This window comes from Georgenia satyanarayanai, assembly GCF_900116375.1.
GTDB lineage: Bacteria > Actinomycetota > Actinomycetes > Actinomycetales > Actinomycetaceae > Oceanitalea > Oceanitalea nanhaiensis.
Genome location: NZ_UETB01000001.1, coordinates 226,096 through 281,404 on the forward strand (window position 1 = coordinate 226,096; position 55,309 = coordinate 281,404).

Sequence of the window (55,309 nt, forward strand, 5' to 3'; positions counted from 1 at the left end):
CCTCCTCCTCCAGCGCTACTGGCAGTCCGGGCTGGCTGCCGGAAGCGTCAAGGAGTAGCTCCTCACCCGGCTCTCGCAGTTCCACCAACCCCCAATGAAGTGAGAGGTCACCCCATGTCCCGTACCCCATCGCGCCGCGCCGTCGCCGGCGTCGCGCTCGTCACGTCAGCGGCACTCGTGCTCGCCGGTTGCGGCTCCGACGCCGACGACGACGCCGGCACCGGTGCGACCGCGCCCGCCGGTGACGTCGACCTCGAGGCCGTCCTCGAGGAGGGCGGCTCCCTCACCGTCTGGGCCTGGGAGCCCACCCTCGAGCAGGTCGTGGAGGACTTCACGACCGAGTACCCGAACGTCGAGATCGACCTGGTGAACGCCGGGACCGGCAACGACCAGTACACGGCGCTCCAGAACGCGATGGCCGCGGGCAGCGGGGTGCCGGACGTCGCGCAGGTCGAGTACTACGCGCTCGGCCAGTTCTCCCTCTCCGGTGACCTCGCCGACCTCTCCGCGTACGGCGCGGGGGAGCTCGACGGCACCTTCACCCCCGGGCCCTGGGCCGCGGTCTCCACCGGTGGTGGCATCTACGGCCTCCCCATGGACTCCGGTCCCATGGCGATGTTCTACAACGCCGACCTCTTCGAGGAGCACGGCATCGAGGTGCCCACGACGTGGGAGGAGTTCCGCGAGGCGGGCCGCACCCTCAAGGAGGCCGACCCGAGCCTGTACATCACCAACGACACCGGTGACGCGGGCTTCACCACGAGTCTCATCTGGCAGGCGGGCGGGCAGCCCTTCCAGGCGGAGGGGACCGACGTCACCGTCGACCTCGCCGACGAGGGCAGCACGACCTTCGCCTCGTTCTGGGACACGATGATCGACGAGGAGCTCGTCGCCCCGATCAGCTCCTGGAGCGACGAGTGGTACCAGGGCCTGGGCAGCGGCTCCATCGCCACCCTCGTCATCGGCGCCTGGATGCCGGCGAACCTCGAGTCCGGTGTGCCCGCGGGCTCCGGCTCGTGGCGCGTGGCTCCCATGCCGCAGTGGGAGGACGGCGGCAGCGCGAGCGCCGAGAACGGCGGCAGCTCCCTCGCCGTGCCGGCGGCGAGCGAGAACCCCGAGCTCGCCTACGCGTTCCTCGAGTACGCCAACGTCGGCGACGGCGTGCAGACCCGCGTGGACCTCGGTGCCTTCCCGGCCACCACCGCGCACATCGAGGCCGAGGAGTTCCTCAACGCCGAGTTCGAGTACTTCGGCGGCCAGCAGGCCAACCAGGTCTTCGCCGAGTCCGCGGCCAACGTCGTCGAGGGGTGGCAGTACCTGCCCTACCAGGTCTACGCCAACAGCATCTTCAACGACTCCGTCGGCCAGGCCTACGTCTCCGACACGACCATCGCCGACGGCCTCGCCGCCTGGCAGGACGCGATCGTCACCTACGGCAACGACCAGGGCTTCAGCGTCACCGCTCCCTGACCCCCGCCCCGGGGACGCGTCCACCACCCGGTGGGCGCGTCCCCGCACGCCCGCACGAGCGGGAACCCGCCCACGAGGCTCGGCCCTGCCCTGCCCTGAACCATGCCAAGAGGAACGATGACCAGCTTCGAGATCGGCCAGGAGCACTTCGTGCTGGACGGCCGAGAGCACCAGATCATCTCCGGTGCGATGCACTACTTCCGCATCCACCCCGACCAGTGGGCGCGGCGCATCGCGACGGCCAGGGCCATGGGCCTCAACACGATCGAGACCTACGTCGCCTGGAACTTCCACGCCCCCCGGCGCGGTGAGTTCCTCCTCGACGGTCAGCGGGACCTCGCGCGGTTCCTGCGCCTGGTGCAGGACGCGGGGATGCACGCGATCGTCCGTCCCGGACCCTACATCTGCGCCGAGTGGGACAACGGCGGGATCCCCGCCTGGCTGCTGGCGGACCCGGACGTGCAGATGCGCCGCGACGAGCCGCGCTACCTCGCCGCGGTCCAGGAGTACATGGACGCCCTTCTCCCGGTGATCGCGCCCCTCCAGGTGCACGAGGGCGGACCGGTCCTCATGGTCCAGGTCGAGAACGAGTACGGCGCCTACGGCGAGGACAAGGTCTACCTCCGCAAGCTCGCGGCCATGCTCCGGGACGGTGGCATCACCGTCCCGCTCTTCACCTGCGACCAGGCGGAGGACGGGATGCTGACCCGCGGCGGCTTGCCGGAGCTGCACCGCACGGCGACCTTCGGCTCCCGCAGCCTCGAGCGGCTGCAGACTCTGCGCCGCCACCAGCCCACCGGCCCGCTCATGTGCATGGAGTACTGGAACGGCTGGTTCGACGCCTGGGGCGAGGACCACCACGTCACCGACCCCGACGGGACCGGCGAGGACCTGCGCGAGCTGCTCGCCTCCGGCGCCTCCGTCAACCTCTACATGGTCCACGGCGGCACGAACTTCGGCTTCACCAGCGGGGCCAACGACAAGGGCAGCTACCGCCCCACGATCACGTCCTACGACTACGACGCGCCCATGGCCGAGGACGGGACACCGACCCCCAAGTACGACGCCATGCAGGCTGTGATCCGCGGCCACCGCGGTCTCGGACCCGAGCCCGTCGCGCGCCGCGCCCCCGCCCCCAGCGTCCACGTCCCCGCGCCGACGGCGTCGGTGCCGCTGTGGTCCTTCGTCGACCGCCACGAGGCGTGGCAGGAGCACGACGACGCCCCCACCCACGAGCAGATCGGCGCCCTGTCCGGCTTCTCCTGCTACCGCACGTGGGTCGACCTGCCCGAGTCGGCACTGCTGACGATCGGCGAGGCCCGCGACCGCGTCCAGGTCTTCTGCAACCGCATGCCCGTCGGTGTCCTCGACCGCGCCGAGGGCGGGCGGGCGCTCGCGCTGCCCGCCGGCGGCCGGACCACCCTCGAGCTCGTCGTCGAGGACCAGGGCCGCGTCAACTACGGCCCGCGCATCGGCGAGCCCAAGGGCGTCATCGGTCCCGTCCTCCTCGACGGCGAGCCGCTGCGCGGCTGGCACGCGGCCGCGCTCCCGGTGGACGAGTGGGCCGTCGAGCTCGCCGGTGCCGGCGCGAGCGGCGGCAGCGCGGCGCGCGGCCCCGGCCTGGCCGGGCCGTCCCTGTCGCTGTGGGAGCTGGAGGGCCACAGCCCGGCCGACCTCTTCCTCGACACCTCCGGCCTCGGCAAGGGCGTCGCCTGGTTCAACGGATGGAACCTCGGCCGCTACTGGGGCAAGGGGCCCCAGCACACCCTCTACGTCCCGGCGCCGCTCGTGCGCGAGGACCGGAACTCGCTCACCGTGCTCGAGCTGACCGGCGCGGCCGACGCCGCTGCCCGGTTCGTCCCGGGTCCGAGGTGGTCGACCACCACCGCCGACTGAGCCGGCCGCGTCCGCACACCGGGGCCGGCGCACCGCTGGTGCGCCGGCACTCCCCGCAGGCGTCGCGGTGACGCCCGCCCGACACACACTTCCCGGCGCCTCGGCGTCACATCAACGACGAACGGAAGGATCGAACATGACAACGATGCCACGATGGCGCAGGGGGGTGGCGCTCACTGCGGGCGCAGCCCTTGTCGCCGGTGGTGCCCTCGCGGTCGACGCCGGCTCGGCGCCCACCGCACAGGCGGCGACGGACGGGGTCACCGTGACCCCGAACCCGTGGTACGCCGGGGCACCCTTCGAGGGCTGGGGGACCAGCCTGGTGTGGATGGCCAACGCGACCGGTGGCTACCCCGACGAGCTGCGCGAGGAGCTGTACCAGGCCGTCTTCGGTGACGACGGCCTCGACCTCAACATCGCGCGGTACAACGTCGGCGGCGGCCACGCCTCGGACGTCACGGACTACCTGCGCCCCGGTGGCGCCGTCGAGGGCTTCTGGGCCGAGGACACCACCGGTGAGCTCTACGGGGCCCCGACGACCGTGGCCAACCGCCCGGCGGTGCTCGACGCCTGGGACCCGGACAACCCGGAGCACTACGACTTCACGGCGGACCCCACGCAGCGCTGGTGGGTCGAGCGGCTGGTGGAGGACGAGCGGATCTCCCACTGGGAGGTCTTCGCCAACTCCGCGCCGTACTTCATGACGGAGAGCGGCTACGTCTCCGGCGGGTTCGACGGCAACGCCGAGAACCTCAACCCGGCGGCGATGGAGAAGTTCGCCGGCTACCTCGTCACGGTCTCCGAGTTCCTCGAGGACGAGTACGGCCTCGACGTCGCCACTATCGACCCGTTCAACGAGCCGAACACCAACTACTGGTCCACCCAGCTGGGCCCGGACGGCAACCCGACGGGCGGCCGCCAGGAGGGCATGCACGTCGGCCCGCAGCGACAGGTCGACATGATCGCCGCGCTCGACGATCGGCTCTCGACCGCCGAGACCGACGCCGTCATCTCGGCGATGGACGAGACGAACCCCAGCACCTTCGCCCGCAACTGGAGCGCTTACACGCCCGAGGCCCGCGCCGCGGTCGAGCAGATGAACGTCCACACCTACGGCACCGGTGACCGCCGGGTCGTGCGTGACCTCGCGAAGTCGGCCGACACGAGGCTGTGGCAGAGCGAGATCGAGGGCAACTGGTACAACAACGGCTTCAACCCCGCAGCCATCGAGAACGGCCTGGGCATCGCCGAGCGCATCCAGAGCGACCTGCGCGAGCTCGAGCCGGGTGCCTGGGTCATGTGGCAGCCGGTCGAGGACCTCTACAACATGGAGCCGACCGGGGAGAACCTCAACTGGGGCTCGATCTTCATCGACTTCGACTGCGCTCCCGGCGAGGACGGCGTCTGGCGCTCGGCCCGCCGCGTGGCCGACGCTGACGGCGACCTCTCCGAGGTCCCCGAGTGCGAGATCATCGTGGGCACCAAGTTCGCCGCGGTCCAGCACTTCACCCACTACATCGAGCCCGGTGACCGCATCATCGCCACCGACTCCACCGCGACCACCGCGGCCGTCTCCGAGGACGGCGAGAGCGTGACGCTCGTCTACCGGAACACCGCCGCGGAGGCACGCGACCTCACCGTGGACCTCACCCGCTTCGCGGAGGTCGCGCCGGACGCCACCGTCCGCACGGTCACCACGACCGCGGGCACCGAGGCCGACCCGCTCGCCAACGCGCTCGTCGAGGATGCCGTGCAGCCCGTCTCCGGTGACGAAGCCACCGTGGAGGTGCCGGCCCAGTCCATCACCACCGTCGTCATCGACGGCGTCTCCGGCGTGGCCGACGACGCCGCCCCCGTCACCGACGGAGGCACCTACCAGCTCGTCGGCGCCCAGAGCGGCAAGCCGCTGAGCGTCGGTGAGACCCACGCGACGGTCATCCGGTCCAGCGCGACCACTCCTGAGGAGGTGGCGGACCAGCTCTGGACCGTCCACGAGGCTCCGTCGGACGTGCGTTCCGACGTCCGTCCCTACGTGCTGACGACGGCGGACGGTCGCGTTCTCGGCGCCACCGCCGCCGGCACGGACCTGCGGGACATCTCCGTCGAGGAGGCGCAGACGACGAGCCAGACCCGGTGGATGCTCACGACGGAGGACGGCCGCACCTGGTCCCTCGTCAACGAGGCGCTCAGCCAGGCCATGGAGGTCAACGGGCAGTCCACCGCGGACGACGCCCAGGTGGGCACGTGGAGCTCCGGCGGAGGGGCGCACCAGCGCTGGACGGTGCGCGACACTGCCGCGACCGGCAGCCAGCAGGTGGAGGTCAGGACCCTGGCCGGCATCGCGCCGACCCTGCCGCAGACGGTCGTCCCCACCTACGCGTGGGGCACCGGCCAGCCGGCGCCCGTCGCGTGGGACCTGCCTGGTGCGGACGTCTGGGAGACCACGGGCGAGGTCGTCGTCACGGGGACCGCGACCGACGTGTACGGCAACGAGGTGGCCGCGCAGGCGGTCGTCGTCGTCGGTGGGCACACGATCACCGACCCGGTGTCCGTCACCGTCCGGACCGGGGTGAGCGTCGAGGCGGTCGCCGCCGCGGCGCCGCAGACCGTGCCCGCACGGACGGGCGCCTCGCTCATCACCTTCCCGGCGGACGTCGTCTGGGACTTCACGGACGTGACGGCCGAGGACCTCGCGGAGGTCGGCGTCGTCACCGTCCCCGGCACGGCGCAGTCGAACGACCCCGACGTCGAGCTGGACGCGACCCTGTCCGTCGTCGTCGCCGAGCCTGCGCCCTTCAACATCGCGCCGCTCGACTCGACGTCGGTCTCCGCGACCTTCACCGAGCCGGGCTACGACGTCAACAAGACCCGTGACGAGGTGCTCGGTGACAAGGCCTGGTCGAACTGGAGGAGCGGGACCAAGAACGCGTCCGACACCTTCACCTACGAGTTCGACGAGGTGGAGGACCTGCACGCCGCGACGATCCACTTCTACCGCGACGGCAGCCACCTCTCGTGGGGACAGAGCGTCTCGGCCGAGTACCTCGACGCCGACGGCGCGTGGCAGGCGGTCCCCGGCTACGAGGTCCCTCAGCCGGTCGTGGCGCCGGAGGACGGCACCGCTCCCGTCGTCACCCTGGACCTCTCCGACACGGTCGGGACCACGGGGCTGCGGGTCGTGATGAACGCCCCGGAGAACACCCACATGATCGTCTCCGAGGTCGAGGTCATGGCGATGGGACCGGGGGTCGCGTCCGTCGCGGACCTCGCCGCGCTGCGCGTCGACGGGTCCTCGGTGCACGGGTTCGCCCCCGACGTTACGGAGTACTCGGTGACCGTGGAGGGTGAGCGCCTGCCCGTGGTCACGGCCTTCGCCGTCGACGAGGCCGCCACCGTCGAGGTGGTCCAGCCGACCACCGAGAGCCCCCGCGCCGTGGTGAGCGTCGTGTCCGCGGACGGTGAGGTCAGCCGGGAGTACACCGTGGACGTCGAGCGGCAGCTGGTACTCACGCAGCCCCAGCTCGTCGGAGAGGTCGTCGAGGGCCGGGTCGTCACCGCTCACGTCGAGTCCAACCCCGCCGACGCGGAGCTCACCTACCGGTGGCTGCTCGACGGCACCGTCCTCGAGGGCGTGAGCAGCCCCTGGCTGCTCCTCCCGGACGGCACCGCCGGCTCCTCGGTCCAGGTGATCGTCAGCGCCGCCGCGGACGGGTTCCTCCCGGCCGAGGCCGCCTCCCAGGAGTACGTCGTGGCTGCCGCGCCGACCGGGACGCCCGGTGAGGACGACGGCGGCTCGACGCCGCCTCCGGGCGACGGCGAACCCGGTGAGGACCCGACGCCGGGCACCCCGACGGACGGCGAGGACGGCGAGGACGGTGCGGCCGACGAGGACGAGAAGCAGGGCGGCGCCCTGCCGTCCACCGGCGCCGGTGACGTCGCTGCGCTCCTCCTCGTGACCCTGTTCCTGCTCGGTGGAGGCACGGCGCTCGCGCTGCGCCGCCGGAGCACGAGCTGAGAAGCCCGCGGTAGTACGGAGGGGCCGGTGGTACGTCACCGGCCCCTCCCACGTCCCGCCCGGTCGCGCAGCGCGGCCTTCGGGCACTGACACCGGCCGTGGGACGATTGCCGCACCCACGTCAGCAGGAGGACCGATGGATCGCGCAGAGCTCGCGACGTCCGGCGGCACGCGCGCCGCGATCGCGCAGGCCGTCACCCGCCACGCGGAGGCCGCGGTCTCCCTGGCCCGCGCGATCCACGAGTGGCCCGAGCAGGCCTTCACCGAGCACCGCGCCGCGGCCGCCATCACCGAGCTGCTCGCCCGCGAGGGCTTCGCCGTCAGGCACGGGGTGGCGGAGATGCCCACCGCCTTCACCGCCACCGTGGGGGAGGGGCCGCTGACCGTCGCGATCTGTGTCGAGTACGACGCCCTGCCGAACGTGGGCCACGCCTGCGGCCACAACCTCATCGCGGGCGCCGGCGTGGCCGCCGCGCTCGCGCTGCAGCCGGTGGCGGCCGAGCTGGGACTGCGCGTCGTCGTCGTCGGCACCCCGGCCGAGGAGCACGGCGGCGGCAAGGTGCTCCTCCTCGAGCGCGGCGTGCTCGACGACGTCGACCTCGCCCTCATGGTCCACGCCCTGCCGGCGGGCCACGGCTTCAACCCGCAGGGCACGACGACGCAGGCCGTGGGCCGCTACCGCGCCACCTTCCGCGGCCGGGGGTCGCACGCGGCCGCCGCCCCGCACCGCGGGGTCAACGCCGCCGACGCCGCCGTCGTCGCCCAGGTCGCGATCGGGCTGCTGCGCCAGCAGATCCCCGGGGACCACCGGGTCTCCGCCGTCGTCGCCCACGGCGGGGACGCGACGAACATCATCCCCGAGACCGCGATCGTCGACTTCGAGTGCCGCGCGTTCACCATGCCCGAGTACGAGAGCCTGCTCGAGCGGGTGCGCCGCTGCTTCGAGGCCGGGGCCCTCGCCACCGGCGCCACCCTCCAGGTGGCGCCCACCGAGCCGGTCTACGAGCCCCTCGACCACGACGACGTCCTGTGCCGCCACTGGGCGGGCGCCCTGGAGACGCTCGGCTACGACGCCGCCCCGAACAGCGGCCCGCGCGGAGGGTCCACCGACATGGGCAACGTCTCGCGCGTCATCCCCTCGATCCACCCGTGGATCAGCCTGCCGAACACCGAGGCCGCCATCCACACCGCCGACTTCGCGCGCGCCGCCGACGAGGACCCCGCCTACGACACCATGCTCGACGCCGGGACGGCCATGGCCCTGACCGTCGCCTCGGTGGCCGCGTCCGCGCAGGACGTCGCCGCGCTGCGCGCGCGCCGCGCCGAGCTCGCTCAGACCGCCGCCGGCGCCATGTAGAGGAGCTCCCAGATGTGGCCGTCGGGGTCGGTGACGGCCGCGCCGTACATCTCCTCGCCCTCCGGGCCGGTCATCTCCCCCTGCTGGACCGGGTAGGCGTGGCGGGCGCCGCCGTGCTCCAGCGCCGCGGTGACGAAGGTGTCGGTCTCCTCCCGGGTGGCCATCGACAGGCACGAGATCACCTGGGTGGTCTCGCGGGGGTCGGCGATCGGGGTGGTGACGAAGTCGGCGAAGCGGGCGTGGTCCAGGGCCATGACGTAGATCGTGGGGGACAGGACGACGCACACGCAGTGCTCGTCGGAGAACGTCTCGTTCACCTCGAACCCCACGCCGGTGTAGAAGCGGCGCGTGGCCGCCAGGTCCCGGACGGGCAGGTTGACGAAGATCATGCGGTCCATGGCGGTGTCCTCCCTCGGTGGGCGGCGCGGTGCCGCCTCACCCGTGACCGACCCCGGCCGCCCGCGGAACTCGTCGCGGGCGGGGGCGATGAGTTCCGGCGTCGTCCCCGGTCGGTAGCGGGGACGAGAGGAGCACCCATGCCCGACATGAGTACCTGCCTGTGGTTCGACACCGAGGCGCTGGAGGCCGCGGAGCACTACGTGTCGGTCTTCCCGCGTTCGGAGATCGTCGAGGTGATGCGCTGGGGGGAGAACAACCCCGAGCAGGCCGGGGAGCCGCTGTCGGTGTCCTTCCGGCTCGACGGACGGGACTTCCTGGCCCTCAACGGCGGACCCGGACGCCCCTTCACCGAGGCGGTGTCGATCATGGTCGGCTGCGCGGACCAGGCGGAGGTGGACCGCTACTGGTCGCGGCTGCTCGAGGGCGGCGGGCGCGAGTCGATGTGCGGCTGGCTCGCCGACCGCTACGGGCTGTCGTGGCAGGTCGTGCCCACCCGGCTGCTCGAGCTCATGCGTGACCCCGACCCCGCGCGCGCCGGCCGCGTAGCCGCCGCGATGATGCAGATGGTCAAGATCGACCTCGCCGAGATCGAGCGGGCCGCCGCATGAGCACCGTCGTCGGCACCCGTCGGACATGGCAGGGAGGGGTGACAGGCCCCGACGGCGGGATCTACCGTCGGGACATGGTCGCCTCACAGACCGAGCAGCCGACGACGGCGCTCGCCGACCCGGACCGGCCCGAAGTCACGGCAGGCGACGTCGCCGAGCTGCTCGAGCCGCTGCGCCGGGAGATCCTCGCCCACTGCTACCGGATGACCGGGTCGGTCCACGACGCCGAGGACCTCGTCCAGGAGACCTACCTGCGGGCGTGGCGCGCCTACCACGGCTTCGAGAACCGCTCCTCGCTGCGCACGTGGGTCTTCCGCATCGCGACCAACGCCTGCCTCACCCACCTCGAGGGCCGCAAGCGCCGTCCCCTGCCCACCGGCCTGGGTGCGCCGGCCGCGGACCCGCGCGACCAGCCGCTGCCGGAGACGGCCGTCTCGTGGCTCGAGCCGATGCCCGACGACCTCCTGTGGTCCCAGCACCAGCCCGACCCCGCGGCGCAGGCGGTGAGCCGGGACAGCGTCCGGCTGGCCTTCGTCGCGGCGCTGCAGCACCTCACCGCCCAGCAGCGCGCCGTACTGCTCCTGCGGGACGTGCTCGCGTGGCGCGCGCGGGAGGTCGCCGAGGCGCTGGACCTCACCGTCGCCGGGGTGAACTCCACCCTCCAGCGGGCCCGTGCCCGCCTCGCGGACATCGACCCCGAGGAGCCGCCGCGGCTGCCGGACGACGAGCGCCGCCGGGCGCTGCTGCGCGCCTACGTCGCGGCCTTCGAGGCCTACGACGTCGCCGCGATCGTCGACCTCCTCGCCGCGGACGTGGTGTGGGAGATGCCGCCGTACCCGGAGTGGTACCGCGGCGCGCGGAACGTCGGCACGCTCATCAGCACGTGGTGCCCCGCGCAGCGGGCGGGCGACATGCGGATGCTGCCGACCTCCGCCAACGGCGAGCCCGTGCTGGCCCTGTACATGCGCGAGGAGGACGGCGTGCACCGCGCCTTCCAGCTCCAGCACGTCGTCCCCGGGCCGGACGGCGTGGCCCGGGTGACCGCGTTCTTCGGCCCCGAGCTCTTCGCCCACTTCGCCCTCCCGCCCGAGCTCCCGAGGCGGTAGCGGGCCGGCTCCACCGCTGGGCCGCGCCGGCGGGGAGTGGTGTGCGCGGGACGTTCAACTGATCCACCTGGTGAATCAGTCTGACGGCCCAGGACGAGGCGCCCGGGCGCCGCAGCCCCTTCGACCATGCTTCTCCTCGTCCACCGTGCGCCCGGTCTACCGGGCGCACGGTGGCCTCGAGGGCGCAGGGTGGGGCGGCGGGCAGCCGGCGGGCTGCCGGCCGGCGGGCTGCCGGCCGGCGGGGCGGTGGGTGGCCGGCGGCGGGCAGCCAGCGGGGCGGCGCGCTGGCCGGCGGCGGGCTCAGGCGGCGGGGCGAGGCGCGTACATGATGACGGCGACGCCGGCGAGGCACAGGAGCGCGCCGGTGACGTCCCAGCGGTCGGGCCGGAAGCCGTCGACGACCATGCCCCACACGAGCGAGCCGGCGACGAACACCCCGCCGTACGCCGCGAGGATCCGGCCGAAGTTCGCGTCCGGCTGCAGGGCGGCGAAGAAGCCGTAGATGCCCAGCGCCACGACCCCCGCGCCGATCCACACCCATCCACGGTGCTCGCGCACCCCCTGCCAGATGAGCCAGGCGCCGCCGATCTCGAAGAGCGCCGCCCCGCCGAAGAGCGCGACCGAGCGCAGGACGTCCACCGGCTCAGCCCGCGAAGGGCAGGACCGGCAGCCCGGGCACGTCCACCGCGGTCGCGTACACGGCGCCCGCGCCCGGGGTGTCGTCGCCCTCGCGCGAGGTGGTGACGAAGAGGTCGGTGAGGCCGGGGCCGCCGAGCGTGCACGCGGTGACACCCGGGACCGGGACCTCGACGGTCTCGAGGAGCTCACCGTCCGGGGAGTAGCGGCGCACCTGTCCGGCGCCGTTGACGGCCACCCACAGCGCGCCCTGGGAGTCGATCACCAGGCCGTCGGGCACACCGCCGTCGTCGTCGTCGAAGGTGACGAGGGGGCGGCGCTCGCCCAGCACCCCGCCGTCGACGTCGAACACGTCGATGCGGCCGGGGCCGCTGTCGGCGTAGTACGCGCGGGTGTGGTCGGGGGAGAAGCCCAGCCCGTTGGAGATCGAGACGGGGTCGAGCACCACCTCGGTGCCGCCGTCGGGGGTGACGCGGTAGAGGCGCCCGCCGTCGGGCGAGCCGTCCCAGGCCATCGAGCCGACGTACAGGCTCCCGTCGGGGGCGGCCCCGCCCTCGTTCATCCGCTCGTTCTCCCGGTCGGTGAGCCGGACCTCGCGGGTGGGGGCGGCGGTGAGGTCGTCGGCCAGCGCGATCCCCTTCTCCGTGGCGACGACGTAGCCACCGCCGGCGCGCGGGCGCACCATCGCGGCGACCTTCCCCACGGTGATCCGGTCGACCTTGCCGTCGTCACGCAGGGTGAGCACCCCGCCGGCGTGCATGTCGACGAAGCGCAGGCCACCCCACTCGAGGGACCACACCGGCCCCTCGCCGTGGAAGGTGACGACGTCGGTGAGCTGCTCCACGTTTCGCATGGCGCCAGTCTTGCCGACACCGTCGGCCTTGTCAGGGCGTGCCCGCGGCAGGGGCTACCGTGGCGCGGTGAAGCACCGCCTGCTCGACGTCCGCCCCCTGCGCGTGAGTCCGGCGTACCGGCGGCTGTGGGTGGGGACCTCGCTCTCGGCGGTGGGCGGGCAGATCGCGTCGGTCGCCGTGCTGTTCCAGGTGTGGGAGATGACGCACAGCCCGGTGTGGACCGGCGCGGTGGGGCTGGCGCGGGCCGTGCCGCTCGTCCTGCTCGGGCTCGTGGGCGGGGCGCTCGCCGACGCCGTCGACCGCCGCTCGCTCGTGCGCTGGACGATGCTGGCCCAGCTCGTCGCCGCGCTCGGCCTCGCGGCCCAGGCGCTGCTCGACGTGGGGTCGCTCGGGCTCCTGCTCCTCCTCGTCGCCACCCAGGCGGGCTTCGGTGCGCTCGGCGCCCCGGCGCAGCGGACCTTCCCGGTCCGGCTGCTCGGCCGCGAGCTCGTCGCCTCCGGGATCGCGCTCCAGCACCTGAGCTTCCAGGCCGCGATGCTCGTCGGGCCGGCGCTCGCGGGCCTCGTCCTCGGGCAGTGGGGGCTCACCCCCGCCTACCTCGTCCAGGCGGTCGCGTCCCTCGCCGCGCTGTACGCCGTGGTCCGGCTGCCCGCCATGCCGCCCACCGGGGCCCCGAGCGGACGCGGGCCGCGCGCCGTCGTCGAGGGGATGCGCTACATCAGGCGCAGCCGGGTGGTGAGCGGGCTGTACGTCACCGACCTCGTCGCGACGCTGCTCGCGATGCCGATCGCGCTGTTCCCCGTCATCAACGAGGAGCGCTTCGGCGGCGACCCGGAGACGCTGGGGCTCTTCCTCAGCGCCGTCGCGGTCGGTGGCGTGCTCGCCGGCTTCGCCTCGGGCACCGTCACGCGCTCCGACCGGCCCGGCGCCGTCCAGCTCTGGGCGGCCGGGACGTGGGGAGCGGCGCTGGCCGTCTTCGGCCTGGTGGGGCCGCTGTGGCTGGCGCTGGCGGCGCTCGTCCTCGCCGGTGCGGCGGACACGGTCTCGGTGATCTCGCGCGGCGCCGCCGTCCAGCTCGCCACGCCCGACAGCCACCGCGGCCGGGTGACCTCGGTCGAGCACGTCATCGGCGTGGCCGGGCCGGAGATCGGCAACTTCCGTGCCGGCGTCGTCGCCGGCGCCACGAGCGCCGCCTTCGCGGCCACCTCCGGCGGGCTGGCCTGCCTCGTGGGGATCGTCGTCGTCGCCGCGACCAACCGGGAGCTGCGCCGCTTCCGCATCAGCCGCGACATCCCCGACCCCGACGACGCGTAGCCGGCCCGGCCTGCCCCGGGTCCGCGCGCCTACGATCGGGGGATGAGCGGCGAGACCCTCGAGATCGACACGGCGCACGGGCCGGCACGGGTGCACCTGCATCCCGGGACCCGCGGCCTGCTCGTGCTCGGCCACGGCGCAGGCGGCGGGGTCCAGGCCCCGGACCTGCGCACCGCCACGGCCGTCGCGGGCGAGCTGGGCTGGGGAGTCGCGCTCGTCGAGCAGCCCTACCGGGTGGCCGGTCGCCGCGCGCCCGCACCCGCGACGCAGCTCGACGCGGCGTGGACCGCCGTCGTCCACCGGCTGCGCGCCGGCCCGGGTGCCGGGCTGCCGCTCGTCCTGGGGGGACGGTCCTCGGGCGCGCGGGTCGCGTGCCGCACGGCCCGCTCGCTCGGCGCCGTCGGCGTCCTGTGCCTGGCCTTCCCGCTCCAGCCGCCGGGCAAGGCCGAGCGGCCCAGCCGGCTGCCCGAGCTCGAGGGCGCGGGCGTGCCCACCCTCGTGGTCCAGGGGGAGTGGGACGCCTTCGGGATGCCGCCGGAGGGGCCCGGGCGGAGCGTCGTCGTCGTCGCGGGCGACCACAGCCTGAAGAAGGACCAGCCCGCCATCGGAGCGGCCGTCCGGGCGTGGTTGGCGGGGCTCACGCCGTCGTCGTGAGATGCCCGCTCGCCCGAGCCGGGTGAGACTCGTCGGGAAGCCGACGGAAGGACGTGCCATGCCCATCCACGTGGAGCCCGGGACGATCGTGCTGTACTCCGACGTCGCCTGCGGGTGGGCCACCCTGGCCCTGCACCGTTTCTACGCGGCCCGCGCCGAGGCGGGTCTGGAGGACGAGGTCCGGGTGGACCACCGCCTGTTCCTCCTCGAGGACGTCAACGCCTCCCCGCTGCCGCTCGACTTCGTCTCCGGTGAGATCCCCGTCTTCGCCGGGCTCGCCCCGGACTTCGGCTACCAGCAGTGGCAGGGCAAGGAGTCGGAGTGGCCCGTCACCACCCTGCTCGCCAACGAGGCCGTCCACGCCGCGAAGGCGCAGGGCCTCGCCGCCTCGGAGGAGCTCGACCTCGCGCTGCGCAGGGCGCTGTTCGCCGAGAGCCGCACGGTGAGCATGCTCCACGAGATCCTCGCCGTCGCCGAGTCCTGCCCCTCCGTCGACACCGGCGCGCTGCGGGAGGCGCTCGACGACGGCCGCGCGCGCGGGCCGATGATGCGTGACTACCGCACCCACCGCGAGGACGTCCAGGGCAGCCCGCACGTCTTCCTCGCCGACGGCTCCGACGTCCACAACCCCGGCATCGAGTTCCACCTCGAGGACGAGGTGCCCGTCATCGACAGCGACGACCCCGACGCCATGGCCGCGCTCGTGCGGCGCGCCGCCGGCCACTGACCACCCCGACCAGCTCACCAGGGAGACCCACCATGAAGCTCGGCTACAAGCTCGCTGCGGAGGCCTACGGGCCGCAGGAGCTCATCCGCCAGGCCGTCCGCGCCGAGGAGGTCGGCTACGACTTCGTCGAGATCAGCGACCACTACCACCCCTGGCTCGACAACCAGGGCCACAGCCCCTTCGCGTGGTCGGTCCTCGCCGCCATCGCCGCGCGCACCGAGCGCATCGGCCTCGTCACCGGCGTCACCTGCCCGACCTTCCGCTACCACCCGGCGATCATCGCGCAGGCCGCGGCGACGACGGCGCTCATCTCCGGTGGCCGGTTCACCCTGGGCGTGGGCTCGGGGGAGCGGCTCAACGAGCACGTCGTCGGCAAGCCGTGGCCCTCGGCCACGGAGCGCCAGGCCATGCTGCGCGAGGCGCTGGAGATCATTCGGCTGCTGTGGCAGGGCGGCTACCAGAGCTACGACGGGCGCTACCTCCAGCTCGAGGACGCGCGCGTCTTCGACCTCCCTGAGGAGCTGCCGCGCATCGCGGTCGCCGGCGGTGGGCCGCAGGCGGCGCGGCTGGCCGGCGAGCTCGGCGACGGGCTCTTCGCGACCGACCCCGACGCCTCCCTCATCGAGGCCTTCCGCGGCGCCGGTGGGAACGGCCCGCTCTACGCCGAGGCGCCGCTCGCCTACGCCGCCACCGAGGAGGAGGCGGCCGCGCACGCCCTGGAGACCAGCCGCTGGGCGCTGACCGGCTGGAAGGTGATGTCCGAGCTGCCCAACCCGGTGAACTTCGACGCCGCCACGGCCACCGTGCGCGAGGAGGACGTCAAGGAGCAGTTCGCCTGCGGCCCCGACGTCGAGCGGCACCTCGCGACGATCCGGCAGTTCACCGACGCGGGCTTCGACCACGTCGTCACGATGAACGTCGGCCCGGACGCGGACGCGTTCCTCGACTTCTTCGGCTCCGAGCTGCGGCCTCGGCTGGTCGGCTGAGACGGCTCCGGCGAGTGCTGCTGTCCTGCACCGACGTCCCGCCAGGACCCGCCTGAGCGACAGCTGTCTCGGCGTGTCGCGCGCGTGTCGCGGACGTCGGTGCAGCTCAGCGGCACACCTGCCGACGGACCTGAGCCGTCTCGCGCGACGGCGGCGAGGACCGGTCCGGCAGGCGACCGAGGGCCCCCGGACGTCGGGGCCGGGCTAGGCGACCCGCGCCGTCGTCAGCGGGTGCTCGAGCGGGGAGCCGCCGCTCACGGGCAGCTCGAAGGTGCTCGGCACCGGGTAGTACCTCGCGAGGAAGTCACCGAGGAGCTCGGCGCGCCCGTCCTCGCCGACGGCGGGGGAGTCGTTGAGGCAGAAGACGTCGAGCTCCCGTCGGCGCAGCATCCGGCGCAGCCGGGCCGCGGCACGAGGGTGCGCGAGATCGAGGTAGAGGTAGGCCAGGCGACCTGGCACCGCCCTGCCGAGGGCGTAGGCGTAGTAGTGGTGCAGCGCCGAGCTGATCGACAGGTCGTCCGGGTGGCGGAAGGTGGACGCGGCCACCCGGGCGAACTGGTCCGGGTGTGCGGCCTCCATCTGGTGGAGCACCGAGCGCAGCTGCGGGTGGGGAGTGTGCTGGAACAGGTGGGTCACCCGCCGCCCGAAGACCTCGTCAACGAGGGCGCGGTTGTTCTTGGCGGCGCTCGTCACGGGCGAGTCGTCCGCGCGGTGCCCGCGGGCGTCCATGAGGGCGGATGACGTGAAGAACTTCGCCAGCCCGTTGCTGTGGAAGAACAGGCTCGGGGTGACGGGCCGGCCGAAGAACACGTCGTCGTTGAGGTAGAGGTACTGCTCGGCGAGGCCGGGGACGTGGTGCAGCTGGGACTCGATGGCGTGGGAGTTGAACACGGGCAGCACACCCGGGTCGGTGAAGATGTCGCGGTGGTCCACGACGCGCACCCGAGGGTGGCCGGTGTCGAGCCAGTCCGGCACCTGCCCGGCCGTGACGATGTGGACGCGGCGCACCCACGGGGCGAACGTCTCGAGGGAGCGCAGCGAGTAGCGCAGCTCGTCCTGGGAGCGGAACCGCGACGCGTGCGTCGCCTCGGCCGTGTGGCGCTGGTCGGCGGGCACGCCCAGGGCGGCGAGGCGCCCGGCGTTCCACACCGGGTCCTCACCGTCGACCCACGTGTAGACGACGTCGACCGGGACTGCGGCGTCGAACAGGTGGGGCAGCGGGCCGACCTCGACGGAGCCGCGCACGGCCGCCTCCCGCCACTGCGCAGGGGTCAGCTGGGTGGTCCAGGCCTGGCGGCGTGGCGCGACGAGGGTGCCCTCGGTCTCCGAGGGAAGCTCGCCGGGTCCGGTGGGCGTGGACGGCACCTGCGGCCACGTCTCGACGTCGACGCCCACCTCGGCCCCCAGGAGCGCGCCCGCCGGGCCGGGGGCCGCGCGGAAGACCCGGAACCCGTCGCGGGCGGCCACGGCCCGGGCGAGGCGACTCGCCGTCAGACCGCGGGGACGTGCCGTGCGGGTGTCGAGCGGGACCACCCGCCAGGTGCGGTCCAGGCCGTCGGCGAGAGCGGCGGCCGCCCGGGCCCGGTCGACGCGGCGGACGACGACGGCGGCCGGCTTGCCGGCACCCGCGGGCATGACGGTCGCGCGGACCCCGGCGTCGCGCAGCGCGGTGAGGACCTGGTTGCGGCGTGCGGCCTCCTCGACAGCGTGGTCGGCGACGACGGCCGTCCCGCATCCCCGCGCCTCCGCAGGGGTGAGGGGGCGGGCATGGAGGTCCGCACCGGGCCGGCGCCCGAGCGACTGCCTCCGCGCGACCGTGCGGGCGAGCCCTGCGCTCAGGCGGCGCGGGAGGGCGGAGACCACGCGGCTGCCGAGCACCGAGGCCCGGTCACGCGCACGCTGCCGGCGCGAGACGGTGTCCCGGTAGAGCAGCAGCTCGTTGCCCACGGCGTCCACCGTGTGCTTGAGCTCGTGGGCGTCGGGTCGGCCGTGGTCCACCACGACGAAGGACGGGTCGAAGCCGGCGAGCGCTCGGGTACGTCGGGGCACAGGAACCGCCTCTCGTGTTGTCGGTGCGTGCGGTGAGCGACGCCTGTCGTCGGCGCGTGCTCCAACCGCGACGCGGCGGGGCTGGGCGGCGGGTTCGTGAGGACACGCAGAGTGGTCCGCGCGCTGGGTCGCGCAGCGGGTCGGCACCGTGCCGGCCGTCGCCGGCACCTGCCGGCGGGAAGAAGGTTGTCAGTATAGACCCAAGGGTTGGTCAACCGGTGGTCGAGCCGAGCCCGGCCACCCTGCCATGACGTGGCGCGCGCTGCCCTTAGGCTGTGTGGCGGGCCTGGAGGCCCGGCCGGTCAGTCGTGGAATGGGTGAGGCATGTCGTCGAAGGGTGCTGCGCGCAGCCGGGGTCAGCAGCTGGCGTGGATGGTTCCGGCGGCACTGGCGGCGCTCGTCGTCGTCGTGCTCGTCGCCCGGTGGCTGCGCGAGGTGCCGGCCGTGGCCGGCTTCGTCAACGACTACCCGGGCACCACCGAGCTGCCGGAGACGGCGCCGGTCGGGCTGCCCGCCTGGGTCGGCTGGCAGCACTTCCTCAACGCCTTCCTCCTCGTCTTCATCGTCCGCAGCGGCTGGCTCATCCGCACCACCCAGCGTCCCAAGGGCCACTGGCAGCCGCGCAGGGCGGGCCGCGGGAGGAAGCCCGTGCGCATCAGCCTCAACCTGTGGCTGCACCTGGCCGCGGACGCCCTGTGGGTGCTCAACGGCCTCGTCTTCGCCGTCCTCATCGTCGTCACCGGCCACTGGATGCGCCTGGTGCCGACGAGCTGGGACGTCTTCCCCCACGCCCTGTCCGTCGCGCTCCAGTACCTGTCCCTGGACTGGCCCACGCACGGCAGCTGGGTGAACTACAACGCGCTGCAGGTGCTGTCCTACTTCCTCACGGTCTTCGTCGCGGCGCCCCTGGCCCTCGTCACCGGGCTGCGGATGTCACCGGTGTGGCCGGCGAGCTGGCGCTTCGTGCCGATGAGCCTGGCCCGGGCGCTGCACTTCCCGCTGATGGTCTACTTCGTCGCGTTCACCGTCGTCCACGTCACCCTCGTGCTGGCCACGGACGCGCAGGGCAACCTGAACCACATGTTCGCCGCGCGCAACGACGGCAGCTGGCTGGGCCTGATCTACTTCGGTGTCGCGCTCGCGCTCATGGTGGCCGCGTGGGTGGTGGCCAAGCCCGTCTTCACCCAGCCGGTGGCCGCGCTCACCGGGAAGGTCACCCGGTAGCGAGGACCACCCGGCCGCGCGGGGTCTGCAGGACAGCCCGCAGGGCGGCCCTCGGCCCGGCGGTCACCGGCAGCGGCGCACCGAGCACCGCGAGCATGCGCGTCGCTGCTGCGGGATCGGGCGCCTCTGCCGCGAGCTCGAGCAGGGTGACCGCGGGCAGGTCGGCCTGGGCGGGGTGCGGCGTGTCCCGCCAGTCGATGAGGAAGGGGCGGATGCCGCCGGTGCCGGGTGTCATCCGCCAGCGCAGCAGCCGCCCGTCCGGGGTCGTGCGCTCGGTCGCCCTGACCTCGCCGACGTCCACGCCGGCGGCCGCGGCCTCGCGGACCGTGCGGTCCAGGTCGTTGGGGCGCACGGCCCACGTGTGCAGCGACGGCTCACGGACGTGACCGACGCCGAGGCCCACCCGGTCCGCGGGCAGGTCCTGCTCCGGGTCGGGACCGATGACCTCGAGGTAGGTGCGGCGCGGGCCGGTCGTGCCCGGCACGTCGAGGGTGAGGAGGTGGTTGGCGGTGCCCAGCCCCGGGTGGGAGCCACCGCGGACGGCCTCCACGCCGGTGAGCTCGGCGAGGTGGGCGACGCCGGTGGCGAGGTCCGGGACGGCCCACAGGAGGTGGTCGAGGGTGGCGGGAACGGTCATGGCTCTCCTTCGGTGGTGCGTAGGCTGCTCATCGATGACTCCAGATCCTGCCCGTCGTGTCCTGGTCACCGGCGCCGCCCGTGGCATCGGCCGCGCCGTCGCCGACGCCCTCACCGACCACGAGCTCGTGCTGACCGTACGCCGCGCCGAGGACGTCGCGCGGCTCGGGACGGAGCTGCCGGGTGCGCGCGTGCTCCTGCTCGACCTCGCGGACGCGTCCGCGATCGCCGAACGGGTGGCCGGCGTCGAGGTGGACGCCGTCGTGCACTGCGCCGGCGTCGAGGGGGTCGCCCCGGCCGCCGAGCTCGACCCGGCCCGCCTCGCCGCGGTCCTGGCCGCGAACCTCGCCGGACCGGTCGAGCTGACCCGCGTGCTGCTGCCGGGGCTGCGCCGCAGCGGCGGGCACGTGGTGTTCGTCAGCTCCACCGCCGTGCTGGGCGCCTTCCCCGGCTGGGCCGCCTACGCGGCGTCCAAGGCCGCGCTGCGTGCGTACGCGGACACGCTGCGGGTGGAGGAGCCGGACGTCCGGGTCACCAGCGTCCTGCCCGGCCGGACCGACACGGGGATGCAGCACCGCATCCACGAGCAGGCCGGCCGGGACTTCGACCCGGCGACGGCGATGGCGGCGGCGAGCGTCGCCGCCGCCATCCGTTCCGTGCTCACGGCGCCCGGGGACGTCGAGATCCCCGAGCTCGTCCTCACCCCGTTCACTCACCCGGGCGGATGAAGATCTCCTCGTAGTCCGGCTCCTCGCTGATCATCCCGTGCTCGACGGCGGCCGCGGCGATCACCTTGACGCTCTCTTCGTCGAGCCCGGGGGCGAAGACGTGGAGGTTGGTCTGGTCGACGAGCTCGGGGTCGATCTGGAGGTTCTCGACGATCGTCTCGCGCACCCGGTCCGGGTTCTCGGTGGCGAAGTCGTTCGCGCGGTCCATCGCGCGCTGGAACGCCGCGACGATCTCCGGGTTCGCCTCCGCGAAGGCCCCGCTGGTGATGTAGTAGCCGATCGTCGTGTCCGGGAAGGACTCGACGAAGTTCGAGATGAGCGGGGTGAACCCGCGGCTCTCGGAGATCGCCCGGTGCGGCTCCACCGACCAGATCGCGTCGACGTCCCCGCGCTCGAGCGCTGCCGGCATGTCGGAGTAGTTCATCGGGGTGAACTCGATGGCCGAGGTGTCGACGCCGTTGTTCTCCAGAGCCACCTCGATCGTGAGGTCGCCGAGGTTGTTCACGGAGTTCACCGCGATGTTCGCGCCCGCGAGGCCGGCAACGTCGGTGATCGGGCTGTCGGGCAGGACGAAGATGCGGGAGGTGTCCGCCTCCGGGTCCGCTCCCACGGCGCAGCAGTTGGCGACGAACTTGACGTCGAGCCCCTGGTCGATGGCCTGGAGGTCGCTCACCGCGTTCGCGTAACCGATGGGGCTCTCCTGGTTGACGACGGAGGGCACGATGGCCGAGCCCGCCTCGGCGATGCGGACCTCGACGTCCAGGCCCTCCTCCTCGAAGAAGCCCTCCTCGACGCCGAGGTGCAGGGGCCCGGCGTCCATCGTCGGGATCTGCATGACGGTGAGCGGGGTGAGGCCGTCCTCGCCGGCCTCCAGCTCGTCCCCGCCGCCGCCGCACGCGGCGAGGAGCAGGGCGGTGGTCGCCGCCAGGGCGAGGGTGGTCGTGCGTGCTCTCATGGTTCCTCCGTCAGATGACGTACTCGGGGCTGGTGGGTCCGTCCACGTCACGCACGCGGTTGCGGATCTCGGCGAAGACCTCGGAGCGCAGCTGGCTGAAGCGCGGCAGCTCCTTGGTGGCGATCTGGTCGCGCTGTCGCGGCAGGTCGATGTCGACGACCGTGGTGATGCGGCTCGGGGACTTGGACACGACCGCGACGCGGTCGCTGAGGTAGACGGACTCGTCGACGTCGTGGGTGACGAAGACGACCGTCATGCCGAACTCCTCGCGAAGCGTGAGGACGAGGTCCTCGAGGTCGGCCCGGGTCTGGGCGTCGACGGACGCGAAGGGCTCGTCCATGACGAGCACCTCGGGCTGGTAGGCGATGGCGCGGGCGATCGCCGCGCGCTGCTGCATGCCCCCGGAGAGCTCGCCGGGGTGCTTGCGTGCGGCGTCCCGCAGCCCGACGTCGGCGAGCGCCCGGGCGGTGCGCTCGGCGACCTCCGCCTTGGCGACGCCGTGGGCCCGCAGCGGGAGGGCGACGTTCTTCTCCACGGAGAACCACGGCAGCAGTGATCGCGAGTAGTCCTGGAGGACGACGGCGAACTCGCGCGGCACGCCGTCCACCGCCTGCCCTTGGTACTCGACGGTCCCGGACGTGGGCTCGAGCAGGCCGGTGAGGCAGCGCAGCAGCGTCGTCTTGCCCGCGCCCGAGGGGCCGACGATCGTGAAGAACTCACCAGGAGCGACGTCGAAGGTGATGTCGTCCAGGGCCCGGAAGGAGCCGTAGTCCTTGGCGAGCCGGTCGACGTGGAGGATCGGTGGTGTCTGTGTCATGTCACGCCCGGTGGTATCGACGGTCGGTGAGGCGCTCGACGGCGCCGAAGAGCAGGTTGAGCAGGAGGCCGAGGATCCCCAGGAGGAGGATCGCCCCCCACACGGCCACGACGTTGAAGCTGGTCTGCGCGGTCCACAGGACGAACCCGATGCCGATGCGGCTGCCGGTCATCTCGCTCGTGACGACGAGGATGAGCGCGAGCGGGATGGCGATGCGGATGCCCGCTGCGGCGCGTGGGTAGATCGCCGGGGCGATGACGTGGAGCTGCCGGAACCAGCCGGTGATCCCGAAACTGCGGGTGGTGTCGAGCAGCGTGGCGGGAAGCTGGCGGCAGCCGTCGATGACGTTGAGGAGGACGGGGAAGAAGCAGCCGAGCGCGATGATGAAGATCTTCATCGACGTCCCCAGCCCGAACAGGACCATCGCGAACGGGATGAGCGCGGTGGCGGGGATCGCGCGGACGAACTCGAAGGTCGGGGCCACCGCCCGATCCAGCCACCGCACCTGGCCGACGAGCATGCCGAGCCCGATCCCGAGGACCACGGCGATGGAGAGCCCGACGGCGAGGTTGCGGACGCTGTCGAGGAGGTGCTCGGTGCCGGCCCCGCCGAGCCAGTACTCGAGGAGGTTGTCCAGCACCCGCGGCAGCGGCGGGTAGTAGACGTTGGTCGAGCCGGCCGACGTCGCCCACCACACGGCGAGGGCGAGCACCGCGCCGAGGAGTCCGAGCAGGGTGCGGCGGTTCATCGGCGGGCCCCCTGCCACCCGACGACGCGCCGGGCCAGCACGGTGAGGACCGTGTTGATCGCCAGGCCGACGATCCCGATGACGACGACGTAGGCGTACATCCGGGTGAGGTCACCGGCGCTGCGGGCGAGGTTGAGCCCCTGGCCCAGGCCCGGTACGCCGCCGAGGAGGATCTCGCTGGTCACCGTGATGATGAGCGCGGTCGCCGAGGCGATCCGCACACCGGTTACCAGTCCGGGCAGCATCGCGGGCAGGGTGAGCCAGCGGATCGTCTGCACCCGGGAGAGGTTGTAGGCGCGAGCGGTGTCGCGGGCCACCGGGTCGACGGCGCCGGTGGCGTAGATCGCGGCGACGAGCATCTGCCACACGGCGGCGTAGGCGGCGAGGAAGACCGCTCCGTCGCGTGCGCCGCCGATGGTGAGGACGACCAGCGGGATGAGTGCGATCGAGGGGATGGGGCGGAGGAACTCGATGACGGGCGTGAGCAGCCACTGGACCCAGCGCACACTGCCGAGCAGCATGCCCACGGCCGTCCCCAGCACGACCGCGATCCCCAGCGAGACCGCCCACCCGACGAGCGTGCTGCCGATGTCGGTCCACAGGGCCGGGCCGGTGAGGAGCCGGCCGAGGGCAGCGAGCACCTCGGTGGGCGGCGGTGCGTAGCTGCGCGGCAGGACGTCGGTGACGGACAGCAGCTGGAGGAGGGCGAGGAGACCGACGACGACCGCCGCCGGCAGGGCCACCGCGTGCAGCCGGGACTCGCGGGGCACCGGTGCAAGGGCGCTCACGTGGTCCTCATGAGCTCGGCGGCACGGGCGGTGAGGCTCTCCCGGTCGGCCTTGTTCGTGCTGGACAGGGGGATGTCCTCCAGCACCCAGACGCGTCGTGGGTGGGCGAAGGGCTCGAGGTGGTCCAGGACGTGCGCCTTGAGCTCCTGCTCGCCGGCTTCCGCGCCCGGCCGCAGCGTGACGAAGGCGACGGGCTTGGCGCCCTTGACGTCGTCGGGAACGGGGACGACGACGGCCTGGTCGACCGCGGGGTGCGTCTCGAGGACCTGCTCGACGGCGCGCGGGAAGATGTTCTCCCCACCGGAGGTGAACATGTCGTCCTCGCGGCCGGCGAAGAAGTAGAAGCCGTTCTCGTCGACGCGGAAGACGTCGCGCGTGTGGTGGAAGCCGTCGGGAGTGACGGGGACGGGGACGTCGGGCCGGTTGTGGTAGCCGGTGAGCAGCGCCGGGTTGCGGATCTCCAGGACGCCGTGGCCCTCGACGGGCCGTCCTGCGCCGTCGACGAGGCGCAGCTCGACGGCGGGGTTCGCGACCCCCACCGAGCCGTCCGGCGTGGGCAGCCCGTCGGGGTGCGGGGCGAAGACGACCGGACCGGACTCCGTGGTGCCGTAGCCGAAGGCGATCTCGGCGTTGGGGAAGGCCGCGCGGAGCTGGTCGAAGAGTGCCGGGGCCGCGGGCGCGGAGCCCATGTAGATGCCGCGCACGGAGGACAGGTCGCGGCCGGCGAGCAGCTCCGGACGCTGGAGGAGCATGGCGAACATCGGGGGGACGCCGCTCAGCTCGGTGACGTGGTGCGAGGCGAGCGCGTCGACGAACAGGGCGGGCTGGAACCCCGGGAGCAGGACGATGGTCGCCCCGGAGGCGAGCGAGCGCTGGGAGTTCGTCAGCGCGTTCATGTGGTAGAGCGGCGCGGAGATGAGCACCCGCGTGCTGCCGGGCTCCACGGTCTGCGCCGTCTGGTCGATGACCCACAGGTGGCTCGCCTGGGACAGCAGCACGCCCTTGGGGCGGCCGGTCGAGCCGGAGGTGTAGAGGATCATCGCCGTGTCACCCGGCTCGGGCACCACGCTGGTGAAGGACGACGGCGGGGCGGGCGTCCCGAGGTCGAGGACTGGGACGTCGGTGGTCACCAGGCTGCGGGTGTGGTCGTCGACGAGGAGCAGCGTCACCGCGGCGTCCTCGAGGACGTAGCCCAGGGTCTCCGCCGGCATCTTGTGGCTGACCGGCACGGGCACGCCGCCGGCGCGCTGGACCGCGTAGAACGCGACGAGCCACTCGGGGGAGTTGAGGGCGAGGATCCCCACGGTCTGGCCGGGGCGGAGGAGGGCGTGCAGCTGCGCGGCGCGGGACTGGACCGCGGCCTCGAGCTCGCCGTACGTGAGGGTCGTGCTGCCCTGGTTCGTCACCCCGATGACCGCCGGGGTGTCGGGACGGTCGGCGACGATCCGGTCGCCCTGGTTGCGGCTCATGTGGGGGACCCTTCCGTCGTCGTGCTCGGTGCGAAGCTCGCGTAGGTCCCGCGGCCCACGGCCACCTGCTTGCCCGCGCCGTCGAGCACCTCGGCCTCCGCGACGGTGAGCGAGCGGCCCAGCTTGACCGGCCGTGCGACGACGAGGAGGTCGCCCGGCGCGGCCGCCCGCAGGAAGTGGGTGGTGAAGTCGATGGTCGGGGCGGGGGCGCCCTGGCTCGCCACGAGCGCCCAGTCCGCGGCGAGGTCGAGCAGGGTGGCGAGGATCCCGCCGTGGGTGACCCGCGCCGTCGTCCCGTTCTCCCACTCCTCGCGCCAGGTGGCGCTCAGCCGCAGCTCCTCCGCGCTCACCGAGACCACCCGCAACCCGAGCCACCGGTGGAAGGGGGAGGTGAGGATGCGCTCCTCGAGCTCGGCCGTGGTGATCACTCGCCGCTCCCGGGGGTGACGACGATCTTGCCGAGGACCTCGCGGTCGCGAACCTTGCGCAGCCCCTCGACCGCCTGGGAGAGCGGTAGGACGTCGCTGACCGGCGGGTCGATCTCCCCGGCGGCGACCATGGCGAGCAGCGCCTCGAAGTCCTCGGTGGCGAAGCCGTTGGAGCCGATGATCTGCAGCTCGAAGGACCAGATGTAGCGCAGGTCCTCGACGGGGTCGAAGCCGGCCGTCGCGCCGCACACGAGGATGCGCCCGCCGAGCTTCGTGCTGCGCAGCGTCGGGTGCCAGGTGTCCCCGCCGGTGAAGTTGATGACGACGTCCATGCCGGTCTCGTCGCTCCAGCGGGCCGGCTTGCCGTAGTGCTCCTTGACCCACTGGTAGAAGTCGACCTCGCGGTAGTTGAGGACCTCGTCCGCGCCGATCTCGAGCAGCTTCTGGGCCTTCTCGTCGGAGCCCGCCGCGGCGATCACGTGCGCGCCGAGCTGCTTGGCGAGGACGACCGATGCCGTGCCCACACCGCCGGAGGCGCCGAGGACGAGGACCTTGTCCCCGGCGTGCACGGCGCCCTTGCCGACGACCATGCGGTGCGCCGTCCCGTACGCGACGGGCAGCGCGGCGGCCTGGACGTCGGTGACGCCGTCGGGGACGGAAATGAGCTGGCCCGCCTCGACGAGGCTGTACTCGGCCATTCCGCCGTCGCGCTGCTCGCCCATGAGCGTGCCGGCCGAGTCGAGCGGGTGGACGAGCACGCGGTCCCCGGGCCGCCAACCCGTGACGTCGTCGGCCACCTCCTCGACGACCCCGACGACGTCGAGGCCGATGACGACGGGCAGGGGAAGGCGGATGCCCGGCATCCCGGTGACCGTGAAGATGTCGTGGTAGTTGAAGGAGCTCGCGGTGACGCGGACGACGACGTGCCCGGCCACCAGCCGGGGGCGGGGGTAGTCGTCCTCGAGGCGGAGCGCGCCGAGCTCGCCGTGCTCGCGGAGCACGAGCGCACGCATCGTTGAGGTCAAGGCCGAGGTCCTTTCTGAAGGCGGCTGCTGCACACGTCGGACGTGAGAGAGGGCGACAGAGAGGTCGGCAGACGGTCCGTCTGGAGCGGCCGGGTGCCGTGTCGCCTAGGACCGACAGATCATCGTGTGCACCCGCGCGAGGTCGATGTGCCTCCGCGAGGTCAGGTGCAGTCGGTACATGTCCATCATGGTCCCACAGCGTCCGAGACGCTCCGGGGCCGGGTCCAGGCGACGAGACGGTGGCCCGGGCGGCAGCTCACCGCCCGGGCGCGTGGTGGATGACTACGTGTTCGGCTCCTCCGCCGAGATGTCGGCGAGGGCCGAGGTGGGGTCGCGGTCGATGGCCAGGTCGCCGATCGACAGGATCCCCACGAGGCTGCCGCCCTGGAGGACGGGGATGCGGCGCACCGCACGATCGCGCATGATCCGCACGGCCTCGGCGGCGTCGGCGTCCGGCGTCGTCGTCACGAGGTCCTGGCTGCACGCCTGGCGCACCGGGTCCTCGGGGGAGCCGCCCGTGGCGATGACGCGCACGACGATGTCCCGGTCGGTGACGATCCCGACCACCTCGCCGTCGTCGACCACGACGACGGCGCCCACGTCACCCGACGCGAGCAGCTCGGCGGCGTCCCGCACGGTGCGGTTCGCCTCGATCGTCGTGGGGTTGGGGGTCATGCTCTCTGCGACGGTCCCGGCCATGGTGTGCCTCCCTGGTGGTGTGTCTGCGGTCATATCCAGGGTGGGCCGGGGGACGGTCGTGCGCATCCGGGAATGCGGCGGCCGGGCCTGTGGTTGGAGCAGGTGACCGGCCCGGTTTCACACCCCCGGGCTCCAACACACGCCGCTACGAGCGGCCACTCGCCGTGAGGCGGTTGGCCGGGTCGGTCACCTACTCGCAGCCCACGCCGTCGCGGTCGAGGTGGCTTCCGTAGCCGGCCTGGCCCGCGTGGACCGGCGCGGCGCCGGCGTTGCGCGCCGCCGTGCAGCTCTCGAAGGAGGCGCTCCCGCCGCCGGGCCCCGTCTCCTGGGCCCTCGCCGCGCGCTCGAGCTCCCGCTCGGAGCGCGCCGCCTCCTTGGTCCGGGCGGCCTCCTCTGCCTCCCGCTCGGCCTCCTCCGCGGCGCGCCGCTCGGCCTTCTCGCGCTCGATGCGCTCCTCCTCGGCGGCCCGCTCGGTCGCGACGGTCTCCTCGATCTCGACGACCCGCGCGGTCCACTCCTCGACGTCCTCGTGCAGCGTCCAGTGCTCACCGGTGTAGGCGAGGAGGGGGAGGGCGGCGTCGTCACCGTCGAGCAGCTCGGCGAGCGCGGCACCCGTGGCGGCCGCGGCGGCAGCCTCGGTGGCCCAGCGGTCGAGCTCCCGGGTGGTGCCGGCCCCGACCGCGCCCTCGAGCTCGCTCACCTGCTCGCCGTAGGCGCTCACCTGGGCGGGCACGGTGCACTCGACGTCCTCCGAGTACAGGCCCAGCCCCTCGACCTCGGCGGCCCGCTGGGCCGTGAGGACCGCGTCGTGGAAGCGCCGGTTGGGCTCCTCGACGACGGCGACACCCAGTCCCGCCCGCGCGACCTCCTCGTTGACGAGCGAGCCCTCCTCGAGGACGCCCGCGAGGACGTTCCCGGCGTCGTCGTGACGCTCCTCGTCGTACTCGAGGTCCACCTCCGTGCCGGCCGGGAGCCGCTCGGTGAGGAAGGCGGCGGCGTCGTCGGCGAGGCACTCGTCGGGGGCGGCCACGTTGAGCAGCCGCACCCGCTGCTCCTCGCCGTCGACGAGGACGTCGATGGTCCGTCCGTCGACGACGGCCGCGACCGTCGTGCTCGTCCCCGGGCTGTCGGCGACGGCGGCCCCACCGACCACCACGAGGGCTGCGGTGACGACGCCGAGACCGATCCTGTGGTCGCGGAGGAAGGTGCGGACCTCGGACATGGCGGCCTTTCGGGAGGGGGGTGCGGCCGGGCGCCGGTTGCGCGGCCACCCGCACGATCGGCACGGCACGGGTCGAGATGAGGAGTACGACCGGCCCCGCGCCTGCGCCCCTGTACGGTGCGGGCATGTCCCGCCAGCTCCACCTGCTCCTGGCCACCGCGAGGCCGCGCCGCTCCCTCGGGCTCGACGTCCTCGCGCCGTCGACCACCACCCTGCGGGTGCTGCCCACGGACCTGGACCTCTACCTCCACGTCAACAACGGCACCTACCTGCAGATGATGGACGTGGCCCGCAGCAACTACATCGCCGACCTCGGTGGCTTCCCGCGCCTGAACGAGAAGCGGTGGTACCCGGTCGTCGCGGCGTCGACGATGACCTACCGCCGCTCCCTGCGTCTGGGGGACCGCGTGGAGATCTCCACGCGCGTCGTCGGCTGGGACGAGCGGGTCGTCTACCTCGAGCAGGTCTTCAGCCGTCGCGGGGAGCGCTGCGCGCGCGGCGTCGTCGCCGGGCGCTTCCTCACCCGCGGCTCGGGGGAGCGGGTGCCCGCCCCGGAGGTCGTCGCCCACCTGGCCGGGTCGGAGCTGGCCTCGCCGGAGATCCCCGACGACGTGCTGCGCTGGGCGCGCGCCGTCGACGTCGCCCACCGCGGCGCGTGACATCGCCCACCCCGAATGGGCGCGGCACGACGCGGGCCGGGAGGTAGGGTGAGGGCGTCGCGGTGGTTTGCCGACCGGGTTGTTCCGGTCGCGGACCTGCTGCAGCGGGACTCTCGGCGAGACTGGACCATCTGACGTCCGTCACCCCGGGTGCTGCGTGTGGGCCGTCCCCGCCGCGATGTGTGTCGTCACTCCGGAGGAGGAGTCCGTGGCTCGAGGAGCCCAGCGCCCGTCGGGCGCTCGTCGTACTGCCCCGCGCAGCACGCCCAAGCGCAAGCACCAGGACAACAGCGGGCTCATCCCGGTGCTGGCCCGGGCCGTCCGCGAGGTCGAGGGTGCGGTGAAGCGCGAGCGGGTGGTCCCCTCCACCCGCACGAAGTTCCAGGCCATCGCGCTGCTCGTGCGCGAGGAGCGCGCCCGCATCAAGGTGGACACGACGCTGAACGAGGCCCGTCGCGGCGAGGAGCTCAAGCGCCTCGACGGCATCGCCACCATCCTCGCCGTCACCGCCGCCCGCGACCCCCGCCTCCTCGCCCTCATCGCCGACGAGGCCGTCGTCTCGCCCGAGGCCCGCGAGCTGCGCCGCGAGATGCTCCTCGACGCCGGCTTCGAGGTCCCCGAGGAGGCGGAGCCCGAGCCCGAGGGGCCGCGCGAGCCCTCCGCCGTCGAGCAGCGCCAGGTGGTGCCGCAGGCCGTCATCTCCCGCCAGATGGCCAACCCTTTCCTCGAGCCGGACTACGACGCCGTGCGCCGGCCACCGGCCCGCCCGCGCCGCCTGGCCGGCTGGGAGCTCATCGAGCCGCTGCTGCGCTCCTTCGAGTACGGCGGCGAGGCCGCCTGCATGACGCTGCCCGAGCCGAACGGCACCCGCGTGCCGCCCGGGCTCGAGCTCATGCCGCACCAGTCCCGGCTGGTCGAGGCCGCCGCCGAGGGCCACCGCACCTTCCTCCTCGCCGACGAGCCGGGCCTGGGCAAGACGGCGCAGGCGCTGCTCGCCGCGCAGGCCGCCGACGCCTACCCGCTCCTCGTCGTCGTCCCCAACGTCGTCAAGACGAACTGGGCCCGCGAGGCGGAGCGCTGGACGCCCGCCCACCGCGCCACCGTCGTCCACGGCGACGGCGAGGACATCGACGCCTTCGCCGACATCATCGTCATCAACTACGAGATCCTCGAGCGCCACGTCGGCTGGCTCGGGAGCCTCGAGCTGGGCGTGCGCGGGATGGTCGTCGACGAGGCGCACTTCATCAAGAACAAGAAGTCCCAGCGGTCCCAGCACGTGCTCCACCTGTCCGAGCAGCTGCGCTCACGCCCGTGGGCCCCGCTCCTCATGGCGCTCACCGGCACCCCGCTCATCAACGACATCGAGGACTTCACCGCGATCTGGCAGTTCCTCGGCTGGATCGACGAGGAGAAGCCCCTCGGGGACCTCATGGAGGCGCTGGAGGAGACCGGCCTGGTGCCCTCGGACCGCGGCTTCTACGCCGCCGCCCGCAGCGCCGTCATCGAGCAGGGCATCGTGCGGCGCCGCAAGATCGACGTCGCCGCCGACCTGCCCGCCCGCCGCATCGCCGATGTCTTCGTCGAGCTCGACGACGCCGCGGGCCGCTCGATCCGCGACGCCGAGCGGGCGCTGGCCCGCCGTCTCGTCAACCGCTACCGCAAGGCCCTGGAGGTGCGGCACGGGGAGAACGTCGTCGAGGGCATCGACCACGAGCTCGTCCGCCAGGTCGCCGTGTGGGAGACGACGAAGACCTCGGAGAAGAAGTCCGAGGACAACGTCTTCACGATGATGCGCAAGCTCGGCTCGGCCAAGGGCGGGGCCGCGGCCGACTACGCCGCCCAGCTCGCGCGCAACGTCGGCAAGGTCGTGTTCTTCGCCAAGCACATCGACGTCATGGACGCCGCGGAGGAGCTCTTCACCCAGCGGGGCATCCGCTTCGCCTCGGTCCGGGGCGACCAGAGCTCCACGGCGCGGCAGAAGAACATCGACGCGTTCACGAACGACCCCGAGGTCTCGATCGCCGTCTGCTCGCTCACCGCGGCGGGCGTGGGGCTCAACCTCCAGGTGGCGTCCAACCTCGTGCTCGCCGAGCTCTCGTGGACCGACGCCGAGCAGACCCAGGCGATCGACCGGGTCCACCGCATCGGTCAGCCCGAGCCCGTGACGGCATGGCGCATCATCGCCGCCCAGACCCTCGACACCCGCATCGCCGAGCTCATCGGGTCCAAGGCGGGCCTCGCGGCCCGGGCCCTGGACGGCTCGGACGAGGAGGTCGTCGCGGACGTCCAGGTGGAGATGCTCGTCGCGCTGCTCACCGACGCGCTGAGTAGCTCGGCGCCCGTCCTGGCGTGAGCGGGAAGGGACATACCGTGGCGGACGTGCGCCCAGGCCTCGCGCCCTGGGAGGTGCGGGTCTTCGCGTCCTGGTTCGATCTCGTGGTCGTCGGGCTGCCGGCGCTCGTGCCCCTGGGGTACGCGCTGGCGACGGCGCAGCCGCGGGGGCCGGGCAGTGACGCCTCCGACCTCACCCCGGCCGGGATCGTCGCCGCGTGGGTGGCGATCCTGCTCTACCTGGGGATCTGGTCGTGGAACCGCTACGTGCGCACGGCGCGCACGGGGCAGTCGTGGGGCAAGCGGCGCCGCGGGATCACGGTGCGGACCGTGACCGGAGAGGTGCCCAGTGCGGGGCGGCTCGTCGCCCGGGACCTCGCCCACGTGCTCGACGTCCTGCCCCTGTTCCTCGGGCTGCTGTGGCCCAGCTGGGACCGGCGCCGTCAGACCTTCGCCGACAAGATCGTCGGGACCGTCGTCACCGTCGCGTAGCTGCTCCGTCAGCCAGGGCTGAGCGTGGTCCAGCTCTGCGGGACCAGCTGGCTCGTCTCGACACGGGTGAGGGACGAGGTCGGCACGCTCACCTCGTAGAGCCCGGCGTCGATCTTGGGCAGGCGCAGCCCCTCGGCCAGGTCGGCGTTGTGGCCGATGTAGCTCACGTGGGAGACGGCCTCACCGTTCTGGTCGGTCCACTGGTCGACGACGCGGACCTCCAGGCCGTTCCACCGGGCCGTCACGTACATCTCGAAGAGCTGGCTCACCTCGGCGCGAGGGACCTCGCGCGACCATCGGCCGGCGGGCGTGCGGCGGAACCCGTACTGGGCGGGCGGCTCGACCTCGGCCGCGACGACGACGCGGTCGTCGAGGACGTCGGCGTTCAGGGGCGTGTTGGCCCAGATGGCCATCGCGCCGACGTACCGGGATATCCGGGGGCTGGAGGAGTGCCCGACCCGCACCGTGTCGGACTGCCAGCCGTGGCCGACGTCGACGTAGCGGGCGAGCACCTGGGCCGAGCCGTCGGCGCTGATGCGCACCAGCTCCGAGCCGGCCGGCACCCGCGAGTGGGCCAGCCAGGAGAGCGGGACGACGGCCAGCGAGGTGGCGACGAACCCCGTGCCCGTGAACGGCGGGCGGTCGACGAAGGGGCCGCCGGTCCGCGCCCGGCTCGCCTCGTCCAGCCCACCCACGGCGTTCTCGAAGCGGAGCTGGGGGGTCGCCGGGAAGCGCAGGACGTCGACGTACGGAGCGTCGGGCCGGTGCGGACTGCCCGGGAAGCCGAGGCCGTGCACCTCGTAGACGGCGGCGGGAGTCGTCGCGTCGGCGACGTCGGCCGCGCGCACGACGAACCCGCCCACCCGGTCGAAGCCGCTCTCGAGATAGGCGGCGGACACCTGGGGGGTGACCGCCTTCTGCATCCACGTCATGTCTGGCTCCCTCGTCGTGTCATTCGCGACCACGGACGATTGTGCCCGAGATGTGCGCCGCGCTGTCCCGGGGCTCGCTGCTCGTGCCGGAATCCGACACGACGTCCGCGACGTGTTCGGGCACGCCGTGTGCGCCACCTCGGAGACGTCGGAGAGTGAGTCGATGGGTACGTCGCCGCTCCACATCCCGTGGTGGTGGTGGGTGTGCTCAGGTCAGCGGTCGGTGCCCTCGCTGTAGTTCGATGGAGGCACTGTCGCCGAGGACCGACCGGACGTCGACCTCTTTCCCCTTCCAGACCGCAGTCGTCTGGACAATTATGGCTTGGCTGAGCGCGGACCGCGACACCCGCCGGGTGGCGAACGGCCCCGCCCTCATTGCGCTCGTCCGGGCCGGTCGACACTGTGCGACCACCTGCGGTTCCGGTACACCGCTGTGACCTTGAGATGTGCACCGTCACTGCTCACAGCGGGATCTCGATGACTTCCTCGGTGACGTCGGAGAGTGAGTCGACGGGAACCGTGCCGGTCATCAGCCCGTGCTTGTGGTGGGTGAGCTCGGGCCACCGGCTCGCGTCCTGGCTGCCGAACTCGATGGTGGCGCGGTCGCCCAGGACCGACCGGACCGTCACCTGTTGCCCCTTCCAGACTGCGGTGGTCTTGACGACGAAGGTCCGGGTGAACTGGGACCGCTCGACACGCCGGGACCATCGGCGGTGATTGTCACGTTCGAAGCCGGGCGGTTGCGGGTCGCTGAGCGGAGCAAGGAGCAGGATGGACGGTCCGCGGACATTCTTGGCTCGGTACGTCACACCGTCGAGGGCGGCATACGCGCCTGCTCTCATGGGGTGGGCCCCGGTTGCTCGACGATGACGTGCCAATGGTCGTCCCTGAACACCGCGGCGATCTCCTGGGTACCGTCGGGCCGGATCCGCATGAGCTCCGCGCCTTCGGGAACCAGGACGCGGACGTCGGGCGCTCCATATGTGGCCTCCGGAGCGTAGTGCGGCCCGGTGCCTCCGAAACCACTTCCCCGGAAGGGGTTCGTGGGATCGAAGGCGTTGCCCGTGTAGTACTTGCCGGCCGGGTAGTGGCTGTTGATGAACTCCTGCATCGCCGCTCCTCGCGCTGCGGGATCGGCGATGTCATAGATCGAGTCGGGCATCTCCCTCATGGCTTTGAGCGGCCCGTCAGGGACCCACGGGTTGAACTGAGCGCCGGCCAGGTCGTCGCCGTCGAGCAACAGGCCATCGCCGGCGCGGTAGCGGACGGCGAACATCGACTCCCCGTCCGCGCGGAACGTGACCGTGTCGTAGTTGAGGCCGAGCCGGTAGTAGAGCTCAGACGGTGTCGCCCCCAACATGTCCGCGCCGCGTGCGACGAAGCCTCCGATGGTCTCGAAGTCTCCCTCCGGCGTCCCGGCGCGCTCGACCAGGCTCGGCTCGGCGTGCCGCCCGATGTCGTCACCGAGGATCTGGGCCACATTCTCCGGAGGAAGGACCTTCTGCAGGACGTCGTCGGGGTGGATGGGCGGCAAGGCCTCACGGATCTCGATGAGGGTGATGACCTCCTGGCGAGTCATGTCCACCAACGGCTTCTGGACGAGGTCCGTCAGCTGTACCTCGGTCAACCCGTGCGCGGGCAGAATCTCGGCCAGGGCGTCCTGGTACCGCGCCTGATCACTGATGAGGTCGTCCCGCATGTTGACGACGTGCGGCTGCCCGCTCTTGTCGATTGCGACTCGTCCCTGTTCAGGGCCCTCGCCCGCCGCGCCAGAAGGGCCTTCGCTGCCGGTTCCCGTACCGCCCGCGTCGCCCTTGTCACCCGGCGTGGCGTCGGTGATGTCGTCGGCTGCGCCGGTGCCGGGCGTGGCGTCGGTGATGTCGTCGGCTGCGCCGGTGCCGGGCGTGGCGTCGGTGATGTCGTCGGCTGCGCCGGTGCCGGGCGTGGCGTCGGTGATGTCGTCGGCTGCGCTGGTGCCGGGCGTGGCGTCGGTGATGTCGTCGGCTGCGCCGGTGCCGGGCGTGGCGTCGGTGATGTCGTCACCTGCGTCCGCGCCGGGCTGGCCGGCCTCACCGGTGGTGCCGCCGCTGTTGGTTGGCGCACCATCGGCGATGTCGTCGATCCCGCCCGCGGCGGGCGCGCCGGACGAACCACCGTGGCCGCCGCCAGAGGAGCTCGCGCCGGACCCGCCGGACGAGGAGCCACCGGACGTCGAGCCGCCGGATGAGGAGCTACCCGTCGGAGCGTCGGAGCCAGCGGCTCCGGACGATCCGGGCTGCGAGGGGGAGCGCGGCGGCTCGGCGAGGCCCTCGGGGCTGTTGCCAGACCCGCCGGGCTGCGTCGAGCCGGGCGCCTCGGTGGCGCTGCGGGTGCCGGCGTGGACGGGCTCGGGGGCCTCCACAGGCTGGTGGCGCGGCGGCTGAGCGTCGGGGTTGCGCGTCGGGGCACCCGTCGGCGCGTCGGCGTCGGGGAGCGTGGCTCGGTCGACGCCGGGCCGGAAGTCCGGGACCTCGATGCCCTTGATGCCGGTGGTGAAGTCGTCGAAGAGGGTACGCACGGTAGGGGCCGCGAGCCGCCCGCCCTTGATCATCAGGCTGACCGGGTCGACGAAGTCACCGATCCGCGCACCGGTCTGGAGCGCCTTGGAGAACTTGCCGGCCTTGCCGGCGGTGCCGGCCCCCTTGACGGCCGCACCCGCCGGGATGAAGAAGGTGAGCACGTTGAAGACGGTGCCGCCGGCGGCGGTGGCGTAGTCGCCCTCGGCCCAGGAGTCGTACATGATGAGGCCCTTGCCCACACCCAGCCAGGCCTCCCCGATCGGGGTCGAGCCGAGGCCGATGAGGCTGGCCAGGCCGTCGCGCGTCGCGTCGGCGTTCTCGCCGATGCCAAAGATGGCACCGCCGATGTCGATGATGCCGCCGATGGTGCCGCCGACGCCCTCGACGAGGAACCCGTCCCAGACGAAGCGCTTGACCTGCACACCGGCCGACTTCGGGCAGTGGTCGCGGCGCTGGACCTCCGAGCCCCACGGCATCTCCGCCTCGGTGCTCAGCTCGTCGACGCCGTAGCCGAACTCGTCGTCCTCGCCGGTCATCGCGTGCCAGGGCTCGGCTCCGTAGAGGGCCCGGATGGCGTTGGCGCAGCGTCGTTCGGCCTCCCAGAGCAGCACTTGCTGGGCGTTGACCCTCTCGACGAGCGCGGTGTTGTCGTCGACGAGGTCCTGGTCGTAGTCCCACTCCGGGTTGCCCGCGATATCGTTCCGGAAGGCGACGGCATCGCTTCGGATGGTCCTGAGCGATTCCTTGATCGGCCGGATGTCCTCGGCGAAGTTCTGCAGCGCCTTGGCGACGGACTCGAGGGACTCGCTCACCGACAGGGACTTCGTCTCGACGTCGTCCATCACGGCGAAGAGGGTCTCGGCCTCGGGAGCCTCGTAGTGGTTGGCCAGAGCGCGCCACTCGGTGACGACGGCGGCACCGGTGTCGCGCACGTCCTGGGCCTTGGTCGAGATCGTGGTCGCCGCCAGCTCGACGCCGTCGGGGTCGAGCTCGTCCCCCGGGATGGCCGAGGGGTTGATGCCCTTGGAGTAGCAGACGTCGGTCATTGTCCCTCCGGCTGCCAGAGTGTGTCGCCACCCGCGGCTGCTGCTGCGGCCTGGATCTCTGCGGCCATGTCGGTGTGGCCCTCGTCGTACGCCTCGGTCGCCCGTCCGGCCCCGTTGATGCCGTTCTGGATGCGGTTGCCGATCGACTCGAGGGTCGGGGAGATGTGTTCGAAGAAGCCGTAGAGGGCGTCAGCGATGACCGGGCTGCTGCCCGTCGCGATGACGGCCTCCTCGACCGGTGCGGGAAGTGCCTCGATGTCCTCGCTGAGAGTGCCGGCGACGGTCCCCACACCGGAGAGCACCGTGCCGACGCCCTCGGGATTGATCCTCCACTTGCCCATCGGGGTCAGGCGATGGAGTCGACGATGCCCTTGGCCCGGCTCAGCGCGGACTGGGCGGTGGCGTCGGTCTGCTGGAGGGACTCACGCATCGCGGCGATGATCGTGCGCACCTCGTTGGCGACGGCGTTCCACCGGGCCTCCTTGGCGGCGTACTCCTCCGAGACCCCGGTGGCCTCGTAGTCGGCCATGGCGGCCTTGACGTCGGAGTCGCGGGCGAGGATCAGGGTCTCCAGGCGGCCCGCCACCCGGTTGAAGTTCTCCTGCGCGGTCCCCGAGGCTGCCTCGTCGTAGTCGCGACGGTCGGACTGGTTTCCAGTTGCCATGGTGGTCTCCTCAGGCCCGCGGCGCGCCGAAGCGCGCGGCGTCGAAGTTGGTCGAGTTCGTCCGCGCGGTGGTCTCCTCGCGCATCTGGTCGTCACCCTCGGTGAAGGTGCGGTCCATGCCGGAGATCCCGGTGAGGACGGCGGCCAGCGCGCCGTTCAGGTCCACGGCGATACGGTCGGTCTCGGACTTGAACCGGTCGAAGGCGGCCCGGCCCTGACCGTTGAACTTGCCCTGCAGCGGCTCTGCTGCCGCTGCCAGCTCACGGACGAGACCGCCGAGGTCCTCGTTGTTGCTGGAGGTCTTCTTGGTCAGCGTCGACAGGACGTCTGAACCCATCGCAAACTTCACGGATCTCTCCTCCTGGTGGCGGCATGCGGCCAGGTGGCCGGCACGCTCACTGATGTTGGCACAGCCCCCACCCGCACACCACCTTCTCAGCGCCTTCGAGCATGGGGAGTACTCCCCATGGTCGAGGTGAGGCAGCGCATCGCCTCCGCCGCCACAGCTACCGCGGAGCGGTACGCGTCGGCCGTGGCCCGGCTCCGCGCGGGGTCGGGGATGTCGCCACCCGCGGCGAGGGGACGGCTGCGGCGCAGGGGGACGACGGCGGCCGGCAGGCCCTGGCGGTGGGCATGCTCGCGGAGCGCGGTTCCGGGAAGGCCGGCGCCCGTGGTGGCGACCGGGACGACGACGCACCGCCGCCACGCCTCCTCCGGCCGGGGGGTGAGCTCGCGGACCGCCGTCGTCGCCGCGTCGATGCCGGCCGCGGTGGCCGCGCACACGACGACCAGCGGGGCGGCCGCGGCCAGTGTGGGTGCTCCGGACAGCGCGACCGGTCCGGCGTCGTGCACGACGAGGTCCGGCGTGCGGGTCGGGGAGGCGGCCGGGAGCCGGGCGTGCAGCGCCCCGCCGCCGTGGTCCAGCAGCCCCACGGACCGTGACGCGTAGGTGGTCAGCGTCCACCACAGCAGACCGGTGAGGGTCGTGGTCCCGACGCCGCCGGCGACTCCCGCCACCGTGACCCGCGCTCCTGCTGGCAGCGGTGCGTCGAGCCAGCGGCGGGACTCCGGGACGAGGATGCTCACTGGCCGTCCTGGACCAAGCAGGCACCCCCGAGCTGGGCGGCGAGCTCGTAGGCGAGCGCGACGCCGGTCGTCCCGCGCTCGTCCCACGGGGCGAGGGCCTCGATCCACCACAGCGGCCGGGGCAGCTGCGGCGCGTCGGGCAGGAGCCGGGCGATCTCGTCGGCATTGGCGACGTCGATGGGCTGGTAGACGCTGAGGACGGCGGTGTCACCGGTGCCGTCCCCCTGGCAGAGCTCGTTCACCGCGCCGTTGGACAGGGTGCGCACCCGCAGCATCTCGTCGACGGCCATGCCGGCGCGCAGGAGGGCACCGACGTCCGGCGGGGTCGGGGACAGGATGACGATCTCACGTGGCATGTGAGCCTCCGGGGAAGTGGGCGAACTGCGCGAGGTGCGTGCGGTCACCACGGCGCAGCACCTTGGCACGGCCCGGGGGCAGTGCCTCGGCGTAGGTGCGGGGGAAGATCTGACCCTCGCTGCGCTCACCGGACATGAGCACGCCGGTTCCGCCGGTGTCGCGCAGCGTCTGCAGGATCGGGTCGTACAGGGCCCGGGTGGCACCGGCCACGGGGCGGGCGAGCAGGACGTTGAACCGCAGGTCCCGCGCGGCGGGCAGGTGGGGTCGCAGCGGGCCGAGCGGGTCGGTCCCGCCCGAGGCGAGGATGTCGTAGTCGTCGACGACGACGACGATGCGGGGCCCGGTCCCGCGGGCGTCACCGGTCCGGCCCTCCAGCTCGGTGGCGATCGAGGTGGCCAGCGACGCGGCGAGCGGGGCGCTGGTCGCGAGCCCGCCGAGGTACTCCTCGGGGCAGCTGTCGGCCAGGCCACCCCGGATGTCGCAGATGGCCAGCACCAGCTCGTCCGGCGTCGCCCGGTCGACCAGGCCGCTGATCGCACCGCGCAGCAGCGTGGTCTTGCCGCTCGCGGTGTCCCCGAAGACCAGGAGGTGCTGGTCGCGACCCGCGAGGTCGAGGAGCTCCACCCCCATGGTGTCCTGCCGCAGGCCCAGCGGGACGGCGTGCGGCTCCTCGAGCGGGTCGGGCAGCTCCTCCGGCGCGAGGTCGACCGGGAGCAGGCGGATCGGCGGGGCGGCCGGCCCGCCCCAGGCCACGGCGGTCGCCTGCGCCAGCTCCTCCACGGCGGTGCCGACCGGCGTGGCGGGCGCGTCGTCGTCCTCGAGGGACAGGACGGGCAGAGCCACCTGGGCGAAGCGCTTCTCCTCGGTGAGCACCCGGCCCGACTGGTCCGCGCGCAGCGTGGCGGACAGCTTGCGCCCGATGGTCGACTCGGCGGGGTCGTTGAGGCGCAGCTCCACCCGGGTGCCGACGAGGGACTGGACGTTCATCCGCAGCTCGTTCAAGCGGGTCATCGTCGCCACGACATGGATGCCGAAGCTTCCGCCGCGCTGGAGGAGCGCCGTCAGCGGCTCGTCGAGCTCCTCGAACTCCTGGCGCGTCGCCCCGAAGCCGTCGACGAGGAGGACGACGTCGGCGGCGGCCAGCTCGGGGATGCGTCCGGCGGCGTGCTCGCTGCGCAGCATGGCCAGGGAGTCGATGTCGTGGGTGGCGAAGACCTGCTCCCGGGCGGCGAGCATGCCGTGCAGTTCCTCGAGAAGTCGGCGCAGGCGGTCCCGGCTGGCCCGGGTGGCCACGCCACCGACGTGCGGGAAGCCCTGCAGCCGGGCGAGCCCACCACCGCTGAGGTCCATGCCGTAGATGGCGACGTCTCGCGGCGTGTGCGTGAGCGCCAGGGAGGCCGCCAGGGACCACAGCAGGGTGGTGCGCCCGGACTGGGGGGCGCCGGTGATCGCCACGTGGCCACCGGCCCGGGTGAGGTCGAGCAACCACGGCTCCTGCCGCTGCCGGCCGGGGTCGTCGAGGAGGCCGAGCGGGGCGCGCAGCCCACCGCGCGCGGAGCGGGCCTGCAGGCCGCGGTGGGGGACGTGGGTCACCGGGCCGAGCACCTGCCCGAGCGGCAGCGCGCTGGGCAGGGGCGGCAGCCACACGGGACGGGTCGGCTCGGCGGCGCCGGCCAGGCGCTCGACGAGGACGTCGACCAGGGTGCGGCCGGTCGTCGGGCGGACGAGCTCGGGTTCACCCGAGCCCTCGCCGTCGTCGAGTCCGTTGAGACGCTCGACGCCCTGGTACAGCGGCAGCCGCAACGGGCGCGGCAAGGTCTGGGTGGTGGGCTCGGGCGCCTGGTGGATCGGCCCGGAGACGTAGGCGGCGCGGAAACGCTGGTAGACAGTCGTGTCGACCTTGAGGTAGCCGAAGCCGGGCACGGCGGGCAGGTGGAAGGCGTCGGGGGTGTCGAGGACGACCTGGCTCTCGCTCTCGGAGAAGGTCCGCAGCCCCAGCCGGTATGACAGGTAGGTCTCCAGGCCGCGCAGCTTGCCCGCCTCGATGCGCTGGCTGGACAGCAGCAGGTGGATCCCGATGGACCGTCCGATGCGGCCGATCGTCAGGAGCAGGTCGACGAAGTCCGGGTCGGCGGTGAGCAGCTCGCCGAACTCGTCGATGACGACGAGCAGGTGGGGGAGCGGAGGCAGGTCGGGCCGGGTCGCGCGCAGCTCGCGGTAGTGGGTGATCGACGGCGAGCTCCCCGCGTCACGCAGGACCTGCTGGCGGCGCACGACCTCACCGGCGATCGAGGCTCGGGCGCGCTCGGTGAGGCCGGCGTCGTCGGCGAGGTTGTCGATGATCCCGGCGACGTGGGGCAGGTCGGCGAAGGGGGCGAAGGCGGCGCCACCCTTGTAGTCGACGAGGATCATCGCGAGGTCCTCGGGCGGGTGGGAGAGGGCGAGCGCACCCACGAGGGTGCGGAGCATCTCGCTCTTGCCCGAGCCGGTGGCCCCGACGCACAGCCCGTGCGGGCCCATGCCGAGCTGGGCGGACTCCTTGAGGTCGAGGAGGACCGGCCTGCCGGCGTCGTCGAGTCCCAGCGGCACCCGCAGGAAGTCGCGGGAGGACCGGGGACGCCAGCTCGTGGCGGGGTCCAGCCGCGTCGGGTCACCGATCCCGAGGAGCTCACCGACGCCGATGGCGGCCTGGGTGGCCGCGTCGTCGGAGGCGCTGATGCTCAGCCGCAGCGGCGTCAGCGCCCGGCACAGCCCCGAGAGCACCGCCGGAGGCACGTCGTCGACGACGGCCGCCACCGGCTCGCTCGGCTGCGTGTCGTCCCGCAGGTCCTCGACCGCGACGTTGCCGTGCTCGTCGACGGTCAGTCGCAGGCTGACGTCGGAGGGCTCGTCGAGGCGGTCGGCGAGGAGGTGGACCACGGTCACGCCGAGCGATTGCGGCGTGAGGGACTCGTCGACGTGCGGCAGGGTGCCGGCGACCTGGCCGTGCTCGTCGGCGAGGACGAGGAGGCGGGGGCCGAAGCGGGCGACGGACCCGCCGGCGCCGCGCTGGGCGGAGGCGGTGGCCATCGCGCGCTCGGTGAGCTCGGGGCCGACGACGCGCACGAGGGAGGCCAGGTCGGGGGCGACGCGCCGCACGGGCAGAGGCCCGTCGAGGAGCTGCTCGTCGACGAGGTGGGGGACCGCACCCAGCACCGCCCAGTCATCCGCGCGCTCGGCGGGGAAGGCCAGGGCGAGCATGAGGTCGTCAGGGGCGTGCAGGGCGACCGCCTGGGCCAGCAGCGCCCGCGCGAGGGCCAGGGTCTGGTCGCGGGGCCCGATGACGGCGACCTCTCCGGCGAGGTCGAGGGGCACGGTGAGCGGCATCTGGCGGACGGTGGCGTACCGGCGCACGACGGCCTCCGCCTCCGCGCGCATGGCGGGGTCGGCGGGCTGCGTGGGGTTCTGCTCCTCCGGCAGGCGGATGGGGAACCAGGGGCGGTTCCCGGTGCCGACGCGCAGCTCGAGGAAGTCGCGGTCGGCGCGCCGTCGCTCCCACCGCCGGGCGGGGTTGCGGGCGATGTCGGGCAGCGCAGCCGGGTCGGGATGGACGCTGCGCGCTTGCCGCCGGGCCCCGTCCTCGAGCTCGCGCAGGTCGCTGCGCAGCGTCTCGAGGTAGTCCAGGTAGCGCTCGCGCTGAGTGCGGCGGTTGCGGGCCTGCTGACCGCGCTGGGTCAGCGCCATCCCGACACCGCCGACGATCGCGACGACGAGGATGACAATGCCGAGTAGCACGAACAGCGGGTTGTTGCGCAGCACCATCATCATGGTCATCGAGGCAAAGGCGCCGGCGACCGGGAGGAGGGTCTGCAGGGGCAGGCCGCCGGCGGGGGCGTCCCCGAGCTGCGGCGGCGGGGAGAGGTCGATCCGGGAGGCGTCCTGGAGGGGCGGGACGACGCGCGCGGGCCGGTGCACCTGGCGCAGGGTCATGCCGCGGCCCCCACGGAGGTGCGCAACAGGAGCGCCGCGGCGCCGGCGTAGGCGGCCCGCGCGTCGAGCGCGACGCGGGCGGTGGTGACCTGCCCTGCCCCGAGCGCGGACACGTGGGGCACCTGGAGGATCGGCACAGCGGTGCTCCGCTCGAGGACCCGCGCGGTGCCCCCGGCCGTGCCCCCGAGATCGACGAGGATCACGACCGCCGGGGTGGACCAGTCCGCCGTCACCTGCTCGGCCAGGGCCAGGCCCCGTTCGGCCGGGCCCCGGTCGGCCCGGGCGACGACGGCGACGACGTGGGAGGCGGAGGAGACCTCCGCGAGGTCACCCGGGGGCCTGACCCCCCAGTCCGTGAGGACGACGTCGAAGAAGCGGCCGACGAGGTCGACCGCCGAGTGCCAGTCCCCGGTGGACGTCCGGACAGCGGATTCCGACGTCCCCGTGCCGATGACGAGGAGGCCGGAGCGGGACTGCGGCGCCAGCTCGCGCGCCTGCACGGTGCGGGTGATGCCGGCGGCGCGGCGTGCGGTGCGGGTCAGCGAGGGCGGCCCGTCGACCGCTGCGGACGCGGCGAGCCGGGCGCGTCCGCCGGCGGCGTCGACGGCGAGGACGGCACCGGAGCGGCGGGCGGCGAGCGCGCTGCCGAGCCGGGCCGTGGTCACCGTCGCCCCGGCACCGCCGTCGGCCTGGACCAGAGACAGCCGGCGGCTCGTGGGGACGGGCCTGCGCAGCCCGGAGTCCGCCTCGGCGAGCCGGCGCAGCAGGCCGGGTGCGCCGGTGGCGACGTGGAGCAGCTCGACCACGGCGGGCATCAGAAGGTCTCCAGCAGCTGGCCGTAGACGCCGAGGATGCCGAGCAGCACCGGGAGGATGCCGAGCACGGCGACCATCTCGACAAGGTCGCCCAGCCGGCGCAGGCGGGCCCGCTGACGACCGGACGGCGAGAGCGCGGCCCCCACCGCCACGACGACGGCGCAGCCGCCGGCCAGGGCCGTGGCCAGCAGCGGGCGGTGCGCGGCGACGGGGCCGAGGACGAGCACGGTGAGCGGCACGAGCACCGCGACCCACAGGGCGAGGACCTGTGCTCGCAGCGGCACGCTCCGCGTCCGCAGCGCCAGCACCAGCACGGTGAGCAGCCCGAGGACGAGGGCCGGCACGTCGCCGGAGCCGAGCAGCCCGACGGTGGCCCAGACGGAGGTCGCCGCGACGGCGACGGTGGTCCAGGTGAGGGCGCGGTAGGCGTCGTCCAGGGTGTGGTGGACCTGGTCGCTGGGGGGCTCCTGGCCGTCGAGGGCCTGGTCGTCCAGTCCAGTGAGCCCGGAGGACACCATGGCGTACCATGGCAGCAGACCCGCCGCGACGGCGGTGAGGGCGGCGACGACGGCGTGGGCCCGGACCGCAGGCAGGAGGTGGTCCAGGGCGAGCGCGAGGACGGTGAGCACGGTGCCGGCCGCGGCACCGGTGAGCGCTCCGCGGGACGAGCGGCCGATGCCGATGCCCACTCCGAGGGTGAGCCACAGCGCGACCGCCCCGAGGCGCAGCGCGTCGCTCGTCGCGAGGCTGGTCAGCGCGGCGAGGACGAGGGTCGGCACCAGGCCGACAGCCACGGCGGCGAGGACTCCACCGGCGTAGCGGCGGCCGGCCCGACCGACCGCCGCGGAGGCCACGACGGCGAGCAGGACGGCACCCGCGTACACCGGGAGCTGGTTCGCGTCGGGAACCGTTCCTGCGAACAGCGGGATGAGGCCGGCGACGGCCGTCGCGAGCCCGACGGCCACCGTCGCGACGGTCTTGCGGGTGTGAACGGTCCAGCGGTCGGCGCGCACCTCCAGGCGCTCGGCGGCGGCGTCGGTGACGTCGGCGACCTGCGGAGGCGGAGGTGCGTCGACGGTCCGGACGACGCGAAGGACCTCACCGTCAGCGAGGTCCTGGGAGACGCAGTCGACGCCGAGGTCCACCTGCTCACCCGTGGCGCGCACGAGCGCGACGGACTGGGGGACGTCGTGCACCTCCTCCCGGAGCAGCTCGAGGAGGTCGGGGACCATCGCGCCCACGGCCTCGGTCGACGGCACGACGACGTCGGCGCGGTGCGCGGTGCCGACGAGCGTGAGACGCGTGAACCCGCTCATCCGGTGCCCTCCTCGACGGCAGCCGCGCCGGCCGCGTTGTCGCCCGTGTTCGCCTGGACGAAGGACCACCCGGCGCACCCGGCGCAGGCCAGTGCGGCGAGCACGGTGCTGCCGACGAAGCGGCGCACGTTGTCCCTCGTCGTCCGACGCTCGCGCAGCGTGCCGTGGAGGAACGCCCCGCGCAGCCGCTGCCGGCGCACCCGGGCGGACTCGAGGAGGAGGGCGTCGGAGTCAGCGGGCACTGCCACTCTCCATCCATGTGCCGGCGAGGTCGAGGATGCGGGAGACGCGGTCGCGTCCCAGCGCGTCGATCACGGCGTTCAGCCGGTCCCAGCCGGGCTCGGTGAGGCCACCGAGTGGGAAGTACAGGCCGGGGATGCGCGGGCGCCCGACGACGCGTGCGTCGAAGCGCTCGGCGAGGGCGGGCACGTCGAGGTCGAGCTGCCGGACGCCGGGCGGGCCGATGAGCATCCCGAGAACGGCCGGGGGCGGGGCGAGCAGGGGCTCGAGCGAGAGGTCCTGTCGACCGGTCCGCCCCATGACCAGGCCGAACAAGGGCATGTGGTGCGCGGCGAGCGTCGCGAAGGTGCCGGGGAGGGACTCCATGGCCCGGGCGGCCGCCTCGCTGTGCAGCGCGCCCACCCCGAGCATGAGCTGGGTGTTCTCCTCCAGCCCGTCCGCGGTCCGGGAGACCTGGATCGTGCCGTTGAGGCGCCGCTCGGTACCCCCGCTGACGACGAGGGTGGTGTCCTCCGGCGCCCGGGCACGGGCCACCGCGGTGAGCTCCTGGCGGTTCCAGCGGCGCAGCGCCGGCTCGTAGGGCCCCCACCCGGTGGGGGCCGAGCCGGTGAGGGCCTCGCCGAAGATCTCGGCGGTCCCGCCGAGGAGGGTGGTCTCGGCCGCCTTGTGGCGCACCGACTGGGACAGGATGAGCTGGAGCGTGTCGGGAGCGGCGGGGCGCAGGTAGCGGACCGCCACGTCGTCCCTGTCCCGGATAGGGGCGTCGTCGAGCACGTCGGAGACCTTGGACAGCCGGCGGCCGCCCAGGCCGTCACGCAACGTCCCGCCGAGCTCACGGACCACCCAGCAGCCCCGCATGTCCTGCAGGACCTGCTGCATGGGGTAGGTCAGTCGGGTGACCTCGTCGCTCACGAGGATGACCCGGCGCCCCTCGTTCGCGGCCGTGACGAGCAGCTCGGCCCGGGACTGGCTGAGGTAGGCGATCTCGGCCCGGGTCTCGGTTACCAGCTCGCCGCCGGCCTGTGCGTCCAGGGCGGGGTGGCGCACGCTCATCGGGGGACTCCTTCACCGGGGAATGTCACGGTCACGGTCTGGTCGCCGAGCTGGATGGTCGAGCCGGGCTGGACCGCCAGCTCCTCCCAGGGCCGCAGCTGCTGCGCGTGCCCGGAGGGCCCGACGACGACGGTGCCGTTCGTCGAGCCGCGATCGGTGAGCCACAGCGAGCGCCCGTCCCAGCGCAGGGCCGCGTGGGTCTTGGAGACCGAGCGCTGGAGGTCGTTGATCGGGACGGCGACGGCCACCTGCTCACCGTCGCGGGGCTGGGGGTTGCGCCCGAGCAGTGCCGTCCCGGTGACGGTGAAGCGGCCGCCGTCGGCGGTGGCGACGACCACGCCGCCGGGCCGGCCCGTGTCCGGGGCGGGCGACGGCGCCACGGGAGGAGCCGGCGGAGCAGGCTGGGGTGCCGCGGTGCCGGGCCGTGCGGGGAGCCCCGCCGCGGGCCCGGACGTCGCCGCGCCGGTGCCGCCCGGCGGCGGACCCCACGGCTGGGCGGGTGCCGCCGCCTGGGGGGGTGCTGCGGGAGCAGCGGTGCGCTGCGCTCGGCGGGACCGGGCGACCTGGTCCGCACCGGCGGCGGGCGGTACCGCTGCCACCGCGCCGGGCGCCGGGTCCCAGGAGGTGGCGACGACGGGGGGTTGGGCCGCCCGTGCCGCGGGAGAGCCGGGGCGGGCGCTGCTCGTCGTGCGGAGCGGGTCGCGCGCACCGCGGACCGTGAGCGTGACGCCGTCGGCGCGCCACGCCGTGAGCAGGCGACCGAGCCCCAGGGGCAGGCCGGTGAAGAGGTCGACCGTCCGCAGCCCGGCCGCGAGGTGCCCGAGCGTGCGTCCGGTGAGCGCCAGTCCCACCACGGTGAGCAGCACGTAGATGACCAGGGGGAGCCAGGCGAGGTCGCGGAGCAGCTCAGGGTCGAGGAGCGCCACGGCGCCCAGGGCGAGCAGGGCGAGGACGTCGGTGCCGACGGCGAGCGCGCGCTGCGCGGTGGAGGCACGGGCGCAGCCGGCGAGGAGCGTCGGCAGCAGGCTCGGGGGCGTGGCCGTGCCCGTCGCTGTGGGAGCGCCGCAGGTGGGACAGTGCGGTGCCGAGGCTGCCAGCGGGGTGGCGCACACGCCGCAGGTGACCGCGGGAGCGACCGTCATGGAGCTGTCCTGGCCTTTCGTGGAGTGTCTGCTGAGGCAGCCGACGACATGCGCGGGACCGGCGCCCCGCAAGATAGTGGCACACGAGAGGCCGTCCTGGGGAAGCGACCCCGCGGCCGGGGCGCCAGGGGGCTACTGCCGGCGCAGGACGACGGCGGTCGCGTCGTCGTCGGAGTGCGGGTCGCGGACGGCGGCGATGATCGCGTCGAGGTCACCGGCGACCGGCCCGCTGAAGGCGCGGCGCAGCCGCTCCAGCCCGTCGGGCAGCGGGTCGCCGCGCCGCTCGACGAGCCCGTCGGTGAACAGGACGACCCCGCCGCCGTGGGGGATCTGGACGACGCCCGTGGACGGCTCGCCCCGGCCGTAACCGATGGGCAAGGTGCCGGGGTCGGCGTGCCAGGAGGCGCTGCCATCGGCGTCGAGGACGAGCGGCGGCAGGTGGCCGGCGCGGACGTACTCCATCCGCCCCGTCACGGTGTCGACGACGGCGAGGAGCAGGGTGGCCATCTCCCCGGTCATCGTCCGCTTGGCCAGCTCGTCCAGGCCGAGCGTGGCGGCGGCCGCCGAGCTCTCGCGCACGAGCAGCGCGCGCAGGCCGTTGCGCATCTGCCCCATGACCGAGGCCGCCGGCATCCCGTGGCCGGCGACGTCGCCGACGGCGATCGCGAGCCGTCCGTCCGGCAGGCAGAGTGCGTCGTACCAGTCGCCGCCCACGCGTCCGCCGTCGCCCGGGGCGTAGCGGGCGTCGATGGACCACCCCGCCGCGCGGGGCAGGGAAGAGGGCAGGGAGGAGCGGTGGAGGATCTCGGCGGCGCGGCTGTCGGCCAGGCCGCGCAGGTAGAGGGCCTCGACGGCGTGACGGCGCAGGACGGCGGCGGTGTCGAGCTGGTCCTCGGTCCACGGCAGGCTGGAGCCGCGCACGACCTCCCGCCAGCGCTCGAAGGACTTGCGCGGGGACAGCCGGACCGAGTCGCCCTCCATCCGGGCGATGGCCTTGTTGTGTGGGTCGCCGCCCCAGTCGACGGCTGTTGCGACCTCACGTCGCAGCCAGGCGATCGCGTCGCCGTCGGCGAGGTTGACGACGAGCGCGCCGGCGTACGGGCTGCTGGGGACGACGTCGCCGAGGGAGTCGGTCGCAGTGACCTCCTCACCGGTGCGCGCGGCCCACTGGAGCACCGCAGCGGCGTCCTCGGGCTCGATCCCGGGCAGTGCGGTGCGGCCCTGGGCCCGCACGACCACGCCGTCGGACTCCATGATCGACAGGAGCGCCGGATGTTGGACGAGGGCCTCGGTGAGCGGCAGGTCCTCGTCGCGGGTCGCGGCGACGAGGCCGGCGAGGTCCCGCGCCACCCGGCGCGCGGCCGCGATCCGGTCCTCCTCCACCTGGGCGACGAGGCGTAGCGAGAGCACCGACCCGAGGAACTCGGCGGCCGCGCGGGACCCGTAGGACGGAGCGTGCGGGCCGGAGTAGTGGTGGCAGGCGATGAGCCCCCACAGCTTGCCGTCCTTGAGGAGGGAGATCGACATCGAGGCCGTCACACCCATGTTCTGGAGGTACTCGACGTGGATCGGGGACACCGAGCGCAGCGTCGCGTAGGTGAGGTCGAGGGGCAGCCCGGTGGCGGGGTTGAGCTGCGGCACGAGCGCGCTGGGCGTGTAGCCGATGTCGGAGATCAGCCGGATCCAGTTGAGCTCGTACAGGGCGCGCGCCTGGGCCGGGATGTCGGTGGCCGGGTAGTGCAGGCCGTGGAAGGCGTTGAGGTCCGCGCGCTTGGCCTCGGCGACGACCTCGCCGTTGTAGTCGGCGTCGAAGCGGTAGACCATGACGCGGTCGAAGCCGGTGAGGGTGCGCACCTCGCGGGCGGCGACGTCGTAGAGCTCCTCGAGCGAGCGGGTGCGGACGAGCTCGCTCAGGCTGCCTCGGACGAGCTGGAAGGTGTTGGCGTAGGTGAGGGGCCGCGGCCCCTCTGCCGGCTCGAGCTCGAGGACGAGCAGCTGCTCCGCGCCGGGCGGGTGGTGGATGATGGCGTCCCACGCGCCGCCGTCGGGGAGGTGGACGAGCACGGGGTTGCGGTCGCGCACGTCCCCGGGCAGCTGCGTGTGCGCGACGACGACGGCGGCCGCGTCGGCGCCGAGGACCTCCTCCAGCCTCCGACCCAGGACGTCGTCGACGGGGCGGGCGAGGAGCTCGGCGACGGACGCCGAGGCCTGGACGACCACGCCGTCGTGGAGCGCGAGGAGGACACCGCGCGGCTGGACCGACCCGGGCACGTGGATGGGCTCACGTGCGCAGTTGTCGAGGTCGACGGGGACGTCCGGTGCCAGCGTCAGGTCTTCAGGCATGCAGCTCTCTCCTCACGGGGTGAGCCCTCAGTCTGCCAGGGCAAAGCCCTCACGCCGACGGACGCCGTGCCTCACACTGGGCGCAGGACCGGCTCCGGAGGGGGAGACATGGACGAGGTGCAGCAGGAGAAGCCGGCAGTCGCGGTCGGGGTGGTGGACACGCCCCCGCCGTGCGCGAACTACCTGGTGGGAGGCATCTCGGTGCTGCTCGTCGGCGTCGGCATCCTCGTGTACGGCCTCGCCATGTACCTCGGGGTCGATGAGACAACCGGGAACGTCGGCGCGGTGGTGCTGGGCGCGATCGTCACCGTGACGGGGGTGTCGCTCCTCCTCGCGGGCGTCTCCCGCGCCGCCGTGGCCCTCGACTACCTCGTCGACTCGCGCCGGCCGACGAGCCCGCTCCACGGCCTCGACGCCCTGACCACCGAGGGCTGAGGTTCTCCCCGAGCGCCGGCCTCAGCCGATCGCGGCGAGGAGCTCCGAGCAGGCCTGCTCGCAGGCGCGGCACGCCTCGGCGCAGATGCGGCAGTGCTCGTGGTGGTCGGCGTGGGAGGCGCACTCGTTGCCGCACGTACGACAGACCTGGATGCAGGCCTGGAGCAGGGCGCGGGTGACGTCGGCGTCGTAGGCGGTCTGCCGGGACAGGACGCGGGCGGTGGTGTCGCAGATGTCGGCGCAGTCGAGGTCGGTGCGGATGCAGGCGCGCAGCTCGGCGACCATCTCCTCGCTCAGGCACGCGTCCGCGCAGGCGGTGCAGGTCTGTGCGCAGGCGACGAGCGTGTCGATCGCACGCGCGAGGAACTCTCGGTCGACGCCCGTCCGGGCCGGTGAGCTGGCGATCATCTCGGCGGTCTTCATCGCGTCCTCCTGTGGTCGGTCCGGGAGCGCGGGAAGTCGCGCGCCCGCTCCTCGACGCTACAAACGTCCTCGGCCGGCCGCACCTGCGTGCTACGGTCGTGCTCCACGGCCGCGGCCTGCGGCACGGCGGAGGGGCGGCGATGGTGCGCAGCGGTCTGCGGTTGGCAGGCGGTCTCGTGCTGGTCGCGGTGGCCGCCGGGGCCTGTGGCGGCGAGGACACGGTGGTGTCGAGCGCGCCTGCGTGCGAGGCCCCGGGCCTCCGCGTCGATCCCGGATCGGTGGCCCGGGGCGAGGAGCTGCGCCTGAGCGGGAAGGCGTTCCTGGACGGCTGCGCCGACAGCTGCGTCGTGGACGAGGACACCGGGCACCAGTCGTGCGGGGCCGCGTCGCCCCACCGCGGGATCACCGTCGAGCTCGTCCCTGACGACGGTCGGCCCGTGCTGCTCGCCCGCGTCGACGCCGACGACGACGGTGCGTTCGTCGTCGAGGTGACCGTGCCGGCCGACGCGCCCGAGGGCCGCGCGTCGATCACCACGGACGTCGTCTCGACCGAGCCGGTCGAGGTCACGGTCCACCCGTGACGCTCGACGGTGGTGTGTCCTCGCCGGTCAGGCGAGCCGGGCCTCCATGTCCGCGACCACCGCGGGCAGCACCGGGATGAGGACGGGCGAGGCGACGAAGGCGTCGCCGTCGCGGGTGACGAGGCCGATGTCCTCGAGGGCGAGGAGGTCGGCCCGCACCGCGAGCAGGAGCTGTGCGAGGGCGTCGGTGTCGTCGGCGGCCTCGGGGAGGTGGACGCCGCCGGGGGCGACGGCGGACATCAGCGCCATCGCGGTGAGCGGAGCCGTCTGACTGGACGAGGCGCCGCCGGCGTCGTCGAAGAACGCGCCGAGCGTCGTCGCGTAGAGGATCCGCCCGGCGACCACCCGCTTCTCGGGCGGATCCTGCGCCCACGCCCACGGCGCGACCCCGGCGGCGGGCACCAGCTGCCCGTCCCGCCGCTCGAGGAACCCGCCGCCGACGAGCCCGGCGACGATCGCCCCGACCCGCGCGGCGTCCCACCCCGTGCTCTCTACGAGCCCGGGGGTCGCCACACGTCCCTCCTCCAGGACGTACGGGTGACCGGACCCGACCGTGCGCATGAGGGTGTCCGCGCGGCGCATGAGCGGGGCGTCGACGAGGAGCGCGTGCTCGTCGGCCGCGGCGAGGACGGCCTGCATCGTCTCCTCGTCGGGCACCTGGTCGAAGAAGAGGGGGAGCCGGTCGCTGTCGCGGCCGGCGACGGCGGCACCCGGCTGCGCGGGGCGCTCCGGGCGTCGCCCGGTGGGCTTGCGAGGGCTGCGCTTCTTCTTCGGCATGCCTGCCAGTGTGTCAGCGAGCCCGGCGCGCCGACGGCGGCCGGCTAGTCGTCGGCCGCCGTCGCAGGAGCAGGCTCGGGGTCAGTGACCCGCCGCGGCGTGGACCGGCGTCGCCGGCTTCCGCACGAGGAAGGAGAACGCGACGGCGACGACGGCGAGTGCCGCCCCGCAGAGGAACGCGTCGTGGATGCCGCCGGCCTGGGCCTCGACGGCGCCGAGGCCGTCGGCCACGCCCGCCGCGGTCCGCGTCGTCATCACGGTGATGAACAGGGCGGTGCCGGCGCCGCCGGCGAGCTGCTGCAGGGTGTTGAGGATCGCGCTGCCGTGCGAGTACAGCGCCGGCTCCACCGACCCGAGCGCCGACGTCATGAGCGGGGTCATGAGGAAGCCGAGACCGATGCTGAGCAGCACGTGGATCGCGACGACGTGCCACGTGGGGCTGGCGCCCGACACGAGCGTCATGAGGCTCAGTGCCGTCGCGACGACGACGGAGCCCGGGATGACGAGCGGACGCGGGCCCACGCGGTCGAAGAGCCGGCCCACGAGCGGGGCGATGAGCCCCATGGTGAGCCCGCCGGGCAGAAGGGTGAGGCCGGTCTGCAGCGTCGTCAGCCCCATGACGTTCTGGAGGAACATCGGCAGCAGGATGAGCGTGCCGAACAGCGCCCCCATCGAGATGAGCATCATGAGCAGGCTGACGGTGAAGGTGCGCGAGCGGAAGGGGCGCAGGTCGAGCAGGGCAGCGTCCTTGCGCTGCAGGCCGAGCTGGCGCCAGGTGAAGACCGCGAGGGAGAGCACACCGATGACGAGCGGGACCGCCGGGGAGACGGCCGCCCCACCCTCGGTGGCCTCGCCGATGCTGCTCAGCCCGTAGATGAGCCCGCCGAAGGCGGCGGCGGAGAGCACGATGGACAGGACGTCGACGGGGACGGCCCGCGGCGTCGTGATGTTCTTGACTAGCGAGCCACCGACGACGAGCGCGATCGCCGCGATCGGCAGCACCGTGAGGAACATCCAGCGCCAGCCGAGGTTGGCGAGGATGAAGCCGGAGAAGGTCGGTCCCACGGCCGGCGCGACGGCGATGACGATGGAGATGAGCCCCATCGTGCGGCCGCGGCGGGAGACCGGCACGAAGGTGAGCACGGTCGTGATGAGCAGCGGCAGCATGACGGCGGTGCCGCTGGCCTGGACGACGCGCGCGGCGACGAGCACCGGGAACACCGGGGCGACGGCGGCGAGCGCGGTGCCCGCGGTGAAGGTGCCCATCGCGGCGAGGAAGACCGAGCGGGTGGAGAAGCGGGTGAGGATGAGGCCGGTCGTGGGGATGACCACGGCCATGGTGAGCATGAACGCCGTCGTCAGCCACTGCGCCGTCGCCGCCGTGACGCTGAACTCCTCCATGAGCCGCGGGATGGCCACGCTCATGACCGTCTCGTTGAGGATCATGACGAACGAGGCGACGAGCAGGATCCCGATGACGAGCTTGATCTGGCCGGGGATCGTGTCCTCCGCCTCGGCGGTGGCGGGGGTGGTGCGCTCGTCGACGCTCATGGGCAGCTCCTGGGACGTGGTTCTGGCGTACGCGGTCCCACGGCGCACGGCTGCTCCCGCGGGGGCAACCTCGCGCACCGGCGGCCGAGTCTATGCCCAACAAGCGAGTGGGACGGAGCCTTATTCCGTGCTCCGTCCCACCGCGCCCAGGACGGTGTCAGTCGAGCTGGACGGTGCCGGTGTCCCCGCCGTCGTAGCGCTCCCCGGCAACCTTGGACTTGATCATGCTGTAGAGCTGGACGACCTTGCCGCCGGGGGTGTCCCAGTACTGCGCCGCGTGCGTGTCGACCTTGAGGAGGACGACGCCGGGGGTGTCGGGGCCGTCGGGGAACCACGCCTCGACGAAGCTGTTCCACAGCTCCTCGGACTTGGCGCGGTCGCGGACGACGGACGCGTTCCCGGTGACCGAGACCCAGGAGTCGCCGGAGCTGAAGGAGATGTTGACCGCCGGGTTGGCGGCCACCTCGGAGACGGTGTCGGAGCTGTCGTCGGCGAAGAACCACAGGTCGCCGTCGAACTCGACCTCCTGCAGGGCCATCGGGCGGCTCACCAGCCGGCCGTCGGCGTCGACGGTCGTGAACATCGAGATCCGCGCGTCCTTGACCAGCTCGGCGACCTTCGTGATTCCCTCGTCAGTCATGTGTCCTCCTCGTGGTCGGCCGGCCCTTCACGGCCGGTTCCGTCCCACCGAAACACGCGCCGCAGGGGTGCGCGAGCGGTGGACTCACCCCGCCGCGAGCTGCTCGCGCACCGCCGCGGCGACGGCGTCCGGGTCCAGCTGGTGGTCGGCGCCCGCCACCTCACGGTGCCGGCCGCGCGGGAACGACTCCCCGACGGCGACGGCGGAGGCGCGCAGCATCGGCCACGTCGCCTCCCCGTGGAGGGCCAGGACGGGCACGTCGACCGGTCCGAAGGCACTCGCCTCCGGGTAGCGCCGGGACAGCGCGGTGTCGTAGACGGTGCTCGCCGCCAGCGCCTCGCGTTCCGGCCAGTCGGGAAGCTGCCGCATCTGGGTGACCACCTCGGCGGGCAGCCCGACGGCGGAGGTGAGGAACAGGGCGACGGCGTCACCGCGCCGTCCCTCGCCGACGAGCGCGTGGAGCTGCTCGGGCAGGCCGGGCGGCGCGGAGAGCGGGAAGTCCGGGGTCGCGAGCGGCGGCTCGAAGACGACCACCCGTGCCACCGGCAGACCCGTCGCGGCGGCGGCGAGGGCGAGCAGGCCGCCCGACGACGAGCCGATGACCGTCACGCCGTCGTCGTCGTCGGCCGTCCCGAGCGCCGCCTCGACCACCGCGGCGAGGTCGGCCAGCTCGCGCTCGACGGCGCCGTCGACGCCGGGGGAGAGGTCCTCGCTGTGCCCGCGCGAGCGCCGGTCGTAGACGGTGACCCGGAGGTCGCCGGCCAGCGCGTGCGCGAGCGGCAGCGCGGAGGAGTGCTCGCTCAGGGCCCCGTTGACGACGACGGCGGGCGGCCCCTCGCCGACGCTCCGCCAGGCGATCGTCGTCCCGTCCTGCGAGGTCACGTGGTCCACGGGCTGGCCCTTCCTCGGGAGGCGGCCGCTCGGCACGGCCGGCTGCCGTGATGGGTCCACAGCCTGCCACCGGGACGCTGCCCGCGGAAGGGGGTGACGCATCGCTCATCTCGCAGGACGGCTCCCGGCGGGAGTGCCGGGGCGTGCGCTCGTACTGTGATCAGCGAGCCGTCACGCCGTCGGCCGCGTGCTGTCCCG

The 55,309-nt window shown here is 73.4% G+C and carries 52 protein-coding genes (1 of these 52 cut by a window edge); 18 read left to right on the plus strand and 34 right to left on the minus strand.

All coding sequences use genetic code 11. The annotated features are described in order from the left end of the window. From DSZ44_RS01000 to DSZ44_RS01020, 5 genes are all read left to right on the plus strand, one after another. Positions 1 to 58: the final stretch of a carbohydrate ABC transporter permease gene (locus DSZ44_RS01000; RefSeq protein WP_110850728.1), read on the plus strand. Its footprint begins 872 nt before the window's first position; only the last 58 of its 930 coding nucleotides appear in the window; its start codon lies off the left edge, out of view; the stop codon is at positions 56 to 58. Between the two features lie 56 nt (positions 59 to 114). After that, a complete protein-coding gene (locus tag DSZ44_RS01005; protein WP_110850729.1) occupies positions 115 to 1,470 on the plus strand; it encodes an ABC transporter substrate-binding protein in 1,356 nt (451 codons plus the stop codon). A gap of 117 nt (positions 1,471 to 1,587) precedes the next feature. After that, positions 1,588 to 3,366, plus strand: a complete 1,779-nt coding sequence (locus DSZ44_RS01010; RefSeq protein WP_110850730.1) for a glycoside hydrolase family 35 protein — start codon at positions 1,588 to 1,590, stop codon at positions 3,364 to 3,366. A 136-nt stretch (positions 3,367 to 3,502) separates the two neighbouring features. Further along, positions 3,503 to 7,381 carry an RICIN domain-containing protein gene (locus tag DSZ44_RS01015; RefSeq protein WP_110850731.1) on the plus strand — a complete coding sequence of 1,293 codons (3,879 nt, stop codon included), beginning with the start codon at positions 3,503 to 3,505 and terminating at the stop codon, positions 7,379 to 7,381. A 136-nt stretch (positions 7,382 to 7,517) separates the two neighbouring features. After that, the gene (locus tag DSZ44_RS01020) at positions 7,518 to 8,738 is read left to right on the plus strand and encodes an amidohydrolase (protein ID WP_110850732.1); all 1,221 of its coding nucleotides are present in this window, start codon (positions 7,518 to 7,520) and stop codon (positions 8,736 to 8,738) included. On the opposite strand, the gene DSZ44_RS01025 is transcribed toward DSZ44_RS01020, so the two are convergent. Next, positions 8,714 to 9,136, minus strand: a complete 423-nt coding sequence (locus DSZ44_RS01025; RefSeq protein ID WP_110850733.1) for a VOC family protein — start codon at positions 9,134 to 9,136, stop codon at positions 8,714 to 8,716. The genes DSZ44_RS01020 and DSZ44_RS01025 overlap by 25 nt on opposite strands. A gap of 138 nt (positions 9,137 to 9,274) precedes the next feature. On the opposite strand from DSZ44_RS01025, the gene DSZ44_RS01030 reads away from it, so the two are divergent. After that, the gene (locus tag DSZ44_RS01030; protein WP_110850734.1) at positions 9,275 to 9,745 is read left to right on the plus strand and encodes a VOC family protein; all 471 of its coding nucleotides are present in this window, start codon (positions 9,275 to 9,277) and stop codon (positions 9,743 to 9,745) included. A 74-nt stretch (positions 9,746 to 9,819) separates the two neighbouring features. Beyond that, entirely contained in the window at positions 9,820 to 10,851 is a 1,032-nt protein-coding gene (locus DSZ44_RS01035) for a sigma-70 family RNA polymerase sigma factor (RefSeq protein ID WP_110850735.1), read from the plus strand. A 300-nt stretch (positions 10,852 to 11,151) separates the two neighbouring features. Here the strand turns inward: DSZ44_RS01035 and DSZ44_RS01040 are convergent, their stop codons facing one another. Next, complete coding sequence (locus DSZ44_RS01040) at positions 11,152 to 11,490, minus strand: YnfA family protein (RefSeq protein WP_110850736.1); 339 nt, start codon at positions 11,488 to 11,490, stop codon at positions 11,152 to 11,154. A gap of 4 nt (positions 11,491 to 11,494) precedes the next feature. Next, positions 11,495 to 12,340, minus strand: a complete 846-nt coding sequence (locus DSZ44_RS01045; protein WP_110850737.1) for an SMP-30/gluconolactonase/LRE family protein — start codon at positions 12,338 to 12,340, stop codon at positions 11,495 to 11,497. A 67-nt stretch (positions 12,341 to 12,407) separates the two neighbouring features. On the opposite strand from DSZ44_RS01045, the gene DSZ44_RS01050 reads away from it, so the two are divergent. Genes DSZ44_RS01050 through DSZ44_RS01065 form a run of 4 tightly spaced genes read left to right on the plus strand, consistent with a single transcriptional unit; the run spans position 12,408 to position 16,022 of the window. Next, complete coding sequence (locus DSZ44_RS01050; RefSeq protein ID WP_220035050.1) at positions 12,408 to 13,655, plus strand: MFS transporter; 1,248 nt, start codon at positions 12,408 to 12,410, stop codon at positions 13,653 to 13,655. A 42-nt stretch (positions 13,656 to 13,697) separates the two neighbouring features. Then, positions 13,698 to 14,309 (plus strand): alpha/beta hydrolase family protein, encoded by a 612-nt coding sequence (locus DSZ44_RS01055; protein WP_110850739.1) that lies wholly within the window; start codon positions 13,698 to 13,700, stop codon positions 14,307 to 14,309. A gap of 58 nt (positions 14,310 to 14,367) precedes the next feature. Then, positions 14,368 to 15,036, plus strand: coding sequence for a DsbA family oxidoreductase (locus DSZ44_RS01060; RefSeq protein ID WP_110850740.1), 669 nt, complete (start codon positions 14,368 to 14,370; stop codon positions 15,034 to 15,036). Positions 15,037 to 15,068: 32 nt separating this feature from the next. Beyond that, complete coding sequence (locus DSZ44_RS01065) at positions 15,069 to 16,022, plus strand: TIGR03557 family F420-dependent LLM class oxidoreductase (protein ID WP_110850741.1); 954 nt, start codon at positions 15,069 to 15,071, stop codon at positions 16,020 to 16,022. 204 nt (positions 16,023 to 16,226) lie between these two features. Here the strand turns inward: DSZ44_RS01065 and DSZ44_RS01070 are convergent, their stop codons facing one another. Next, positions 16,227 to 18,071: a stealth family protein gene (locus DSZ44_RS01070; RefSeq protein WP_110850742.1), complete on the minus strand. Its 1,845-nt coding sequence runs from the start codon at positions 18,069 to 18,071 to the stop codon at positions 16,227 to 16,229. Positions 18,072 to 18,395: 324 nt separating this feature from the next. On the opposite strand from DSZ44_RS01070, the gene DSZ44_RS01075 reads away from it, so the two are divergent. After that, positions 18,396 to 19,295, plus strand: a complete 900-nt coding sequence (locus DSZ44_RS01075) for a cytochrome b/b6 domain-containing protein (RefSeq protein WP_110850743.1) — start codon at positions 18,396 to 18,398, stop codon at positions 19,293 to 19,295. On the opposite strand, the gene DSZ44_RS01080 is transcribed toward DSZ44_RS01075, so the two are convergent. Then, complete coding sequence (locus tag DSZ44_RS01080) at positions 19,285 to 19,932, minus strand: VOC family protein (protein WP_110850744.1); 648 nt, start codon at positions 19,930 to 19,932, stop codon at positions 19,285 to 19,287. The genes DSZ44_RS01075 and DSZ44_RS01080 overlap by 11 nt on opposite strands. A 34-nt stretch (positions 19,933 to 19,966) precedes the next feature. Here DSZ44_RS01080 and DSZ44_RS01085 point away from each other — a divergent pair, with 34 nt between their 5' ends. Then, positions 19,967 to 20,659, plus strand: a complete 693-nt coding sequence (locus tag DSZ44_RS01085; protein ID WP_110850745.1) for an SDR family oxidoreductase — start codon at positions 19,967 to 19,969, stop codon at positions 20,657 to 20,659. Here DSZ44_RS01085 and DSZ44_RS01090 read toward each other — a convergent pair. The 9 genes from DSZ44_RS01090 to DSZ44_RS18675 all read right to left on the minus strand — a co-directional run bounded on the left by DSZ44_RS01090 (position 20,640) and on the right by DSZ44_RS18675 (position 28,810). Continuing rightward, positions 20,640 to 21,614 carry an ABC transporter substrate-binding protein gene (locus DSZ44_RS01090; RefSeq protein WP_110850746.1) on the minus strand — a complete coding sequence of 325 codons (975 nt, stop codon included), beginning with the start codon at positions 21,612 to 21,614 and terminating at the stop codon, positions 20,640 to 20,642. The two genes, DSZ44_RS01085 and DSZ44_RS01090, sit on opposite strands and share 20 nt — an antisense overlap. A gap of 10 nt (positions 21,615 to 21,624) precedes the next feature. Next, positions 21,625 to 22,431: an ABC transporter ATP-binding protein gene (locus DSZ44_RS01095; RefSeq protein WP_110850747.1), complete on the minus strand. Its 807-nt coding sequence runs from the start codon at positions 22,429 to 22,431 to the stop codon at positions 21,625 to 21,627. Between the two features lies 1 nt (position 22,432). Further along, complete coding sequence (locus DSZ44_RS01100) at positions 22,433 to 23,179, minus strand: ABC transporter permease (protein ID WP_110850748.1); 747 nt, start codon at positions 23,177 to 23,179, stop codon at positions 22,433 to 22,435. Continuing rightward, on the minus strand, positions 23,176 to 23,967 hold the full coding sequence (locus DSZ44_RS01105) for an ABC transporter permease (protein ID WP_110850749.1): 792 nt from the start codon (positions 23,965 to 23,967) through the stop codon (positions 23,176 to 23,178). The genes DSZ44_RS01100 and DSZ44_RS01105 overlap by 4 nt, the downstream gene beginning before the upstream one ends. After that, positions 23,964 to 25,436 (minus strand): class I adenylate-forming enzyme family protein, encoded by a 1,473-nt coding sequence (locus DSZ44_RS01110; RefSeq protein WP_110850750.1) that lies wholly within the window; start codon positions 25,434 to 25,436, stop codon positions 23,964 to 23,966. The genes DSZ44_RS01105 and DSZ44_RS01110 overlap by 4 nt, the downstream gene beginning before the upstream one ends. Continuing rightward, positions 25,433 to 25,864 carry a PaaI family thioesterase gene (locus DSZ44_RS01115; protein WP_110850751.1) on the minus strand — a complete coding sequence of 144 codons (432 nt, stop codon included), beginning with the start codon at positions 25,862 to 25,864 and terminating at the stop codon, positions 25,433 to 25,435. Before DSZ44_RS01115 ends, DSZ44_RS01110 begins: the two co-directional genes overlap by 4 nt. Then, the gene (locus DSZ44_RS01120; protein WP_110850752.1) at positions 25,861 to 26,889 is read right to left on the minus strand and encodes a zinc-binding dehydrogenase; all 1,029 of its coding nucleotides are present in this window, start codon (positions 26,887 to 26,889) and stop codon (positions 25,861 to 25,863) included. Before DSZ44_RS01120 ends, DSZ44_RS01115 begins: the two co-directional genes overlap by 4 nt. A 282-nt stretch (positions 26,890 to 27,171) precedes the next feature. Beyond that, positions 27,172 to 27,588 carry a CBS domain-containing protein gene (locus DSZ44_RS01125; protein ID WP_110850753.1) on the minus strand — a complete coding sequence of 139 codons (417 nt, stop codon included), beginning with the start codon at positions 27,586 to 27,588 and terminating at the stop codon, positions 27,172 to 27,174. Positions 27,589 to 27,778: 190 nt separating this feature from the next. Further along, complete coding sequence (locus DSZ44_RS18675) at positions 27,779 to 28,810, minus strand: excalibur calcium-binding domain-containing protein (RefSeq protein WP_110851283.1); 1,032 nt, start codon at positions 28,808 to 28,810, stop codon at positions 27,779 to 27,781. A 125-nt stretch (positions 28,811 to 28,935) separates the two neighbouring features. Here DSZ44_RS18675 and DSZ44_RS01135 point away from each other — a divergent pair, with 125 nt between their 5' ends. The 3 genes from DSZ44_RS01135 to DSZ44_RS01145 all read left to right on the plus strand — a co-directional run bounded on the left by DSZ44_RS01135 (position 28,936) and on the right by DSZ44_RS01145 (position 32,292). After that, positions 28,936 to 29,469 (plus strand): acyl-CoA thioesterase, encoded by a 534-nt coding sequence (locus DSZ44_RS01135; RefSeq protein WP_110850754.1) that lies wholly within the window; start codon positions 28,936 to 28,938, stop codon positions 29,467 to 29,469. Between the two features lie 208 nt (positions 29,470 to 29,677). Beyond that, entirely contained in the window at positions 29,678 to 31,822 is a 2,145-nt protein-coding gene (locus DSZ44_RS01140; RefSeq protein ID WP_258369129.1) for a DEAD/DEAH box helicase, read from the plus strand. A 26-nt stretch (positions 31,823 to 31,848) separates the two neighbouring features. After that, entirely contained in the window at positions 31,849 to 32,292 is a 444-nt protein-coding gene (locus tag DSZ44_RS01145) for an RDD family protein (RefSeq protein WP_181424492.1), read from the plus strand. Between the two features lie 8 nt (positions 32,293 to 32,300). Here DSZ44_RS01145 and DSZ44_RS01150 read toward each other — a convergent pair whose 3' ends face one another. From DSZ44_RS01150 to DSZ44_RS01215, 15 genes are all read right to left on the minus strand, one after another. Beyond that, positions 32,301 to 33,224, minus strand: coding sequence for a hypothetical protein (locus DSZ44_RS01150; protein ID WP_110850756.1), 924 nt, complete (start codon positions 33,222 to 33,224; stop codon positions 32,301 to 32,303). Positions 33,225 to 33,685: 461 nt separating this feature from the next. After that, complete coding sequence (locus DSZ44_RS18150; RefSeq protein WP_181424493.1) at positions 33,686 to 33,853, minus strand: hypothetical protein; 168 nt, start codon at positions 33,851 to 33,853, stop codon at positions 33,686 to 33,688. Between the two features lie 209 nt (positions 33,854 to 34,062). Continuing rightward, on the minus strand, positions 34,063 to 36,828 hold the full coding sequence (locus DSZ44_RS01155) for a hypothetical protein (RefSeq protein ID WP_110850757.1): 2,766 nt from the start codon (positions 36,826 to 36,828) through the stop codon (positions 34,063 to 34,065). Continuing rightward, complete coding sequence (locus tag DSZ44_RS01160; protein WP_110850758.1) at positions 36,825 to 37,169, minus strand: DUF6507 family protein; 345 nt, start codon at positions 37,167 to 37,169, stop codon at positions 36,825 to 36,827. Before DSZ44_RS01160 ends, DSZ44_RS01155 begins: the two co-directional genes overlap by 4 nt. A 5-nt stretch (positions 37,170 to 37,174) precedes the next feature. Further along, on the minus strand, positions 37,175 to 37,492 hold the full coding sequence (locus DSZ44_RS01165) for a pore-forming ESAT-6 family protein (RefSeq protein ID WP_110850759.1): 318 nt from the start codon (positions 37,490 to 37,492) through the stop codon (positions 37,175 to 37,177). Positions 37,493 to 37,502: 10 nt separating this feature from the next. After that, positions 37,503 to 37,829 carry a hypothetical protein gene (locus tag DSZ44_RS01170; RefSeq protein WP_220035051.1) on the minus strand — a complete coding sequence of 109 codons (327 nt, stop codon included), beginning with the start codon at positions 37,827 to 37,829 and terminating at the stop codon, positions 37,503 to 37,505. Positions 37,830 to 37,927: 98 nt separating this feature from the next. Then, positions 37,928 to 38,578 carry a hypothetical protein gene (locus tag DSZ44_RS01175; protein ID WP_110850761.1) on the minus strand — a complete coding sequence of 217 codons (651 nt, stop codon included), beginning with the start codon at positions 38,576 to 38,578 and terminating at the stop codon, positions 37,928 to 37,930. Next, on the minus strand, positions 38,575 to 38,934 hold the full coding sequence (locus DSZ44_RS01180; RefSeq protein WP_110850762.1) for a hypothetical protein: 360 nt from the start codon (positions 38,932 to 38,934) through the stop codon (positions 38,575 to 38,577). Before DSZ44_RS01180 ends, DSZ44_RS01175 begins: the two co-directional genes overlap by 4 nt. Further along, positions 38,924 to 42,904: a type VII secretion protein EccCa gene (gene eccCa, locus DSZ44_RS01185; protein ID WP_110850763.1), complete on the minus strand. Its 3,981-nt coding sequence runs from the start codon at positions 42,902 to 42,904 to the stop codon at positions 38,924 to 38,926. The genes DSZ44_RS01180 and eccCa overlap by 11 nt, the downstream gene beginning before the upstream one ends. Continuing rightward, positions 42,901 to 43,719: a hypothetical protein gene (locus DSZ44_RS01190; RefSeq protein ID WP_110850764.1), complete on the minus strand. Its 819-nt coding sequence runs from the start codon at positions 43,717 to 43,719 to the stop codon at positions 42,901 to 42,903. Before DSZ44_RS01190 ends, eccCa begins: the two co-directional genes overlap by 4 nt. Continuing rightward, complete coding sequence (locus DSZ44_RS01195) at positions 43,719 to 45,035, minus strand: EsaB/YukD family protein (protein WP_110850765.1); 1,317 nt, start codon at positions 45,033 to 45,035, stop codon at positions 43,719 to 43,721. The genes DSZ44_RS01190 and DSZ44_RS01195 overlap by 1 nt, the downstream gene beginning before the upstream one ends. After that, positions 45,032 to 45,277, minus strand: coding sequence for a hypothetical protein (locus DSZ44_RS01200; protein WP_110850766.1), 246 nt, complete (start codon positions 45,275 to 45,277; stop codon positions 45,032 to 45,034). The genes DSZ44_RS01195 and DSZ44_RS01200 overlap by 4 nt, the downstream gene beginning before the upstream one ends. Continuing rightward, a complete protein-coding gene (locus tag DSZ44_RS01205) occupies positions 45,267 to 46,328 on the minus strand; it encodes a DUF6177 family protein (RefSeq protein WP_110850767.1) in 1,062 nt (353 codons plus the stop codon). Before DSZ44_RS01205 ends, DSZ44_RS01200 begins: the two co-directional genes overlap by 11 nt. After that, on the minus strand, positions 46,325 to 47,470 hold the full coding sequence (locus DSZ44_RS01210; protein WP_110850768.1) for an FHA domain-containing protein: 1,146 nt from the start codon (positions 47,468 to 47,470) through the stop codon (positions 46,325 to 46,327). Before DSZ44_RS01210 ends, DSZ44_RS01205 begins: the two co-directional genes overlap by 4 nt. 132 nt (positions 47,471 to 47,602) lie before the next feature. After that, positions 47,603 to 49,813 (minus strand): SpoIIE family protein phosphatase, encoded by a 2,211-nt coding sequence (locus DSZ44_RS01215; protein WP_110850769.1) that lies wholly within the window; start codon positions 49,811 to 49,813, stop codon positions 47,603 to 47,605. Positions 49,814 to 49,921: 108 nt separating this feature from the next. Between DSZ44_RS01215 and DSZ44_RS18155 the strand changes: the two genes are divergently transcribed. After that, entirely contained in the window at positions 49,922 to 50,248 is a 327-nt protein-coding gene (locus tag DSZ44_RS18155; protein WP_181424494.1) for a hypothetical protein, read from the plus strand. Positions 50,249 to 50,269: 21 nt separating this feature from the next. Here DSZ44_RS18155 and DSZ44_RS01225 read toward each other — a convergent pair whose 3' ends face one another. Next, positions 50,270 to 50,671 (minus strand): four-helix bundle copper-binding protein, encoded by a 402-nt coding sequence (locus tag DSZ44_RS01225; protein WP_110850771.1) that lies wholly within the window; start codon positions 50,669 to 50,671, stop codon positions 50,270 to 50,272. 140 nt (positions 50,672 to 50,811) lie between these two features. On the opposite strand from DSZ44_RS01225, the gene DSZ44_RS01230 reads away from it, so the two are divergent. Then, a complete protein-coding gene (locus tag DSZ44_RS01230; RefSeq protein ID WP_146237448.1) occupies positions 50,812 to 51,252 on the plus strand; it encodes a hypothetical protein in 441 nt (146 codons plus the stop codon). Positions 51,253 to 51,279: 27 nt separating this feature from the next. Here DSZ44_RS01230 and DSZ44_RS01235 read toward each other — a convergent pair whose 3' ends face one another. The 4 genes from DSZ44_RS01235 to DSZ44_RS01250 form a co-directional block, all read right to left on the minus strand. Then, a complete protein-coding gene (locus DSZ44_RS01235) occupies positions 51,280 to 52,029 on the minus strand; it encodes a hypothetical protein (RefSeq protein WP_110850773.1) in 750 nt (249 codons plus the stop codon). 81 nt (positions 52,030 to 52,110) lie between these two features. Next, entirely contained in the window at positions 52,111 to 53,580 is a 1,470-nt protein-coding gene (locus tag DSZ44_RS01240; RefSeq protein ID WP_110850774.1) for an MDR family MFS transporter, read from the minus strand. 157 nt (positions 53,581 to 53,737) lie between these two features. After that, complete coding sequence (locus DSZ44_RS01245; protein ID WP_110850775.1) at positions 53,738 to 54,220, minus strand: pyridoxamine 5'-phosphate oxidase family protein; 483 nt, start codon at positions 54,218 to 54,220, stop codon at positions 53,738 to 53,740. Positions 54,221 to 54,304: 84 nt separating this feature from the next. Beyond that, positions 54,305 to 55,111, minus strand: coding sequence for an alpha/beta fold hydrolase (locus DSZ44_RS01250; RefSeq protein ID WP_181424495.1), 807 nt, complete (start codon positions 55,109 to 55,111; stop codon positions 54,305 to 54,307). Positions 55,112 to 55,309 lie beyond the last annotated feature (198 nt).

What these genes read in the sequence shown, in the direction of transcription:
- DSZ44_RS01005 (WP_110850729.1), top strand. Translation starts at nt 115, where the DNA reads ATGTCCCGTACCCCATCGCGCCGCGCCGTCGCCGGCGTCGCGCTCGTC.
- DSZ44_RS01010 (WP_110850730.1), top strand. Translation starts at nt 1,588, where the DNA reads ATGACCAGCTTCGAGATCGGCCAGGAGCACTTCGTGCTGGACGGCCGA.
- DSZ44_RS01015 (WP_110850731.1), top strand. Translation starts at nt 3,503, where the DNA reads ATGACAACGATGCCACGATGGCGCAGGGGGGTGGCGCTCACTGCGGGC.
- DSZ44_RS01020 (WP_110850732.1), top strand. Translation starts at nt 7,518, where the DNA reads ATGGATCGCGCAGAGCTCGCGACGTCCGGCGGCACGCGCGCCGCGATC.
- DSZ44_RS01025 (WP_110850733.1), bottom strand. Translation starts at nt 9,136, where the DNA reads ATGGACCGCATGATCTTCGTCAACCTGCCCGTCCGGGACCTGGCGGCC.
- DSZ44_RS01030 (WP_110850734.1), top strand. Translation starts at nt 9,275, where the DNA reads ATGCCCGACATGAGTACCTGCCTGTGGTTCGACACCGAGGCGCTGGAG.
- DSZ44_RS01035 (WP_110850735.1), top strand. Translation starts at nt 9,820, where the DNA reads ATGGTCGCCTCACAGACCGAGCAGCCGACGACGGCGCTCGCCGACCCG.
- DSZ44_RS01045 (WP_110850737.1), bottom strand. Translation starts at nt 12,340, where the DNA reads ATGCGAAACGTGGAGCAGCTCACCGACGTCGTCACCTTCCACGGCGAG.
- DSZ44_RS01055 (WP_110850739.1), top strand. Translation starts at nt 13,698, where the DNA reads ATGAGCGGCGAGACCCTCGAGATCGACACGGCGCACGGGCCGGCACGG.
- DSZ44_RS01060 (WP_110850740.1), top strand. Translation starts at nt 14,368, where the DNA reads ATGCCCATCCACGTGGAGCCCGGGACGATCGTGCTGTACTCCGACGTC.
- DSZ44_RS01065 (WP_110850741.1), top strand. Translation starts at nt 15,069, where the DNA reads ATGAAGCTCGGCTACAAGCTCGCTGCGGAGGCCTACGGGCCGCAGGAG.
- DSZ44_RS01075 (WP_110850743.1), top strand. Translation starts at nt 18,396, where the DNA reads ATGTCGTCGAAGGGTGCTGCGCGCAGCCGGGGTCAGCAGCTGGCGTGG.
- DSZ44_RS01080 (WP_110850744.1), bottom strand. Translation starts at nt 19,932, where the DNA reads ATGACCGTTCCCGCCACCCTCGACCACCTCCTGTGGGCCGTCCCGGAC.
- DSZ44_RS01085 (WP_110850745.1), top strand. Translation starts at nt 19,967, where the DNA reads ATGACTCCAGATCCTGCCCGTCGTGTCCTGGTCACCGGCGCCGCCCGT.
- DSZ44_RS01090 (WP_110850746.1), bottom strand. Translation starts at nt 21,614, where the DNA reads ATGAGAGCACGCACGACCACCCTCGCCCTGGCGGCGACCACCGCCCTG.
- DSZ44_RS01095 (WP_110850747.1), bottom strand. Translation starts at nt 22,431, where the DNA reads ATGACACAGACACCACCGATCCTCCACGTCGACCGGCTCGCCAAGGAC.
- DSZ44_RS01100 (WP_110850748.1), bottom strand. Translation starts at nt 23,179, where the DNA reads ATGAACCGCCGCACCCTGCTCGGACTCCTCGGCGCGGTGCTCGCCCTC.
- DSZ44_RS01110 (WP_110850750.1), bottom strand. Translation starts at nt 25,436, where the DNA reads ATGAGCCGCAACCAGGGCGACCGGATCGTCGCCGACCGTCCCGACACC.
- DSZ44_RS01125 (WP_110850753.1), bottom strand. Translation starts at nt 27,588, where the DNA reads ATGGCCGGGACCGTCGCAGAGAGCATGACCCCCAACCCCACGACGATC.
- DSZ44_RS18675 (WP_110851283.1), bottom strand. Translation starts at nt 28,810, where the DNA reads ATGTCCGAGGTCCGCACCTTCCTCCGCGACCACAGGATCGGTCTCGGC.
- DSZ44_RS01135 (WP_110850754.1), top strand. Translation starts at nt 28,936, where the DNA reads ATGTCCCGCCAGCTCCACCTGCTCCTGGCCACCGCGAGGCCGCGCCGC.
- DSZ44_RS01150 (WP_110850756.1), bottom strand. Translation starts at nt 33,224, where the DNA reads ATGACGTGGATGCAGAAGGCGGTCACCCCCCAGGTGTCCGCCGCCTAT.
- DSZ44_RS01155 (WP_110850757.1), bottom strand. Translation starts at nt 36,828, where the DNA reads ATGACCGACGTCTGCTACTCCAAGGGCATCAACCCCTCGGCCATCCCG.
- DSZ44_RS01160 (WP_110850758.1), bottom strand. Translation starts at nt 37,169, where the DNA reads ATGGGCAAGTGGAGGATCAATCCCGAGGGCGTCGGCACGGTGCTCTCC.
- DSZ44_RS01165 (WP_110850759.1), bottom strand. Translation starts at nt 37,492, where the DNA reads ATGGCAACTGGAAACCAGTCCGACCGTCGCGACTACGACGAGGCAGCC.
- DSZ44_RS01170 (WP_220035051.1), bottom strand. Translation starts at nt 37,829, where the DNA reads ATGGGTTCAGACGTCCTGTCGACGCTGACCAAGAAGACCTCCAGCAAC.
- DSZ44_RS01180 (WP_110850762.1), bottom strand. Translation starts at nt 38,934, where the DNA reads ATGCCACGTGAGATCGTCATCCTGTCCCCGACCCCGCCGGACGTCGGT.
- eccCa (WP_110850763.1), bottom strand. Translation starts at nt 42,904, where the DNA reads ATGACCCTGCGCCAGGTGCACCGGCCCGCGCGCGTCGTCCCGCCCCTC.
- DSZ44_RS01190 (WP_110850764.1), bottom strand. Translation starts at nt 43,719, where the DNA reads ATGCCCGCCGTGGTCGAGCTGCTCCACGTCGCCACCGGCGCACCCGGC.
- DSZ44_RS01195 (WP_110850765.1), bottom strand. Translation starts at nt 45,035, where the DNA reads ATGAGCGGGTTCACGCGTCTCACGCTCGTCGGCACCGCGCACCGCGCC.
- DSZ44_RS01205 (WP_110850767.1), bottom strand. Translation starts at nt 46,328, where the DNA reads ATGAGCGTGCGCCACCCCGCCCTGGACGCACAGGCCGGCGGCGAGCTG.
- DSZ44_RS01210 (WP_110850768.1), bottom strand. Translation starts at nt 47,470, where the DNA reads ATGACGGTCGCTCCCGCGGTCACCTGCGGCGTGTGCGCCACCCCGCTG.
- DSZ44_RS01215 (WP_110850769.1), bottom strand. Translation starts at nt 49,813, where the DNA reads ATGCCTGAAGACCTGACGCTGGCACCGGACGTCCCCGTCGACCTCGAC.
- DSZ44_RS18155 (WP_181424494.1), top strand. Translation starts at nt 49,922, where the DNA reads ATGGACGAGGTGCAGCAGGAGAAGCCGGCAGTCGCGGTCGGGGTGGTG.
- DSZ44_RS01225 (WP_110850771.1), bottom strand. Translation starts at nt 50,671, where the DNA reads ATGAAGACCGCCGAGATGATCGCCAGCTCACCGGCCCGGACGGGCGTC.
- DSZ44_RS01230 (WP_146237448.1), top strand. Translation starts at nt 50,812, where the DNA reads ATGGTGCGCAGCGGTCTGCGGTTGGCAGGCGGTCTCGTGCTGGTCGCG.
- DSZ44_RS01235 (WP_110850773.1), bottom strand. Translation starts at nt 52,029, where the DNA reads ATGCCGAAGAAGAAGCGCAGCCCTCGCAAGCCCACCGGGCGACGCCCG.
- DSZ44_RS01240 (WP_110850774.1), bottom strand. Translation starts at nt 53,580, where the DNA reads ATGAGCGTCGACGAGCGCACCACCCCCGCCACCGCCGAGGCGGAGGAC.
- DSZ44_RS01245 (WP_110850775.1), bottom strand. Translation starts at nt 54,220, where the DNA reads ATGACTGACGAGGGAATCACGAAGGTCGCCGAGCTGGTCAAGGACGCG.